At 58.9% G+C, this 55,463-nt stretch carries 57 protein-coding genes and 1 tRNA gene (1 of these 58 running past the window's edge); 15 read left to right on the top strand and 43 right to left on the bottom strand.

Annotation, left to right across the window (positions count from 1 at the left end):
• Positions 1-1,384 carry the 5' portion of an arginine--tRNA ligase gene (gene argS, locus JUE30_RS05960; protein ID WP_203624057.1) on the bottom strand. The gene continues 299 nt to the left of window position 1, outside the view, so 1,384 of the gene's 1,683 nt are visible here — the first part of the coding sequence; it begins with the start codon at positions 1,382-1,384; its stop codon lies beyond the left edge, outside the window.
• 243 nt (positions 1,385-1,627) lie between these two features.
• Positions 1,628-1,698: transfer RNA gene (locus tag JUE30_RS05955), tRNA-Gly, on the bottom strand.
• Positions 1,699-1,866: 168 nt separating this feature from the next.
• On the opposite strand from JUE30_RS05955, the gene JUE30_RS05950 reads away from it, so the two are divergent.
• The 3 genes from JUE30_RS05950 (at position 1,867) to JUE30_RS05940 (ending at position 3,595) form a co-directional block, all read left to right on the top strand.
• A complete protein-coding gene (locus JUE30_RS05950; RefSeq protein ID WP_125755356.1) occupies positions 1,867-2,259 on the top strand; it encodes a hypothetical protein in 393 nt (130 codons plus the stop codon).
• Positions 2,256-2,456 carry a hypothetical protein gene (locus JUE30_RS05945; RefSeq protein ID WP_203624056.1) on the top strand — a complete coding sequence of 67 codons (201 nt, stop codon included), beginning with the start codon at positions 2,256-2,258 and terminating at the stop codon, positions 2,454-2,456. Before JUE30_RS05950 ends, JUE30_RS05945 begins: the two co-directional genes overlap by 4 nt.
• Before the next feature lie 200 nt (positions 2,457-2,656).
• A complete protein-coding gene (locus tag JUE30_RS05940) occupies positions 2,657-3,595 on the top strand; it encodes a dihydroorotate oxidase (RefSeq protein WP_203624055.1) in 939 nt (312 codons plus the stop codon).
• A gap of 56 nt (positions 3,596-3,651) precedes the next feature.
• On the opposite strand, the gene sdaAA is transcribed toward JUE30_RS05940, so the two are convergent.
• From sdaAA to JUE30_RS05915, 5 genes are all read right to left on the bottom strand, one after another.
• Positions 3,652-4,518: an L-serine ammonia-lyase, iron-sulfur-dependent, subunit alpha gene (gene sdaAA, locus JUE30_RS05935; protein ID WP_203624054.1), complete on the bottom strand. Its 867-nt coding sequence runs from the start codon at positions 4,516-4,518 to the stop codon at positions 3,652-3,654.
• A 9-nt stretch (positions 4,519-4,527) separates the two neighbouring features.
• On the bottom strand, positions 4,528-5,196 hold the full coding sequence (gene sdaAB / locus JUE30_RS05930) for an L-serine ammonia-lyase, iron-sulfur-dependent subunit beta (RefSeq protein WP_304599159.1): 669 nt from the start codon (positions 5,194-5,196) through the stop codon (positions 4,528-4,530).
• 263 nt (positions 5,197-5,459) lie between these two features.
• Positions 5,460-6,143, bottom strand: a complete 684-nt coding sequence (locus JUE30_RS05925) for an adaptor protein MecA (RefSeq protein WP_203624053.1) — start codon at positions 6,141-6,143, stop codon at positions 5,460-5,462.
• A gap of 151 nt (positions 6,144-6,294) precedes the next feature.
• The gene (spx, locus tag JUE30_RS05920; RefSeq protein WP_125755344.1) at positions 6,295-6,693 is read right to left on the bottom strand and encodes a transcriptional regulator Spx; all 399 of its coding nucleotides are present in this window, start codon (positions 6,691-6,693) and stop codon (positions 6,295-6,297) included.
• Between the two features lie 237 nt (positions 6,694-6,930).
• A complete protein-coding gene (locus tag JUE30_RS05915; protein ID WP_203624052.1) occupies positions 6,931-7,689 on the bottom strand; it encodes an MBL fold metallo-hydrolase in 759 nt (252 codons plus the stop codon).
• A gap of 56 nt (positions 7,690-7,745) precedes the next feature.
• Here JUE30_RS05915 and JUE30_RS05910 point away from each other — a divergent pair, with 56 nt between their 5' ends.
• A complete protein-coding gene (locus JUE30_RS05910; protein ID WP_203624051.1) occupies positions 7,746-8,285 on the top strand; it encodes an antibiotic biosynthesis monooxygenase in 540 nt (179 codons plus the stop codon).
• Here the strand turns inward: JUE30_RS05910 and JUE30_RS05905 are convergent.
• The gene (locus tag JUE30_RS05905; RefSeq protein WP_203624050.1) at positions 8,282-10,282 is read right to left on the bottom strand and encodes an FtsX-like permease family protein; all 2,001 of its coding nucleotides are present in this window, start codon (positions 10,280-10,282) and stop codon (positions 8,282-8,284) included. The two genes, JUE30_RS05910 and JUE30_RS05905, sit on opposite strands and share 4 nt — an antisense overlap.
• The gene (locus JUE30_RS05900; RefSeq protein ID WP_203624049.1) at positions 10,260-11,033 is read right to left on the bottom strand and encodes an ABC transporter ATP-binding protein; all 774 of its coding nucleotides are present in this window, start codon (positions 11,031-11,033) and stop codon (positions 10,260-10,262) included. Before JUE30_RS05900 ends, JUE30_RS05905 begins: the two co-directional genes overlap by 23 nt.
• Before the next feature lie 135 nt (positions 11,034-11,168).
• Between JUE30_RS05900 and JUE30_RS05895 the strand changes: the two genes are divergently transcribed.
• Both JUE30_RS05895 and JUE30_RS05890 read left to right on the top strand, forming a co-directional pair.
• A complete protein-coding gene (locus JUE30_RS05895) occupies positions 11,169-11,843 on the top strand; it encodes a response regulator transcription factor (protein WP_203624048.1) in 675 nt (224 codons plus the stop codon).
• Complete coding sequence (locus JUE30_RS05890) at positions 11,844-12,902, top strand: HAMP domain-containing sensor histidine kinase (RefSeq protein WP_203624047.1); 1,059 nt, start codon at positions 11,844-11,846, stop codon at positions 12,900-12,902.
• Positions 12,903-12,943: 41 nt separating this feature from the next.
• Here JUE30_RS05890 and nrdG read toward each other — a convergent pair whose 3' ends face one another.
• The 16 genes from nrdG to JUE30_RS05810 form a co-directional block, all read right to left on the bottom strand.
• Complete coding sequence (gene nrdG / locus JUE30_RS05885) at positions 12,944-13,522, bottom strand: anaerobic ribonucleoside-triphosphate reductase activating protein (RefSeq protein WP_203624046.1); 579 nt, start codon at positions 13,520-13,522, stop codon at positions 12,944-12,946.
• Between the two features lie 115 nt (positions 13,523-13,637).
• A complete protein-coding gene (purD, locus tag JUE30_RS05880; protein WP_203624045.1) occupies positions 13,638-14,873 on the bottom strand; it encodes a phosphoribosylamine--glycine ligase in 1,236 nt (411 codons plus the stop codon).
• Between the two features lie 10 nt (positions 14,874-14,883).
• Positions 14,884-16,407 carry a bifunctional phosphoribosylaminoimidazolecarboxamide formyltransferase/IMP cyclohydrolase gene (gene purH, locus JUE30_RS05875; RefSeq protein ID WP_203624044.1) on the bottom strand — a complete coding sequence of 508 codons (1,524 nt, stop codon included), beginning with the start codon at positions 16,405-16,407 and terminating at the stop codon, positions 14,884-14,886.
• On the bottom strand, positions 16,407-16,976 hold the full coding sequence (gene purN / locus JUE30_RS05870; RefSeq protein WP_203624043.1) for a phosphoribosylglycinamide formyltransferase: 570 nt from the start codon (positions 16,974-16,976) through the stop codon (positions 16,407-16,409). Before purN ends, purH begins: the two co-directional genes overlap by 1 nt.
• Positions 16,973-17,980 (bottom strand): phosphoribosylformylglycinamidine cyclo-ligase, encoded by a 1,008-nt coding sequence (purM, locus tag JUE30_RS05865; protein WP_203624042.1) that lies wholly within the window; start codon positions 17,978-17,980, stop codon positions 16,973-16,975. The genes purN and purM overlap by 4 nt, the downstream gene beginning before the upstream one ends.
• A complete protein-coding gene (purF, locus tag JUE30_RS05860; RefSeq protein ID WP_203624041.1) occupies positions 17,977-19,434 on the bottom strand; it encodes an amidophosphoribosyltransferase in 1,458 nt (485 codons plus the stop codon). Before purF ends, purM begins: the two co-directional genes overlap by 4 nt.
• A complete protein-coding gene (gene purL / locus JUE30_RS05855; RefSeq protein ID WP_203624040.1) occupies positions 19,419-21,626 on the bottom strand; it encodes a phosphoribosylformylglycinamidine synthase subunit PurL in 2,208 nt (735 codons plus the stop codon). Before purL ends, purF begins: the two co-directional genes overlap by 16 nt.
• Positions 21,613-22,296 (bottom strand): phosphoribosylformylglycinamidine synthase subunit PurQ, encoded by a 684-nt coding sequence (gene purQ, locus JUE30_RS05850; RefSeq protein ID WP_203624039.1) that lies wholly within the window; start codon positions 22,294-22,296, stop codon positions 21,613-21,615. The genes purL and purQ overlap by 14 nt, the downstream gene beginning before the upstream one ends.
• On the bottom strand, positions 22,293-22,553 hold the full coding sequence (purS, locus tag JUE30_RS05845; RefSeq protein WP_203624038.1) for a phosphoribosylformylglycinamidine synthase subunit PurS: 261 nt from the start codon (positions 22,551-22,553) through the stop codon (positions 22,293-22,295). The genes purQ and purS overlap by 4 nt, the downstream gene beginning before the upstream one ends.
• Positions 22,546-23,265 (bottom strand): phosphoribosylaminoimidazolesuccinocarboxamide synthase, encoded by a 720-nt coding sequence (gene purC, locus JUE30_RS05840; RefSeq protein ID WP_203624037.1) that lies wholly within the window; start codon positions 23,263-23,265, stop codon positions 22,546-22,548. Before purC ends, purS begins: the two co-directional genes overlap by 8 nt.
• Positions 23,252-24,379, bottom strand: a complete 1,128-nt coding sequence (gene purK, locus JUE30_RS05835) for a 5-(carboxyamino)imidazole ribonucleotide synthase (protein ID WP_203624036.1) — start codon at positions 24,377-24,379, stop codon at positions 23,252-23,254. The genes purC and purK overlap by 14 nt, the downstream gene beginning before the upstream one ends.
• The gene (gene purE / locus JUE30_RS05830) at positions 24,372-24,839 is read right to left on the bottom strand and encodes a 5-(carboxyamino)imidazole ribonucleotide mutase (RefSeq protein WP_203624062.1); all 468 of its coding nucleotides are present in this window, start codon (positions 24,837-24,839) and stop codon (positions 24,372-24,374) included. The genes purK and purE overlap by 8 nt, the downstream gene beginning before the upstream one ends.
• A gap of 183 nt (positions 24,840-25,022) precedes the next feature.
• Positions 25,023-25,889: an ROK family protein gene (locus JUE30_RS05825; RefSeq protein WP_203624035.1), complete on the bottom strand. Its 867-nt coding sequence runs from the start codon at positions 25,887-25,889 to the stop codon at positions 25,023-25,025.
• Positions 25,890-26,022: 133 nt separating this feature from the next.
• On the bottom strand, positions 26,023-27,750 hold the full coding sequence (ptsP, locus tag JUE30_RS05820) for a phosphoenolpyruvate--protein phosphotransferase (RefSeq protein WP_203624034.1): 1,728 nt from the start codon (positions 27,748-27,750) through the stop codon (positions 26,023-26,025).
• Entirely contained in the window at positions 27,750-28,016 is a 267-nt protein-coding gene (locus JUE30_RS05815; RefSeq protein WP_203624033.1) for a phosphocarrier protein HPr, read from the bottom strand. Before JUE30_RS05815 ends, ptsP begins: the two co-directional genes overlap by 1 nt.
• Before the next feature lie 107 nt (positions 28,017-28,123).
• The gene (locus tag JUE30_RS05810) at positions 28,124-28,315 is read right to left on the bottom strand and encodes a hypothetical protein (protein ID WP_203624032.1); all 192 of its coding nucleotides are present in this window, start codon (positions 28,313-28,315) and stop codon (positions 28,124-28,126) included.
• Positions 28,316-28,547: 232 nt separating this feature from the next.
• Between JUE30_RS05810 and JUE30_RS05805 the strand changes: the two genes are divergently transcribed.
• Positions 28,548-30,773 (top strand): ATP-dependent Clp protease ATP-binding subunit, encoded by a 2,226-nt coding sequence (locus JUE30_RS05805; protein WP_203624031.1) that lies wholly within the window; start codon positions 28,548-28,550, stop codon positions 30,771-30,773.
• Between the two features lie 51 nt (positions 30,774-30,824).
• Here JUE30_RS05805 and JUE30_RS05800 read toward each other — a convergent pair whose 3' ends face one another.
• Positions 30,825-31,373, bottom strand: coding sequence for a GNAT family N-acetyltransferase (locus JUE30_RS05800; protein WP_203624030.1), 549 nt, complete (start codon positions 31,371-31,373; stop codon positions 30,825-30,827).
• 136 nt (positions 31,374-31,509) lie between these two features.
• Between JUE30_RS05800 and JUE30_RS05795 the strand changes: the two genes are divergently transcribed.
• Together JUE30_RS05795 and JUE30_RS05790 are read left to right on the top strand one after the other, a co-directional pair.
• Positions 31,510-31,794 carry a DUF1827 family protein gene (locus JUE30_RS05795; protein ID WP_125755299.1) on the top strand — a complete coding sequence of 95 codons (285 nt, stop codon included), beginning with the start codon at positions 31,510-31,512 and terminating at the stop codon, positions 31,792-31,794.
• Between the two features lie 42 nt (positions 31,795-31,836).
• A complete protein-coding gene (locus tag JUE30_RS05790; RefSeq protein WP_203624029.1) occupies positions 31,837-32,889 on the top strand; it encodes a MucBP domain-containing protein in 1,053 nt (350 codons plus the stop codon).
• 61 nt (positions 32,890-32,950) lie between these two features.
• Here the strand turns inward: JUE30_RS05790 and JUE30_RS05785 are convergent, their stop codons facing one another.
• The 4 genes from JUE30_RS05785 to JUE30_RS05770 all read right to left on the bottom strand — a co-directional run bounded on the left by JUE30_RS05785 (position 32,951) and on the right by JUE30_RS05770 (position 38,066).
• A complete protein-coding gene (locus tag JUE30_RS05785) occupies positions 32,951-33,775 on the bottom strand; it encodes an SseB family protein (RefSeq protein ID WP_203624028.1) in 825 nt (274 codons plus the stop codon).
• A gap of 19 nt (positions 33,776-33,794) precedes the next feature.
• Entirely contained in the window at positions 33,795-35,372 is a 1,578-nt protein-coding gene (locus tag JUE30_RS05780) for a peptide chain release factor 3 (RefSeq protein WP_203624027.1), read from the bottom strand.
• 144 nt (positions 35,373-35,516) lie between these two features.
• On the bottom strand, positions 35,517-36,854 hold the full coding sequence (locus JUE30_RS05775) for a hemolysin family protein (protein WP_203624026.1): 1,338 nt from the start codon (positions 36,852-36,854) through the stop codon (positions 35,517-35,519).
• A 72-nt stretch (positions 36,855-36,926) separates the two neighbouring features.
• Positions 36,927-38,066: an AI-2E family transporter gene (locus JUE30_RS05770; protein WP_203624025.1), complete on the bottom strand. Its 1,140-nt coding sequence runs from the start codon at positions 38,064-38,066 to the stop codon at positions 36,927-36,929.
• A 76-nt stretch (positions 38,067-38,142) separates the two neighbouring features.
• On the opposite strand from JUE30_RS05770, the gene JUE30_RS05765 reads away from it, so the two are divergent.
• Positions 38,143-38,577, top strand: coding sequence for a GNAT family N-acetyltransferase (locus JUE30_RS05765; protein WP_203624024.1), 435 nt, complete (start codon positions 38,143-38,145; stop codon positions 38,575-38,577).
• A gap of 24 nt (positions 38,578-38,601) precedes the next feature.
• Here the strand turns inward: JUE30_RS05765 and JUE30_RS05760 are convergent, their stop codons facing one another.
• From JUE30_RS05760 to recX, 5 genes are all read right to left on the bottom strand, one after another.
• Positions 38,602-39,216: a TMEM175 family protein gene (locus JUE30_RS05760; RefSeq protein WP_203624023.1), complete on the bottom strand. Its 615-nt coding sequence runs from the start codon at positions 39,214-39,216 to the stop codon at positions 38,602-38,604.
• A 22-nt stretch (positions 39,217-39,238) separates the two neighbouring features.
• A complete protein-coding gene (locus JUE30_RS05755) occupies positions 39,239-39,874 on the bottom strand; it encodes a sugar O-acetyltransferase (protein WP_203624022.1) in 636 nt (211 codons plus the stop codon).
• Positions 39,861-40,376 (bottom strand): hypothetical protein, encoded by a 516-nt coding sequence (locus JUE30_RS05750; RefSeq protein WP_203624021.1) that lies wholly within the window; start codon positions 40,374-40,376, stop codon positions 39,861-39,863. Before JUE30_RS05750 ends, JUE30_RS05755 begins: the two co-directional genes overlap by 14 nt.
• A gap of 315 nt (positions 40,377-40,691) precedes the next feature.
• The gene (locus JUE30_RS05745) at positions 40,692-41,228 is read right to left on the bottom strand and encodes a DUF402 domain-containing protein (protein WP_125755279.1); all 537 of its coding nucleotides are present in this window, start codon (positions 41,226-41,228) and stop codon (positions 40,692-40,694) included.
• Positions 41,229-41,302: 74 nt separating this feature from the next.
• Positions 41,303-42,100, bottom strand: a complete 798-nt coding sequence (gene recX / locus JUE30_RS05740) for a recombination regulator RecX (RefSeq protein WP_203624020.1) — start codon at positions 42,098-42,100, stop codon at positions 41,303-41,305.
• An 87-nt stretch (positions 42,101-42,187) separates the two neighbouring features.
• Here recX and JUE30_RS05735 point away from each other — a divergent pair, with 87 nt between their 5' ends.
• Positions 42,188-43,708 carry a helix-turn-helix domain-containing protein gene (locus JUE30_RS05735; RefSeq protein ID WP_203624019.1) on the top strand — a complete coding sequence of 507 codons (1,521 nt, stop codon included), beginning with the start codon at positions 42,188-42,190 and terminating at the stop codon, positions 43,706-43,708.
• 6 nt (positions 43,709-43,714) lie between these two features.
• Here the strand turns inward: JUE30_RS05735 and JUE30_RS05730 are convergent, their stop codons facing one another.
• On the bottom strand, positions 43,715-43,888 hold the full coding sequence (locus JUE30_RS05730) for a hypothetical protein (RefSeq protein WP_164506270.1): 174 nt from the start codon (positions 43,886-43,888) through the stop codon (positions 43,715-43,717).
• A 9-nt stretch (positions 43,889-43,897) separates the two neighbouring features.
• Positions 43,898-44,275 (bottom strand): hypothetical protein, encoded by a 378-nt coding sequence (locus tag JUE30_RS05725; RefSeq protein ID WP_203624018.1) that lies wholly within the window; start codon positions 44,273-44,275, stop codon positions 43,898-43,900.
• 82 nt (positions 44,276-44,357) lie between these two features.
• Here JUE30_RS05725 and rlmD point away from each other — a divergent pair, with 82 nt between their 5' ends.
• Positions 44,358-45,725, top strand: a complete 1,368-nt coding sequence (gene rlmD / locus JUE30_RS05720; RefSeq protein WP_203624017.1) for a 23S rRNA (uracil(1939)-C(5))-methyltransferase RlmD — start codon at positions 44,358-44,360, stop codon at positions 45,723-45,725.
• 12 nt (positions 45,726-45,737) lie between these two features.
• Positions 45,738-46,214 carry a nucleoside 2-deoxyribosyltransferase gene (locus JUE30_RS05715; protein ID WP_203624016.1) on the top strand — a complete coding sequence of 159 codons (477 nt, stop codon included), beginning with the start codon at positions 45,738-45,740 and terminating at the stop codon, positions 46,212-46,214.
• A gap of 64 nt (positions 46,215-46,278) precedes the next feature.
• On the opposite strand, the gene glf is transcribed toward JUE30_RS05715, so the two are convergent.
• From glf to JUE30_RS05690, 5 genes are all read right to left on the bottom strand, one after another.
• Positions 46,279-47,388, bottom strand: coding sequence for a UDP-galactopyranose mutase (gene glf / locus JUE30_RS05710; protein ID WP_203624015.1), 1,110 nt, complete (start codon positions 47,386-47,388; stop codon positions 46,279-46,281).
• Positions 47,389-47,516: 128 nt separating this feature from the next.
• Positions 47,517-49,253, bottom strand: coding sequence for a pyruvate oxidase (gene spxB / locus JUE30_RS05705; protein WP_203624014.1), 1,737 nt, complete (start codon positions 49,251-49,253; stop codon positions 47,517-47,519).
• 217 nt (positions 49,254-49,470) lie between these two features.
• A complete protein-coding gene (locus JUE30_RS05700) occupies positions 49,471-50,637 on the bottom strand; it encodes a hydroxymethylglutaryl-CoA synthase (protein ID WP_203624013.1) in 1,167 nt (388 codons plus the stop codon).
• A complete protein-coding gene (locus JUE30_RS05695) occupies positions 50,638-51,870 on the bottom strand; it encodes a hydroxymethylglutaryl-CoA reductase, degradative (RefSeq protein WP_203624012.1) in 1,233 nt (410 codons plus the stop codon). It lies immediately after the preceding gene.
• A complete protein-coding gene (locus JUE30_RS05690; protein ID WP_203624011.1) occupies positions 51,867-53,045 on the bottom strand; it encodes an acetyl-CoA C-acetyltransferase in 1,179 nt (392 codons plus the stop codon). The genes JUE30_RS05695 and JUE30_RS05690 overlap by 4 nt, the downstream gene beginning before the upstream one ends.
• Positions 53,046-53,173: 128 nt before the next feature.
• Here JUE30_RS05690 and JUE30_RS05685 point away from each other — a divergent pair, with 128 nt between their 5' ends.
• Positions 53,174-53,470 (top strand): hypothetical protein, encoded by a 297-nt coding sequence (locus JUE30_RS05685; RefSeq protein ID WP_203624010.1) that lies wholly within the window; start codon positions 53,174-53,176, stop codon positions 53,468-53,470.
• A gap of 3 nt (positions 53,471-53,473) precedes the next feature.
• On the opposite strand, the gene JUE30_RS05680 is transcribed toward JUE30_RS05685, so the two are convergent.
• Positions 53,474-54,055 carry a restriction endonuclease gene (locus JUE30_RS05680; protein WP_374706423.1) on the bottom strand — a complete coding sequence of 194 codons (582 nt, stop codon included), beginning with the start codon at positions 54,053-54,055 and terminating at the stop codon, positions 53,474-53,476.
• A gap of 129 nt (positions 54,056-54,184) precedes the next feature.
• On the opposite strand from JUE30_RS05680, the gene JUE30_RS05675 reads away from it, so the two are divergent.
• Positions 54,185-55,003 carry an aldose epimerase gene (locus tag JUE30_RS05675; protein ID WP_203624009.1) on the top strand — a complete coding sequence of 273 codons (819 nt, stop codon included), beginning with the start codon at positions 54,185-54,187 and terminating at the stop codon, positions 55,001-55,003.
• Positions 55,004-55,463: the final 460 nt, after the last annotated feature.

Below are 55,463 nucleotides of genomic sequence, written 5' to 3'. Positions count from 1 at the left end.
TCTTCAAAATGCTGTTGGCGCGGGCGTTGGTGTACTGAACGTACGGCCCGGTCTCGCCTTCAAAGCGCACGACTTCTTCCAAGTTGAAATCGAAATTGTCGAGGCGCTCGTTTTTCAGGTCATGGAAGACCACGGCGCCGACGCCGACTTCGTGCGCCACTTGGTCGGCATTTGCCAGGTCCGGGTGCTTTTCGGCGATCTGCTGCTTGGCCAGAGCCACCGCGTCCTTGAGCACCTTTTCCAGCAAGATGATGTTGCCCTTGCGCGTCGAAAGCTTCTTGCCGTTGGCGGTGATCAGACCGAACGGAATGTGGTGAATGTTATCCGCCCAGTCGTTGCCCATTTCCTTGAGGACGGCCTTGAGCTGCTGGAAGTGCTCCCGCTGCTCGTTGCCGACCACGTACAGGCTTTGAACAAAAAGGTACTGGTCGTGGCGGTAGATGGCCGCGGCGAGGTCACGGGTCATGTAAAGCGTCGCGCCGTCGGACTTGCGGATCAAAGCCGGGTTCAGGTCGTACTTGCTGAGGTCGACGATTTCCGCGCCTTGGCTTTCCTTGAGCAGCCCTTTTTGCTCGAGCGCGTCGGTCACAGCGTCCATCTTGTCATTGTAAAAGGCCTCGCCCTTGTAAGAATCGAACTCGATGCCGAGCTCCTTGTAGATGCGCTGGAATTCCTTCAGCGACTCCTCACGGAACCAGGACCAGAGCTGGTGTACCTCGGGATCGCCGTCCTCCAGCTGCTTGAAGACCGCGCGGGCCTCTTCGTCCAGCTCGGGCTGCGTTTCCGCCTCTTCATGGAACTGGACGTAATACTTCACCAGGTAGTGGATCGGGTCACGCTTGACGTCTGCCTCAGAGCCCCACTTGCGGTAAGCCACGATCAGCTTGCCGAACTGGGTGCCCCAGTCGCCTAAGTGATTAATCTTGATCGGCGTGTACCCGGTTTTGGTCAAAATATTGGCCAGGGCGTTGCCGATCACGGTCGAGCGCAGATGGCCCATGCTCATCGGCTTGGCGATGTTCGGGCTGGACATGTCGATCGGCACGTTGCCGGTGCCGATTTGCTGGTCGCCGTAATGCGCCGGGTCCTGGGCGATCGTCGTCAGCACCGTGTTGGCAAAGCTGACCTTGTCCAGGAAAAAGTTGATGTAAGCGCCCTTGACTTCGACCTTTTCAAACGGGGTCGCGTCAATTTTTTCGGCCAGGTCCTTGGCAATCAGCGGCGGCGCCTGGTGGAACACCTTGGCCAAAGCGAACGTGGGAAAGGCATAATCGCCCATCTTATCATCCTTCGGCGTTTCGACCAGCTTCGCGATGGTCGCCTCGTCCAGCGTGCTGCCGATTGCGGCAGCCAGTGCCTTGATCACTTCTTGTTTGAACTCCATCTGTGCACGTTCCTTTCTGCGAGAAAAAACTCGTCTCCTTCAAATGTTTACTTGAAAGAGACGAGTTTCCCCGCGGTACCACTCTAGTTGACGTCATGTCCACTCATTATTCACTTCAGGCTCCGCCGCGCGCCGGCAAGGCCGTGAGCTGCTCGCACCTCCCGCAGCTTCACTGAACACGACCGGTTGCCTTTTTCGGCTTCTTCACCCAATAAAAAACTGGCACCACTGGCACCAGAATCAAGCGGTTGACGAGAATCGAACTCGCGACGTCAGCTTGGGAAGCTGAAGTTTTACCACTAAACTACAACCGCAACAACAAGCATTATTATAACGGGCAGGAGGGCGGTTTGCAAGCGGCCCAAGCGATTTTTCTGCCGGCGGCTGACGGGAGAATAATAAGATGAGAAAATCCATATATTATTGCGACAATTTTTAACCGTGTTATAATAATAGCGAAGAATTTGAGAGGATGCGATGTTATGGCCAAGGCGACCCGCCGCTACTTCTTTGCGGCCCGCAACGAGAAAACGCCTGACGGTTATTTGATTCAGTTTGTGAACATGCCCGAACTGACGGCTAAGGGCACCACCTATCAGGAAACCGTCTACTATGCCTACCGCGTACTGGCCAATTTTTTGCTCGGGCTGCCAAAAAAGTCTGCGCCTTTGTCGGCTTACACACTGACCTCGCTGCCAGACGACGAGCCCGACCCTAACGTATTCTATTCGCTCGTATCGGCCACGGAGGACTTTGATCCCCACAAAATGGAAATGCACTTCACCCTGCCGCAGGCCCCGCCGGACGAGATTCGGCGCATGGGCGGCCAGCTTGCACACCTGACAACTTACCACCAAAAGGACCCAACCACATGAGCGCTGCACCGTCCGCAAACCCAGTCGGGATTGCGCTGGCCTGGGTTTTTCTGCTCAGCACCGCGGTGTTTGTGGTCAGCCTGCTCGCATGGCTGATCGTCATGATGCGCGGCCGCGACCCGCGCCTGCCGCGGCGGGTGTGCCTGGTTGCAGCCGGGCTGGCAGTGGCCAGTGTAGCGTTAAATTCAGTTCTATGAGGCTGAGACATCAAGCGGTTTTAGCCCGAAGTTTAAAACGCCCCTGGACCACGATTGGTTTTAAAATCGCGGTGCAGGGGCGTTGCTTTATGACACGCGACTAGCCAATTTTGGCTTCCTTTTTGGTGCATAGGCAAGCAGCCGCAAATATGGTTAAATAGGCAGGATGACACGACACTGGATTCAAAGGAGTGATCACGTTGGCTAGTTTAACCACCACCTTAGGCGACTACACGTTTCAAAATGTGTTCATGAACGCAAGCGGCGTGCACTGTCAAACCGAAGCCGAGCTCGACCAACTCGCGGCAAGTCCGGCTGGCACCCTGGTGACCAAGACCGGGACGCTGGAAGCGCGCAAAGGCAACCCGGAGCCCCGCTTTGCCCAGCTGGCACTGGGGACGATCAACTCGATGGGCCTGCCGAACCTTGGGATTGACTACTATATTGCTTACGCCGAGCGGTTTCAGGAAAAGCACCCGGGCCGGCCAATTTTTCTCTCGGTCGCCGGCATGAAGCCGGATGACTTTCCCCTCCTCGCGCAAAAGATCCAGGATTCGGGCTTCACCGGTCTGACCGAGTTCAACCTCAGCTGCCCGAATGTCCCCGGCAAGCCCCAGATCGCGTATGATTTTGCCGCCACTGAGACCATCCTCGCCGCCATTTTCAAAGTCTTCAAAAAACCCGCCGGGGTCAAGTTGCCGCCGTATTTTGACCTGGCCCAATTCGACCAGGTCGCGGCCATCCTCAACCGGTACCCCTTGACCTTCATCAACTCGATCAACAGCCTGGGCAACGGGCTTTGGATCGACCCGGCCACAGACACTGCGGCAATCAAGCCCAAGGGCGGGTTTGGCGGCATCGGCGGTCAGTACGCCAAGCCCATCGCGTTGGCCAACGTGCGCGCCTTCCGCCAGCGCCTGCGCGGCGACATTAGCATCATTGGCACCGGCGGCGTGACCACGGGCCGCGACGCCTACGAGCTGATCCTCTGCGGCGCAAACTTGGTCTCTCTAGGCAGCATTTTGGCCACCGAGGGCCTGGGCGCCTTTACGCGGCTGGCCAGTGAGCTTGAAGCTGAGATGGCCAAAAAGGGCTACACCAGCCTCCCCGAGTTCCGTGGGCAGCTGAAAACACTATAGGTGCGCGCAAAAATGGGTAAGACCTTAAGCAGCGGTCTTACCCATTTTGCTGTCGATCAATCGCCAAAAATTCGGCGCTGGATTCGCCGGCCTGTTGGCGTGGCCGCCAATCCGCCTTCTGCCGTTTCGCGGAAGGCACTGGGCATTTGCTTGCCCACGGCGTCCATTGCCGCGATCACCTCGTCCGGCGGGATCACGGACTTCATCCCCGCGAGCGCCATGTCAGCCGAGGTTAACGCCTGGGCCGCCCCCATTGCGTTGCGCTTAACGCACGGGACCTCAACCAGCCCGGCGACCGGATCGCACACCAGCCCCATCAAGTTGGCAATCGAAATGGCCGCGGCCTGAGCCGCCATCTCGGCGTCGCCGCCGCGGGCCTGGACCAGCGCGGCGGCCGCCATGGCAGAGGCGCTGCCAACTTCCGCCTGACAGCCGCCTTCCGCGCCAGCGATCTCCGCATTATTGGCGATCACCAGGCCGAAAGCGCCGGCCGTGAACAGGTAGTCGACCTGCTGCTCGCGGGTCAGGTGAAACGGCTCGCGGACGGCCATCAGCGTGCCGGCCACCACACCGGCACTGCCGGCGGTCGGAGTGGCGCAGATCAACCCCATTTGGGCGTTGACCTCGTTGACGGCAACGGCATTGCGCACTGCGGCCAGGGCAATCGGCCCGAGGTAGCTGGTGCCACCGCCGAGGTACTGGTCCAGCCGCTTGGCATCCCCACCGGTCAGACCGGTCACCGATTTGACGCCGGCGATCCCCTTGGTGATCGATTCCGCCATGACGTCAAGGTTACGCGCCATCAGCGAGCGGATCGCTGACTCGCTGCGACCGGTGTTTTCGGCCTCGGTGGCCACCATCAGGGCCGCGACACTCTGGTAGTCTTGGGCCTGTTCAACAAGTTCTTTAATTGAGTAAAACATGGCGTCCTCCTACTCGAAATACGCAGCGTTATCGACGTTCGGCATGGCCTTGAGCTTCTCGACCAAGTCGGGCCGCCGCTCGTCCACTTCCATGATCATGATGGCCTTTTCGCCTTTGGCCTCGCGCGTGACGGTCATGGTGCCGATATTGACGTTATTTTCACTCAGCAAGTCAGTCGCGCGCGCAATCATCCCTGGCACATCTTGGTGCACGGTGATGAACGTTGGCGTGCCCATGCTCAGCGACAGCTTGAAGCCGTTGATCTCAGAAATCTGAATGTTGCCGCCGCCAATTGACACCCCAGTCACAGTCATTGACCGAGCGCCTTTTTGCAGTGCGATCTTCGCCGTGTTCGGGTGATCGACCTTGTCGCTTTTCGGCACGAAGGTGACCTTGATTCCCCGCTCGTGCGCGATCTTCAGCGAATCCGCAAGGCGCGCGTCGTCTGGCGCCATGCCCAAAAGTCCCCCGACCAGCGCAACATCGGTGCCGTGGCCGCGATAAGTCTTAGCGAAGGACTCGTACAGGTAAATGTCCACCCGCGTCGGCTCCTCGCCAAAAATCTCCCGCACCACCTTGCCGATGCGCGCGGCGCCGGCGGTGTGCGAGGAGCTTGGCCCGACCATCACCGGGCCAATAATGTCGAAAACACTGGTAAAGCGCAACTCTTTTGCCATGATCATGCTCCTTTTTCCTTATAGAACCACGCGTGCCCCCTGCGGTCAAGCCAGAGACAAAATCGGGCTTCGGGCTAAAAGCGTCGAGCCTCCGCACCTGACATAATCGGGCTCCGGGTTCGCAACGGGGAGCAGCCAGCTACGCCAGAGGCCTCGCCGCCAAAGCCCAGCGGCAAAGCCTCTGGCTAGGCTGCCTGTCCCCCTAAGTACGCGAACCCTCCGCACCTTACAAAAAAAGCGGCACCGCAGCGCCGCCCCTCAGATTACTTTTTGAAATAGTAGCGGCCGGTTTCCAGCGCGCTGGTCGGCATCAGAAGCTTGCCGTATTCCGCCAGCACGTCGGCTGACAAGTTGACTTTCGTGCCGTACTCCAAGGCCAGCGCCGTTTGATCGGCGATTTCACTGCTCGAAGCCTTGTTGGCGTAGAAGGTCAACACAAGGTAGTAGTCATCGTTGTAAGAATAGAGATCTGAGGTGGCCCCTTCCAAGCGCAACTCCTGGGCCAAAGCAATGAAGTCCTCAAAGCTTTGGAGCTTGAGCACGACCTCGGTCTTGTCCGCTTGGCCGCCGTCGATGAAGCTGCCTTCGTCGCTGGCCTCGTCGCTGGCTGCCGGATCATCTAATGCATTGAGCTGTTGGCGGATGAAGTCCGGCACGCCATTATCGTCGGTTTGCGCGTCGTCGGTGTCTTCATCGGCGTCCTCGTCATCTTGATTGCGGGAGATCAAAAGCTCCAATCCGCTTTGACTCGGCATCACCTGAAACGTCACACCGCCTTCGCTGGCGAAACTGTGATCCTTGTCGACCTCATCGAGAATACTATAGAAGAAGGTTTCGATCTGCTTGTGGTTGCCGAGCAGGTCCAGCACTGTGATCCCGCGTTCGGCCAAATCGTCATTGCCGAGCAGGACGCGAATGGTATTTGCGTTAAGTCGTTCCATTTCCATGATGGCTGCACCTCACTTTGCCTTTGAATCTTAGTATATCAGATTCTCACTGACACGGCATTCTACGCTAAAAAAGTAAGGAATGCAACACATGGATCCCCCAGCGCGCTGAAACCAAAAAGGCACGATTCACCCGAATCATGCCTTTTGGTTAAAACCCGGCCAGCAGCTGAGCTTGTTGCAGCTCCAGTGCCCGCACCGAACGCGGGAGAAACCGTCTAATATCATCTTCATTGTAGCCGACCTGCAGCCGTTTATCATCCATGATGATTGGCCGGCGGATCAAGGCTGGATACTTAGCAATCAAGGCGACCAATTCATTGATTGAGATGGCCTCAAGGTCAATGCCCAGTTCCCGGAAAATATTCGACCGCATCGAAATGATCTCCTCGGTCCCTTTCTCGGTCATGCTGAGCACGTGCTTGATCTCATCGATGCTCAGTGGATCGGCAAATATGTTTCGTTCCACGAAGGGAATGTTATTTTCCACTAACCAGGCGCGGGCTTTGCGACATGAAGTGCAGCTAGGCGAAACGTACAAGTATACCATCAGTGCTCGCTCCTTCTTTTGTTGCGTGACTGCGTTTTCTCGACACTCTAAGTATAACGAACTCAAATGTGCAAATACAATCAAGCTTCAAAAATAAATTTCTGAATTTGCGCGCACACTAATTGTGATATAAGTAACAAATAGTCATTCCCCAAAGCAAAGGCCTGCCAGTCGGCGTTTTACTTCCCAACCATGTTAGTTGACATGGTGAACATCAGCTGGATTAAATTTTAAACGTTATTTTTGCTCAAATAATTTGTTCCCATCAATAAATAACGTTTCACTGGCCAAAACTACCGGAATCTCCCCCCCTTCCGCCTGGGCTTGGGCCTTCAGGGTCGCTAGCGAGACTTCTTGCGGCAGGTGAGTCAAGAGGAGTTCCTTAACGTGCGCTTGGGCGGCCAGCGCACCGGCCTGTGGAGCAGTGAGGTGCCAAAGCGGCGCCTGGTGGCCCGCCAGAAAATTGGTGTCCGCCATCAGCAGATCCGCCTTCTCGGCGAATGGCGCGAGCGCCGGAAAGGCCCGGGTGTCACTGGTGTCGACAAAGACCTGCCCGGTGGTTTTTTCCTCGATGCGCACGGCAAAGGCCGGCACCGGGTGCTGGGTCTCCAGGAACGTTAGATGCAGTGGCCCCAGATCGAGCACGGAATCCCCGCTGTACCCCATGCCCTTCGTGAAGTCGCCGAAGGTCAGCGCCGCAAAATTCAGCGGATCTTTGGTGTGACCGTAGATTGGGAGCGGATCGGCTTTTTTGGCTCCGCTGTGGAGCTGGTAGTAATACTGCAGCACACCGACATCTGCGGCATGATCATGGTGATAATGGGTCAGTAAGACCGCATCCAGCGCAAAGGGGTCACTGGCTTTTTCCAGTGCCAGCAGCGCACCGGAGCCGCAATCCAGTAGCAGCTTGTAGTCGCCGCTTTCGATCAGGTAACTGGATGTGCCAACGCCGTGGTCGGGATAGCCGCCGTAATAACCCAGGATCGTCAATTTCATGAAATCATTCCTTTCAAATAAGTAAGCGCTATACTAAACCTATTGGGGGTAATCAAATGACAAAAACAATGCAGTTAGTGCTCGGCAGCAAAACGTATATGCAAACGATTGTGAAACGCGCCACCACCCCGGTCCGACTGCTCAAAGACGCCGAAAAGGACCGCGACTTTGCCACCCTGGATCTGACCGGGGCAGTCCCGTTCGTCGCACCGCTTAAAGGCACCATCTTGGCCCACTACGGCGCGGTGCCAGAGGTGGGCTACGTCTACATGATGTACTTTAAGCTCACCGATGAGGAGGCCAAGGTCTTCGAGCAAAAGGCCCAGACGCTGACCCTCGAAGCGGACCGCCTGGACGGCTGCGAGGCCATGGTGTTGATGCGCACAGATAATCCGCAGCGCGAGTACCTGCTGCTATCGGCCTGGGCAACCAAGCTGGCGGTTTTCACCGCCAAAAATACGCCGCTGTTTGCGCCGGTGATGGTCTTCACCAAACGGGCACAGGAAAGCTACGGCTACCACCAGGCATTTTACACCATTGCCGATCCTTACCACCCCGATCACGCGATGAAGGCAGAAGCCACATTGGACGCCTAAGTCCGCGCCGTCAGCCGGACGGTCAGGATGCCAAAGGCCAGGTACACCAGGATGTAGACCGCGACGATCACGATGACTAGAAACACGCCGGGGTCGTTCAAGAACATGCTCAAATAGCGAATCATCAGAGCCGAGTTCAGCGTACCAAAGGCCAGCGGCAGCGCGAAGATCACAGCGGTTTGGGCGGCGGCCACGCGCTGCTCCAGCGGCTGCGGCATACCGAGTTGGCGCAGGATGGTGCGCGCCTGGTGGTCCTCGGCGGCCAGCATCAGCTGCTTGATCATCAGGATGCTGGCAGTGGCCACGATGAAGACGGCGCCCAGCAAGATCACAATGAACAGACCCATGCCAAACAGCACATTCATCTCTCCCATCAAAGGCGCCTTAAACTGAACAGCACGGCGACCAAAGTCCGCGGCACCAGCAGTGGCCTTGACTCGCGGTGCTTTTTTGCCGGTTAAAATAGCCGCGCTGCCGCCCACGTAATCCTCACCAACGCCGTCGTTAAGCTGCTTGGCGGCCTGACCGGATTGCCCCTGCTTCAGCAGGTACCCAGTCAACGGGTCCGCCGGCGCCAGCAGCTGCCGAAAGTCCCGGTCCGGAATCACCAGCGCCCGGTCAAAGTAGGCGCTGTCGCCCAGCGGAAAAGTGCCCGTCACGGTTTTAACGGCAAAGCGTTGGTGCGTTCGGGTCAGCGTCAAGCCCCAGTGCTGCCGCTTGCCCAGCCAAGTGTGCTGGTACAAGGTCCGGCCAAACAGGATCATCGCCGCCTGGTGCGGGCCCAGCGTCAAAGCTGGCAGGCCCTTTTGCACGCGGCGAATCCGAGTATAATCGCTGAGCGCCATCACGTTATAAATAGTTTCATCCCCGTCGCCGGTGGCGTGATTGGGCTCGCTCAGCCGCCCCGCCGCAAGCTTGGTGGGCAAGACGACCGCGCGCTTGATCACCGCCGCCGTGTCTTTGGAGAACGCCTGCTTGACCCCAGTGCTTGAAGCCACCATGTCCAAGGCCACACTGCGCGTCACCGAGCGCTGGCCAAACTGGTACAAAATCGCGCCGCTGCCCAGCACCGTGATGGTGATGGTGGCCAGCAGGGTCGTCAGAAAGAGCGAGTGCACATTGCGCAGCAGCCGCTTGTGCACGTTGGTGACGGTCATAAGCGCCGCGGCGTTGCGCCGCAGTTTCGGCCGCTTCATCAGCCAGACGAAAAGCGCCGGCAGCGACACTTTGAACACGACGTACAAGCTGACCACGCCCAGCGCCGGCACCGCAAGTAGTGTCCACACCCCGCCGCCGTGGTAGCGCTGGGCCATCAGGTAGGTCAGGTGAACCAGGTTGTACGCGGCAGCGTAACTGAGCACCAACACCACGGCCCCGGCCCAGGCGACCAACGTCCGCCAGCCGCTGGCCGGGATGCGGCTGGTCCGGTTGGCCGCACTTTCAGCCGTCATTTCCACATTGCCGGCATAGATCGCGTTAATGGTGCCCAGCACCGCGTAAACCACCAGGAACAAGACGGCAAGCTCAACGGCGGCGCGCGGGGCCCACAGCAGGCCGACTGCCTTGTGCACCCCCATCAGACGCAGCAGCATCATGGCCAGAAACTTGGAAAAGACCCAGCCTAGCCCAATCCCCAGCACGGTGGCCGCCGCCCCCAGCAGCAGCGATTCCAACAGCAGGCCAAACCCGATGCGGCTGACCGGCATTCCCAGCCGGCGATACACGCGAATACTGGCAGTGCGCCGCTCGATCAGGATCGAATTCATGTACAGCAAAAAGACGATTGCAAACAGCAGGATCACGACCAGCACAATCACTAAAAGCGCCGGCACCACGGCAGTCAAATCGTTCATGTCAATGGCGTGGGCCAGCAGCTGGTCATCTTCAATCAGCGCCAGCACCGCGTACAGGACCGCGATCATCGCCGCGGCCATCAGCACATACAACCGGTTGACCGTCCGGTGGCGCCGCAAACTAGTGCGGATCAATTGGCCCACGCCGATCACCCCCGTTGATGGTGGCTTCCATGTCGATGATGCTGTTGAAAAAGGCCTGGCGGCTGGAGCGCCGAGTCACTTCCGCGAAGTACGCCCCGTCGCGAATGAAAATAATGCGATTGCAAAAACTGGCCGTGAACGCGTCATGCGTCACCATCATGATCGTCACGTCCTCTTCCAAGTTGAGCTTGGCCAGGTACTGAAGCAGTTCGGTGGCCGCCATCGAGTCCAGGCTCCCGGTCGGCTCATCGGCCAAGATCAAGTCCGGATGGCCGATCATCGCCCGCGCCGCGGCCACCCGCTGCCGCTGACCCAAACTGAGCTGCTCCGGATATCGCTTCAGCAGCGGCACCAGCCCCAGCAGTTTGGCAAAGTGCATCAGGCGCTGGTCTAAGTCCTTCGGCAGAGGCGGCACGAAAGTCTGCGGCAGCGTAATGTTGTCGGCCACGGTCAGATCCGGCACCAGGTTGAACGCCTGAAAAATAAACCCGAGGTCCTTGCGCCGGTACGCCGCCGCCTCACTGTCGCGCAGGGCCGTGAGCTCTTTGCCGGCGACGGTCAGCGTGCCGGAGGTGGGCTGGTCAATGGTGGCAATCATATTCAGCAGCGTCGATTTACCGGCGCCGCTTGGCCCCATGATACCGACAAACTCCCCGGCTTCAATGTGAAAGCTGAGGTCGTTCAGCGCGGTCACCCGGTTCAGCCGGTGGCCGTAAACTTTGGTTAAATGTGCGACATCCACCACGCGCATGGGCTCGCCTCCCTGCCTCTTTTTGTCCATGATACCAGAAACTGGGGACTGCGGCTGGTTACCTTGCGATACTGTTAGGCGCTTGTGCAGCCGCACGCAAACCGCTACCATACAATTAAGAACGGAGGCCTAGACATGTTCAAAATCATGATTGTGGAAGATGACCGCACCATTGCCGACCTGATCGCGGCCGCGCTCAACAAGTGGGAGTATCAAGCGAGCACGGTGACTGATTTCAACCGCGTGTTCGACCAGTTTCAGGCGACGCAACCCGACCTGGTCCTGTTGGACATCAATTTGCCCGTCCGCGACGGCTACTACTGGGTCCAAAAGATCCGCGACGCCTCGCAGGTCCCGGTGATTTTCATCTCCAGCCGCAACACCAACATGGACATGGTGATGGCGATGAACCTCGGCGCCGACGACTTTGTGGAAAAGCCCTTCGCCATGGAGGTCCTGATTGCCAAAATCAACGCGCTTTTGCGGCGCACCTACAACTACCAGGACGCCGGCGGGTCATCTCTGACCGTGAACGGGTTGACGCTCGATTTTAAAACCGGCATGGCCTATGTCAACAACGAGGAGATCAACCTGTCCAAAAACGAGTACAAGCTGCTGCAGCTGCTGATGCGCGCGCACGGCAGCGTGATCAGCCGCTCGCGCCTACTCAAGGACCTGTGGACCGATGAGCGCTTTGTCGACGATAACACGCTGACCGTCAACATCAACCGGCTGCGCAAGAAAATTGAGGCCGCCGGGCTGCCGGATTACATCCAAACCAAGGTCGGCCAAGGGTACATGGTGAAATAAATGACGTTTAAACAATACTTGCACGACCACCTGGCGGGCATCGCGTGGTATGTTATCGGCCTGGCGCTCCTGTGCTTTGGCCTGTGGCTGGATCCGCGCCAGCGCGTGCGGTGGGACACGCTTTTGTACATGGCCGTACTAATCACCGGTTTCGCCGCGGTCCTGCTGGTGTGGCACTACACTCGCACGAAAAAGTGGGTCAAGGCCTTCACCGACCGGACTGAAGCCGGCGTTGAGGCGCTGGACTGGCCGCTGGCGGCCAGCAGCAGCCACGAGCGCGCCGCAATCGTCGAGGCGTACAACCATGTGCTGCGCGAACACCGCCAGGCTCAATCCGAGTTGATTGCTCGCCAGCAGGACCAAAAGGCCTTCATCGACTCCTGGGTGCACGAGATCAAGGTGCCGCTGGCCGCCGCCGGCCTGCTTCAGGACAGCCTGGACGGTCAAGCGCCGGAAAAGCCGCTGGACGAGCTGGCGCTGCAGCTGGACAAGATCAACTTTTCCGTCGAGCAAGTGCTGTACTACTCGCGGCTGGACAGCTTCTCCAAGGATTACCTGCTCCGCGAGTATGACCTCAAGCCCCTGGTCGACGGCGTGATCGTCGACCAGCGCAACAGCTTCATCGACCGGCGCATCAGCTTTGCCCTGAACGGCGACTCCTTGACCGTCGTCACCGACGAAAAGTGGCTGCGGTTCATCCTGGGCCAGCTGGTGTCCAACGCCTTAAAGTACACCGCGCCAGGCGGCCAAGTCACCGCCACCATTGCGGACGCCCCCACCGAGGCGACGCTGACCATTGAAGACACCGGCATCGGCATCCCGTCAGACGAGCTGCACCGCGTCTTTGAAAAAGGCTTCACCGGCACCAATGGCCGCAACGCCAACCAGCGCTCCACCGGCCTCGGCCTGTACCTGGCCGACCAGCTGAGCCAAAAGCTCGGCCATCACCTGACCATCAGCGCCACTGTTGGCAAAGGCACAGCCGTGACGATTCATTTTCCCCACCTCAGCTTTTATGGGGAAAGCGGCGCAACCTTGACCAAACCGGATTTGAAGTAAGCAAAAAGCCCGCGGAAAATTTTTCCCGCGGGCTTTTTGCGCTACCTCACTAAGTTTTTCCAAATTTTGACTGAACCTGCTTCAAGCGAGGCAGGCACATCGATGATGCGCTGGTTGGAACTGCCGCGAAACTGCAGCGTCAGGTCCTTCTTGGCCTCGAGGAAGCGGCCGTCGACCAGAATGTCAAGCATGTTCAGCAGCTCAAGCTTGTCGTCGGACTCCTGCATCAGCTCGTCCCAGGTGTACCCGGTCCAGCTCCAGATGTCCTTGGTGTGGCCGAACTCCTTGCGCACCCGCCGGCACAGGCGCAGGCAGACCTGCGTGTTCAAAAACGGCTCGCCGCCCAGCAGCGTCAGGCCCTGCACGTAACTCTGGCTGAGGTCAGTGATGATGCGATCCTCCAGCTCCTGCGTGTACGGCGTGCCGTAGTGAAAATTCTGGGCGACCTTGTTGTAGCAGCCCGGGCAGTTAAAGCGGCACCCGGACACGTAAATGCTGCACCGCACGCCTTCACCATCGACAAACACGAACGGCTTATAGCTGGCCACGTACTGCAGCGACAGGTCGGACGCGAGCCACTCCTTGGGTTTCGGATTGTTGGGTAATCTTGTTTGGGCCATCTTGCTCACTCCATTTCATAGTTTTAATGCTACCACAGCCGACCCCCAAGATATAGTGGCGAAAGTCAAAAAAAGTGTGCGATCGCCATGGATATGGTGGTCGCACACTTTTTAATTAGGCTAGGCCCTTGGCCCCAATATCACTGCGTGTGGCCAAAGCGCCTTGCAGCGGCTGCATGCGCGCGTACGCCTGACGCTGAGCCTCGGCTAAGTCTGAGCCTTCGCCGATCACCGCGAAAATACGGCCGCCGCTGCTCACCAGCCCACCTGCCGTTTCGGCGACGCCGGCGGGCACCCAGTACTTCAGTTGCTCAGCATCGGGCACCACCAGCGGATATGGATGCCCAGCCCCCGGGTACGCCGGATCCACCGCCACCACCCCGCAGTACGTGTGCCCGTCCAACTTGAGCGGTTCGGCCTTCCCGGCCAAAAGGTCCAGAGTCAGCTGATAAAAATCGTTTTCTACCTGGGGCAGAAGCACCTGGGTTTCGGGATCCCCGAAGCGCAGGTTGTACTCGAGAATCTTTGGCCCAGCGGCGGTAAACATCAGACCGACGTACAGCACCCCACAGCCGCTGAGCCCGTCTGACGCCATGCCGGCCAAGGTTTGATCCACCAAGTCACCGGCGGCTTTTTGCTGCGCCGCGCTGAACTGCGGCGTTGGGCTGTACGCCCCCATGCCGCCGGTGTTAGGCCCAGCGTCGCCGTCAAAGCGCCGCTTGTGGTCTTGGGCCAGCGGGAACAGCACCCGCTTTGGCCCGTTGAACATCGCCAAAACCGACGCCTCTTCGCCTTGCAGGTACTCCTCCAGCAGCACCGGAGTTTGAGCGTCAGCGGCGTAAAGCTTGGTCACCGCCGCCTGCGCCGCGGCCAGCGTTTGCGCCACGGTCACGCCCTTGCCGGCCGCCAGCCCGTCTGCCTTGATCACAATGGGGGCACCAAACTTGGCCAGCGCGGTTTGCGCTTCTGGCAGTGAATGAACCGTCAGCGCCTGCGCCGTGGGCAAGTGATGCCGCGCCATGAAGGCCTTGGCAAACGTTTTGCTGCTTTCCAGCTGGACTAGTACCTTGGTCGGGCCAAACACCGGCAGGCCGGCCGCTTCAAACGCGTCCACAAGCCCACCGGCCAGCGGCTGTTCCGGGCCGACAAAGGTCAGCGCCACATGAGTCTTGGCAAAGGCGATGAGCGCGGCGGTTTCAGATTCGTTGATGGGCACCGGCGTCAGCCCGATCATTGGCATCCCGGCATTGCCCGGTGCCACGAACACTTGCCCCACCTGCGGCGAGCGCAAAAACGCCCGCCCGAGCGCACTTTCCCGGCCCCCTTGGCCGATCACCAACACATTGACCATACAAGCCTCCTTAGTGGCGGAAGTGCCGCACGCCGGTCGTCACCATCGCAATGCCGTACTTGTCGGCCATGGCGATCGAATCCTTGTCCTTAATCGAGCCGCCGGGTTGGATAATGGCTTTGATGTCATGCTGCGCCGCGTATTCCACGCAGTCGTCCATCGGGAAAAAGGCGTCTGAGGCCATCACGGCCCCCGCAAAATTTTTGTTCTGCTGGGCCTGCGTGAGTGCGATTTCCACCGACCCGATCCGGTTCATCTGGCCGGCGCCAATGCCCAGGGTCTGGCCTTTTTTGGCGACGACGATAGCATTACTTTTCACGTGCTTGACCACCTGCTGGGCAAAAAGCAGCGAGGCGATCTGCTCTTCGGTCGGCTGGACCTTGGTCACCACGGTCAGGTCGGCCGCCGTTTCGATCTTCGTATCGGTGGTTTGCCGCAGCACCCCACCGTTGACCGCGACGGTTTCGACGCGCTCCGGCAAGGCGCCACCGGCCAGGGTGATGGTCAAAAGCCGCACATTTTTCTTCTTAGCCAAAACGGCGTAGGCATCGTCGTCAAAGCTTGGCGCCATGATGATCTCCAAAAACAGCGCATGCATCTTCTCCGCAGTGGCCAAGTCGACCGGGCGGTTCAGCGCGATGATGCCCCCGAAAATGGACATGGGGTCGGCTTCATAGGCCTTGTCCCAGGCTTCTTCAATCGTTGCCCCCTGCCCAATGCCGCACGGGTTCATGTGTTTGAGGGCGACCACGGTCGGTTCCTGATACTCATTGACCATGGCTAAGGCGGCGTCGGCATCGCGGATATTGTTGAAGGACAGTTCCTTGCCATGCAGCTGCTTGGCGTTGACCAGCGATTCGGCCGGCGCGTCCGGCGCGCCGTAAAAGGCCGCTTGCTGATGGCTGTTTTCACCGTAACGCAGGCTCTGCACCTTGCTAAAGGTCGGGGTGAACTGCTGCGGGAACGGCTCGGGATCCAGGTACGCGGCGATCTGCGCATCATAGGCCGCCGTCATTTGGAAGACCTTGGCCGCCAGCTGCGTTCGCAGTCCTGCGTCGTTTTCGTCCAGCCCGGTCAGAACCCGCTGGTAATCTGCGGGATCGGCCACTGCCCAGACACTGGCCGCATTTTTGGCGGCGGCGCGCAAGGCGCTGGGGCCGCCGATGTCGATTTGCTCGATGGCCTGGGCGCGGGTCGTTTCTGGCTTGGCAATCGTTTCGGCAAACGGGTACAGGTTCACGCACACCAGATCGATCGGCTGAATGTCATGTTCGGCCAGCGCCGCCATGTGCGCCGGGTCGTCGCGCTTGGCCAAAATACCGGCATGGATCTTCGGGTGCAGGGTCTTCACCCGGCCGTCCAGCATTTCGGGAAACCCGGTCACGGTTTCCACCCCGGTCACGGCCAGGCCAGCTTGTTCCAAGGCGGCTTTGGTGCCGCCGGTGGACACCAGTTCAAACCCGCGGGCAATCAATCCTTCAGCAAATTCGGTCAGGCCAGTTTTGTCGGACACACTTAACAATGCGCGTTTCACTAGATTTTCTCCTCCTTGATCAGTGCCTCAATCGTCTGGGGCAGCAGCTGGTGCTCAACGTCATGGATTGCGGTTTCCAGCGCGGGCAGCGTGGTGCCTTCGCTGATCAACACCGGCGCCTGGGCGATGATTTTGCCCGAGTCGATGCCGGCGTCGACGTAATGAACGGTCACTCCGGTCACCTTGACGCCGTAATTAAAGGCGTCTTCGATGCCGGTGCGGCCGGGAAAACTCGGCAAAAGGGCCGGGTGTAGGTTGATGATGCGGTTCGGGTACGCGTTAAGCAGCGTGGGGCCGATGATGCGCATGAAGCCGGCGAGCACAATCAAATCGCAGGCTGGCAAGCGGGCGATCAGCGTCGCCTCGGCCGCGGCCTTGCTGGGGTAGTCGCGGTAGTTCAGCGCGATCACCGGAATCTTGCGTGCGGCAGCTTTTGCCAGCACCGGCGCGCCGGGTTGATCGCACACCAGCGCCACGATGGTCGCCGTTTTGGTCCGGTCGAAATGATCGGCCAGCGCCTCAAAGTTCGATCCGGTGCCGGAAGCAAAGACAATCAACTGTTTCGTCATGACCGCCTCCATTCCACGACGGCCTGGGTGCGCGGCACCACTTGACCGATGCGCTTGGCGTGCGGATCGGCGGCTAACACCGCCGCCACGTCCTCAGGCGCCACTGCGAGCACCATGCCGATGCCCAAATTGAACGTTTTGCGCATCTCTTCCTCGCTGAGCTCACCAGCGGTTTGAATCCGCTGGAAAATCTCTGGCCACTGCCAGGCCTGCGGGTCAAACCGCGCGGCCAAGTCTTGGGGCAGCATCCGGGGCACATTATCGGTGAAGCCGCCGCCGGTGATGTGCGCGGCGCCGTGCAACAGACCCGACTTTAACAGTGTCAGCATCGGCTTCACGTACAGCCGCGTCGGTGTCAAGAGCGCGGTGCGGATCTCCGTGCCGTCAGACAGCGGCAGCATGCCGAAATTCGTTTCGGCCAGCAGCGCCCGCACCAGGGAGAAGCCGTTCGAGTGCACCCCGCTGCTTGGCAGGCCAATCAGCACATCGCCGGCCGCCACGCCTTGCGGCAGCAGCTGCTCGCGCGCGGCCAGCCCCACGGCAAAGCCAGCCAGGTCGTAGTGTTTTTGCGGGTACATCCCCGGCATCTCCGCCGTTTCGCCGCCGATCAGGCTCATTTGGGCCTCCCGGCAGCCGTACGCGATTCCGCGCACCACGTCCTCGACGCGGCTGGGAATCAGCTGATCAGTCGCCATGTAATCCAGGAAAAACAGCGGCGTCGCGCCGGTGGCCACCAGGTCATTGGCCACCATCGCGACCAGGTCGATGCCAATGGTTTCGTGCTGATCGCATTCCAGCGCCAGCAGCAGCTTGGTCCCCACCCCGTCGGTCGCAGACAGCAGCACCGGGTGCTTGACCTTGGGCAGCGCGTAGGCCGCCGCAAAGCCGCCTAAATCGCCCAGCACGTTTTGATCCTGAGTGGCTTTGGCCAGCGGCGCGATTCGCGCCACTGCCTCGTTGCCCGCCGCAACATTCACGCCGGCTTGCTCGTAATTCAGGCTCATCGTGCGGCCACCTCCTCGACGTTCATCGTCAACTTCGCCAGCTCATCTTTCAGATTCGCCGCGTAATCATCCAGCGGCGTCGGGTACTGACCGGTGAAATACGCCACACACAGGCCGCGGTTGGGGGCCGTGGTCTGCAGATTCACACTTTCCTCCAAGCCTGCCACCGACAAAAAGCCTAGGCTTTCAACGCCTAAGAGCTGACGCATGGCCGCCACACTGTAATTGGCGGCCAAGAGCTCCTTGGTGGACTGAATGTCGATGCCGTAAAAGCACGGAAAACGCAGCGGCGGGCTGGCAATCCGCAGGTGCACGCTTTTGGCCCCGGCGTCCTTGAGCAGCTGGACGATCTGCTTGGCGGTGGTGCCGCGCACGACAGAATCGTCGATGAGGACGACCCGCTTGCCGTTGACCACCGCCTTGAGTGCCGAAAGCTTCAGGCGCACGCTGCGTTCACGCAGCGCCTGCGTCGGCTGAATAAAAGTCCGCGCCACGTACTGGCTTTTGATCAAGCCCATTTCGTACGGGATGCCGCTTTCCTGGGCGTAGCCAATGGCGGCGGAAAGTCCCGAGTTGGGCACCCCAACCACGACATCGCCCGCGGCCGGCTGCTCGCGGGCCAGGCGCTTGCCCATGGCCACCCGCGCCTGGTGTACGTTGACGCCGTGGATCTCTGAATCCGGCCGGGCAAAGTAGATGTACTCCATCGAGCACACCGCCAGCTGCGTGTGGGCCGTGTACTGCTCGGCGGTCATGCCGGCATTCGTGACGGTGATCAGCTCACCGGGCTGCACATCCTTGATGAACTCGGCCCCGACCACATTCAGCGCCGCGGTTTCACTGCAGATGACGTAGCCGCCGCTGGGCAGCTGGCCGACCACCAGCGGGCGAAACCCGTTGGGGTCGCACGCCGCGTACAGCCCATGCTCGGTCAGCAGTGCAAACGCGAACCCGCCATGAACTTGGTTCAACGCGTCAATCAGCTGGTCCTTAAACGTATTTTCCGGACTGCGGCGCAGCAGGTGCATCAACACCTCGGTGTCACTGGTCGACTGGAAAATCGCGCCGTTTTGCTCCAGCGCCGCGCGCAAGCTGACCGCATTGGTCAAGTTGCCGTTGTGCGCCAAGGCGACCGCCCCATCGGAAAAGCGAAACAGCAGCGGTTGAATGTTTTCCAAAATCGCGCCGCCGGCTGTGGCGTAACGCACATGGCCTAAGGCGGCCGGGCCGCGCAGGGCAATGAGGTCTGCCGGCTGGGCAAACACCTGAGACACCAGGCCAAAGCCGTAGTGCCGGCGCAGGCCGGCCGGCGTGCGGCCGACAATCCCCGCGCCTTCTTGGCCGCGGTGCTGCAGCGTGTGCAGGCCCAGGTGCGTGATGTCCACGGCATTGGGGTCACCCCACACGCCGAACACCCCGCACTCCTCGTTCAAACTTTTTACTTCAGCAGGCATGGTAAGCTCTCCTCCCAAACGGTCTGAAGCGTGCTGATGGGCTCTTCAATGCGGCCATTCTCGGCTTCGAGGACCAGCTGCGGGCCGCCAGTCTTGCCAATCAGGGTCGCCGCAGCCCCGGCCAGCGTCTCAAACGCGGCCTGCTGGTCCTGGGGAATCGTCACCAGGAACCGGCTTTGCGTTTCGCTGAACAGTTGCGCGGCGGGCATGGCGACCTTGACCTGCGCCCCGATCCCGGTGTGAAACGTCATTTCGGTCAGCGCCACAGCCAGGCCGCCATCGCTAATGTCATGGGCGGCAGAGACCAGGTGCTGGCGAATCGCCGACAGGACCGTCTGCTGCAGCTGTTGTTCCCGCTTCAGGTCCAGCGGCCGCAGCCGCCCGGCCACGGTGCCGGTTTCAATCTGCTGCAGCAGGCTGCCGTTAAAGTCGGCCCCTGTCTCCCCCAGCATGTAAATCAAGTCACCCGCCGCCTTGAAGCGCGGCGTGGTGATGGTCGTCAGATCCTCGATCAACCCAACCATGCCGATCATCGGGGTCGGGTCGATGGCCTCACCGTTGGTTTCGTTGTACAGCGAAACGTTGCCGGAAATCACCGGCGTGTTGAGCGCCTTGGTCGCGGCGACAATGCCTTTGGCCGATTCCTGCAGGCTGTAGAACTGCTCCGGCTTGGTCGGATCCCCATAGTTCAGGCAGTCGGTGATGCCGATTGGCTCGGCGCCAGTCACCACCAGATTGCGTGCCGCCTCGGCAACTGTGATGGCCCCACCAATCTCAGGGTCAAGCGCCAGGTAACGCCCATTGGAGTCCGTGGTCAAAGCCAGCGCGCGGTGCGTGCCGCGTACGCGAATGACGGCGGCATCCCCGCCTGGGCCGGCGATGGTGTTGGTTTGTACCTGCGCGTCGTAGCGGCGATACAGACTGGTTTTATCGGCGACGTTGGGATCTGCCAGCAGCGTCTTCAAGGTGGCGCCGGGATCGGTGACCACCGGCACAAAATCAGGGGCTGGGTGCGCAAGACGCTGCGGTTTCAACCCTTGTTGGTGGTAAACCGGCGCGTCGTCGGTCAACAGGCTCACGGGCACGTCGCACACGGTTTCGCCGTGCTGCAGAAGCCGGTAGCGCCCGTCGTCTGTTACGTGACCGATGACCACGGCGTCCAGATCGTACTTCTTGAACACGGCGCTGACTTCATCCTCCCGGCCGGCCTTGACGCAAAGCATCATGCGCTCCTGCGATTCGGACAGCATGATCTCAAATGGCGTCATGTTCGGCTCGCGCTGCGGCACCAGGTCCAAGTCGAGCACCATGCCGTAGCCCGCCTTGTCGGCCATTTCGACGGTCGAGGAGACCAGGCCAGCGGCGCCCATGTCCTGCATGCCCACCAATGCTTCTTGATGGTCGCGGGTCACTTCGAGGCAGGCGTCAACCAGCAGCTTTTCCATGAACGGGTCGCCGACTTGCACGGCGGAGCGGTTCGCTTCTTCCTCGGTGGAAAATTCGGCCGAGGCAAAGCTGGCGCCGTTGATGCCGTCGCGCCCGGTTTTGGCGCCGACGTATAGCAGACTGTTGCCGGTACCGGCCGCCTTACCGCGCTGAATGGCGCTTTTGTCCATCACCCCGACACACATCGCGTTGACCAGTGGGTTTTGCGCGTATGTTGGGGCAAACTTGGTCTCGCCGCCGACGGTCGGAATGCCGATCGCGTTGCCGTAGTCGCCGATGCCGGCCACGACCTGATCAATCAGCTGCTTGGTGTGGGCGTTGTCCGGATAGCCAAAGGCCAGCGAATCGAGAATGGCAACCGGCTTAGCGCCGATGGAGAAAATGTCGCGGATGATACCGCCCACGCCGGTCGCCGCGCCTTGGTAAGGTTCGACTGCGCTGGGGTGGTTGTGGCTTTCGGCCTTAAACACAACCGCCTTGCCTTCACCGATAGCGATGACGCCGGCGCCTTCGCCCGGCCCCATCAGCACCCGGTCATTTTTGGTCCAAAAAGTTTTCAGCACCGGCTTGCTGTACTTATAGGCGCAGTGCTCGCTCCACATGCCGGAAGCCAGCCCGATTTCGGTCAGGTTCGGCAGCCGGCCCAATTTTTCGGCAAAACGGTCGTACTCCGCATCTGTCAGTCCCCACTGCCGGTAGGGTTTTCCCGTTTTGATCTGCGCGGGACTCAGCTCAGTTTGCAGCATAGACGCCCTCCTTGGTTGCTTCGACCAGTGATTCAAACACGCCCAAGCCGTCGGTGCCGAAAATCAGCTGCTCAACCGCGCGCTCCGGGTGCGGCATCATGCCCAGGACGTTGCCGGCCGCGTTGGTCAAGCCGGCGATATCGTTCAGGCTGCCGTTAGGATTGTTAGCGTAGCGAAACACGACCTGATGATTGGCCTCAATTTCAGCCAGCGTTGCCGGATCGGCGTAGTAGTTGCCTTCCCCGTGGGCAATCGGCAGCGTGATCGTTTGCCCGGCTTCATATCGCGAAGAAAAAGCGGTGTCGGCATTAGCCACCACCAGCGGCTCGGGCTCGCAGATGAACTGCAGGCTGGTGTTCCACTGCAGCGCGCCTGGAAGCAGCCCCGCCTCAGTCAGGATCTGAAAGCCGTTGCAAATGCCCAAGACATAGCCGCCGGCCTGCGCAAACTGCTTGAGCGCCGCCATCACCGGGGCAAACTTGGCGATGGCCCCGGAGCGCAGGTAGTCGCCGTAAGAAAACCCGCCTGGCACCAGCACCAAGTCAAACCCGGCCAGCGTCGTCGCGGTCGCCGGTACTTTCACCGCGCACTCACCCACCACATCGCTAATGGCGTGAATCAGATCGTCGTCGCAGTTGGAACCGGGAAAACTGATCACCGCCGCCTTCATTGCGCCACCGCCATTTCCTCAACGGTGAATTTGAAGGTCTCCGTGTTCACATTGGCGAGCATCTCGTCGCAGATCCGGGCCACTTGCGTCTCGGCGGCTGCCTGGCTGGCCGCCGTCAGCGTCAGTTCGAAGTACTTGCCGACCAGCACGTGGCTGACATTGTCGTCGCCCAGGCGGGTCAGCGTGTTTTGAATCACCTGCGCCTTGGGATCCAGGACGCTGGGCTTGTAGTTGACGAAAATTTTGGCTTTATACATGAGCGACTCCTTTCAGACGGTCGAGGACGACTTGATACACCGGGGTCAGTGGCCCCTCATCGTGGCGGAAAACATCCTTGTCCAGCGACTTGCCAGAGGCTTCATCCACCAGGCGCATGTTGTCCGGCGACAGCTCGTCCGCTAGCACCAGCGTGCCGTTGGGCAAGCGGCCAAACTCGAGCTTGAAGTCGACCAGCGCGATGCCGATGTCAGCAAACCGCTTTTGCAGCAGGTCATTGACGCGATCGGCCAGGTCGTGGATGGTTGCCAGCGTGGCCGCATCGGCGTACCGGAGCGCCTTGATCTGCTCGTCATTGATGAACGGATCATCCAGCGCATCCGACTTGTAGTAAAACTCGTGGACCGCCGGACTCAGCTTCATCAGGTGCGCGGTGTGGAACTTGCGCTCAAAACTGCCGGACGCCAGGTTGCGCACCACCGCCTCCAGCGGGATCATCGCGCACTGGCGTACCAGCATCGTGTGATCGTCCAGGTCCTTGATGAAGTGCGTCGGAATGCCCGCTGCGGTCAGCTCCTCAAACAGGAGCCCCGAGATCTGCCGGTTCAGAGCGCCCTTGCCGGCGATCTCGACCTTGCGCTTGCCATTCAGTGCCGTCGCCTGGCCCTTGTAGGTCACCCACAGGACCCCAGGGGTGTCTGTCAAAAACATGTCCTTGGCTTTTCCGGAATACAGCAGCTCAGTCTTTTCCATCTTCGTCCTCCAATTGAATTGACCCCATCAAATCTTTGGTATCGCCAGCCAGCACGGTCAGGTGCCCCATCTTGCGGCCGGGCCGCGCTTCAGCCTTGCCGTAGTCGTGCAGGTGCCACTCCGGATGCTTGGGCCAGGCTGCCTTGGCCGCAGCCAGGTCATCGCCCAGGAGATTGCGCATGACCGCACACTCTTTCATGCGCACCTTGGGGATCGGCAGCCCGCAAATGCTGAGAATGTGCGCTTGAAACTGGGAAAAATTGCAGGCCTCGATCGAGTAGTGCCCGGAGTTATGCGGCCGCGGCGCCAGCTCGTTAACCAGCACGCCGGTTTTGCCGGCGAACAGCTCGATCCCAAGGACCCCGCGCAGGTTCAGTGCTGTCGCAATTTTGGTGGCCAGCGAATCGATCTGGTACTGCTCAGGCTTACCCAGGTCAGGGGCCGGGGCGATGGTCACGTGCAGGATGTGATCCTGGTGATGATTTTCCACGACCGGGAAACAGCGCACGACGTCTTGGCCATCGCGCGTCACCATGAGTGACAGTTCACGGTCGAAAGCCACGCGCGCCTCCAGGATGCACGGCGTCTTGGCGACCAGTGCTTCCGCTGCGGGCAGGTCCTGGTCCGAGTTGATGTCCAGCTGGCCGTGGCCGTCGTAGCCGCCGGTCGTGGTTTTCAAAATGGCCGGGACCCCGACCGCATGGATCGCCGGGATCAGCGCGGCCCGCTCCGGCACGGCGGCAAAATCTGCCGTGGGCACCCCGTGGTCGCGCAGGAACGTTTTTTCCTTCACGCGGTCGCGCGTGATGGCTAACAGCTGCGTGCCCTGCGGCAGCGCCGCCTGCTTACTGGCCTCTTGAAGCGCGGCAAGGTCGACGTTTTCAAATTCATAAGTCAACACGTCACTGCGGCGCGCGAGCTCATCAAGGGCCTGGTGATCGTCATAGTCGGCCTGAAGCTGAAAATCGGCGACCTGGCCGGCCGGCGCGTTCGGCGTCGGATCGAGCACGCCAACGGTGTACCCCATCGTCTTGGCCGCCTGGGCAAGCATCCGCCCCAGCTGGCCACCGCCGACGATGCCAATCGTCGCTGGCGGCAAGATTGGCTTAATCATCTAAATCTGCCTCACTTTCGATCGATTGCTGCGTCTGGGCAGTGCGAAACGCGGTCAGGCGAGCTTCAACCTTCGCGTCGCGGATGGCCAGCATCGCCGCGGCCATCAGCGCCGCATTCTTGGCCCCAGCCTCGCCGATCGCCATCGTGGCCACCGGCACCCCGGCCGGCATCTGCACAATGGCAAGCAGTGAGTCCATCCCGCTTAATGTTCGGGTTTTAATGGGGACCCCGATGACCGGCACCGTCGTGTTGGCCGCCAGCATGCCGGGTAAATGGGCCGCCCCACCGGCCCCAGCGATGATCACGTCGATGCCGTTGGCTCGCGCCGCTGCGGCGAACTGCTGCAACTGCGTCGGCATCCGATGTGCCGAGATCACGTGCTTGACGTACGGAATCGCAAGTTGGTCGAGCAAAGCCGCCGCCTGCTTCATCGTTGGCCAATCCGAGGTGGAGCCCATCACTACTGCAACTGTCACGAATCGTCACCTGCTTTCGTATTTGCTTTGAGTTTAGCACGGCGCGGCAAATCGCTCAACAGTTTTCAGGAACAAAGTAAGCACTTTAATAAATTATTGTTCGTGTTTATTCAAAACATAAAAAAACCGCAAGTCTGGCTTGCGGTTCACTGCATCCTAGTTTAGTTATTTGGCTGCGTGCTGCTGGTAGTTGACCACGGCCCCAATCAGGTTGGCCGCATCGGTGTACTGACAGATCTTGATGACCGGCCGCTGGGTGGCAATCTCGATTGTCTTGAACACGCCGTCCATGTGGCGCTCGATGCCCGGGATCAGCGCCGGGTTGCGCGACACCCCGCCGCCCAGCAGGAACAGCTCGGGGTCGTAGCTGTATTGCAGATTGAAAATGACTTCGGCCAGGGCCTCAAAGAAGCCTTCGACCTCCTCGTGCGCCACGCGGTCGCCGGCATCGGCAGCCGCAAACAGCGCCTCACCGGTGATCTTTTTACCCGTGCGCTTCTCGTAGTTCTCGCAGCGCTTAACGACCGTCGCTTGGGCGGACACGGACTTGCCGTTTTGCAGCATGAACCCGAACTCGCCGCCCAGCAGGTGGGACCCGTGTTCGACCCGGCCGTTTGCGATCAGCGCCCCGCCGACGCCGGTGCCAAGCACCAGCATCGCCACGCGCTGCTTGCCCTTAGCCGCACCGCTTGCGACTTCGGCCAAGGCGGCGCAATTCGCGTCATTTTCGAATGCCATTGGCAGGCCGAAGCGCTTCTCCAGCTCAGGCTGGATCGGGAAGTTGTGAATGTACGGCAAGGCGCTGGCACCTTCGATCACGCCGGTCGCCTGATTGACCGCTCCGGGACTGGAGATGGCCACCCCTGTAATGGGGTGATCCGCCTTCATTTTCGTTACCTTGTTGGCCAAGAGTCCGTAAAACTCAGCCAGCGTTTTGGGCGTTGGCGCCGCCGTCCGGTCCTGCAGGGCTGTCCCGTCCCACCGCGCAAATTTAATCGAAGTGCCGCCAATATCAATCACAGCTAATTCCATTTTGCCATCTCCATAACCATATTTGTCTACACAAATTAGTCTAGAGGTTGATGTATCCGCTGTCAAACTTGATTCAGCAGGGCACAATAAAAGCGCCTCTGCCAAAGCAGGGACGCGTTCATTTTGCGTTCAATTAGTGTTTCTCGGTAAATTCCTTGACCAGCTTGATGTTGTCTTCGTTGGTCACGGATTCGGTGGTGGCCCGCTCTGCGAGGGTCTTCAGGTAACTTGCCGAAAGGCCCTTCATCTGGCTACGCACGCGCAGGACAGAGGTCGCGGACATGGAGAACTCGTCGAGCCCCATGCCGACCAAGAGTGGCACCATGATCGGGTCGCCAGCGGCTTCCCCACACATGCCGGCCCACTTGCCTTCCTTATGTGCCGAATCGATGATGTGCTTCACTAAGCGCAAGATCGATGGGTTGTAAGGCTGGTAGAGGTAAGACACGCGGTCGTTGCCGCGGTCCGCCGCCATGGTGTACTGAATCAAATCGTTGGTGCCGATGGAGAAGAAGTCTGCGACCTTGGCGAACTGATCCGCCAACACGGCCGCGGCAGGTACTTCCATCATCATCCCGGTTTGGATGTTGTCAGCAACCTTCACGCCTTCCTTGACCAGCTTGTCCTTTTCCTCCAAGAAGACCTTTTTGGCCGCCTTGAATTCGTTGACTGTACCGATCATCGGGAACATGATGCGCAGATTGCCGTAAGCCGAAGCCCGCAGCAAGGCCCGCAACTGGGTGCGGAAGATGTCCTGCCGGTCCAGGCTGATCCGAATCGCCCGGTAGCCCAAAAACGGGTTATCTTCGTGTGGCAGTGGCAGGTATGGCAGCTTCTTATCACCGCCGATGTCCATCGTGCGAACCACGACAGGCTTGCCGTCCATCTGCTCGAGCACGGTCTTGTACGCCTCGAACTGATCGTCTTCGGTTGGCAGCTCCGACGAGTCCATGTACAAGAACTCGGTACGATACAGGCCAACGGCTTCAGCACCATTGGCAAGCACCGCGTCCATGTCCTTCGGGGTCCCAATGTTGGCGCCGACTTCGAAGTGCTGACCGTCTTCCGTCACCGTCTTAGCCGTCTTCAGCTGCGCCCATTCGGCCTTTTGTGCGGCAAAATCCTTGGCTGCCTGTTCGGAAGCCTGGATCTGGTCAGCACTCGGGTCGATCGTCACAGCACCGGTCAAGCCGTTGACGGTGATGGTCTGGCCGTTTTTAACGTCCGTCGTGACCGTGTCCGTCCCGACCACAGCCGGGATCTCAAGCGAGCGCGCCATGATCGCGCTGTGCGCGGTCCGGCCGCCGATGTCGGTGACAAACGCCTTAACGTACTTCTTGTTCAGCTGAGCAGTATCTGAAGGCGTCAAATCATGCGCCACGATGACCACTTCAGAATCGATCAATGCCGGGTTCGGCAGCGGCCGGTTCAAGAGGTGTGACAGCACCCGGGTCGAGACGTCGCGGATATCCGCGGCGCGCTCTTGCATGTAGGTGTTATCGGTCATCGCTTCAAAGGTTTCAATGAAGCCGTCGGAAACAGACTTCAAGGCGGTTTCTGCGTTGACCTTATCGTCTGTGATCTGCTTTTCAATGGCCCCGATGTATTCCGGATCGGCCAGCATGGTCATGTGCGCGTCGAAGACTTCTGCCTCTTCCTCGCCCAGCGACTCTGCTGCTTTTTGCCGGATGATCTTCAGTTCTGCAATGCTCTGGTCGAGCGCGGTGTGCAGACGTGCGACCTCTTTGTCTGTATCTTCAATAGTTGACTTCGAAAATGACAGATCGGGTTGCACGAGCAGGTAGGCCTTCGCCGTAGCGACGCCGTCACTTGCCGCGATCCCTTTCAGGTTCTTAGTCATTAGTTAGACAAGCCTTCCTTTTTCATGGTCTCTTCGATGGCAGCAATAGCTTCCTTTTCGTCTGCGCCTTCAGCGGAGATGGTGACGTCGGCGCCTTGGCCAACGCCCAAGCTCATGACGCCCATGATGGACTTCAAGTTAACGCTCTTCCCCTTGTATTCCAGGTTGATGTCAGAGTTAAACTTGCTGGCTGCCTGAACCAAGAGAGTGGCTGGGCGAGCGTGGATACCTGTTTCTGCAACAACATTAAATTCGTGTTTTTCCATGAGTAATCTGCTCCTTTGTGTATAAACTTTTGCCGAATAGAATTTGCATTCTATTTCTTGTAAACCTTACCATTATTCCGCTTTCAGAACAAGTATCATGGCTGGTTTTATTGCCCCTTGGCGGACTGATAATGGTACAAAATCGTGCCCCCGCGCTCCGCCTGGCCGACGATTTCCTTGCGAGCCGGATAATTGGTCCAGGCCTCACGAAAAGCGGCAAACGTCTCGGGTTCGATCTTGATCTCCGTAATTTTACCTGCGCGGAGATCATTCATCATTTGGACATAGTCTGATGCCACATGCTTGCCCCCTTTCCGTCACTATTTTAGACTAGAGACAGGCCGTTGACCAGCGCTGAAACCGCAGTCGCACTGAATTTCGCGAAAAAATTAGCACTCTCACGGTAAGAGTGCTTGCATTTAATTTTTCGCGGTGTACACTGGAGTCAAGGTCAAAGAAGGTCAAAGCCTGGTTTGACTTTTCCGCGTCCTTTGCGCGGAAGGACTTAGATAAGAAAGGTTGTGAACAACGGTGCTATGTGAAAATTGCCATCAAAATCCGGCTACCATTCATTTGTACACCAACGTGAATGGCCAACGCCAAGAGATCAACCTATGCCAAAACTGCTACCAGCAGTTGAAACAACAAGCAGGAGGCACTATGCAACCAACGAATGCAAACAATGATCCGTTCGGCTTCAGCAGTCTCGATGACATCTTCCGGGCGATGGCTTCCGGCCAAAACGGCCAGCAGCAGCCGCAGGACCAAACCCCACCCACTCAAAGCGGGCGCGGCGACAATGGCGGCGGCAACCGGCCTGGCCAAGGCGGCAATTCCGTCTTAGGTCAGTTCGGCGTTGACTTGACCGCCAAGGCCAAGAACGGCGAAATCGACCCAGTCATCGGCCGGGACGAGGAAATCGCCCGCGTTATCGAAATTTTGAACCGCCGGACCAAGAATAACCCCGTTTTGATTGGGGAAGCCGGGGTCGGCAAGACCGCCGTGGTCGAGGGGCTCGCGCTTAAGATCGCAAACGGTGATGTCCCAACCAAGCTGCAAGACCGCCACGTCATCCAGCTGGACGTCGTGTCTCTGGTGCAAGGCACCGGAATTCGCGGCCAGTTTGAACAGCGCATGCAGCAGCTCATCGACGAGCTGAAGAAGAATCCGAACATCATTCTCTTCATCGACGAGATCCACGAAATCGTCGGTGCCGGCAATGCCGAAGGCGGCATGGACGCCGGCAACGTCCTCAAGCCGGCGCTGGCCCGCGGCGAACTGCAACTCGTCGGGGCCACGACCTCTAACGAGTACCGCCAGATCGAAAAGGATTCCGCTCTCGCCCGCCGGCTGCAGCCGGTGACCGTCGAAGAGCCGTCGCCTGAAGAGACCATCAAGATCTTAAAGGGCATTCAGCCGCGCTACGAGGCCTACCACCACGTCAAGTACACCGACGACGCCATCGAGGCCGCCGTCAACCTGTCCGACCGCTACATTCAGGACCGGTTCCTGCCTGACAAGGCCATCGACCTGCTGGATGAGGCCGGCTCGCGCAAGAACTTGACCATTACCGTAGCCGATCCGCAAACCATCAAGGACAAGATTGCCGAAGCCGAAAAGCAGAAGCAAGGCGCCTTGAAGCAGGAAGACTACGAAAAGGCCGCCTTCTACCGCGATCAGGTCACCAAGCTGCAGAAGATGCAGCAGCAAGACGAAAAGCAGGAAAAGGAAGACACGCCAACGGTCACCGAAAAGGACATGGAGCAGATTGTCGAAAAGATGACCAACATCCCCGTTGGCGAGCTCAAGCAGCAAGAGCAAGAGCAGCTCAAGAACCTGGTGCCTGACCTTGAGGCCCATGTCATCGGCCAAAACGAGGCGGTCGAAAAAGTCGGCCGCGCCATTCGCCGCAACCGCATCGGCTTCAACAAGACCGGCCGCCCAATCGGCAGCTTCCTCTTTGTTGGTCCGACCGGGGTCGGCAAGACCGAGCTGGCCAAGCAGCTGGCCAAGGAACTGTTTGGTTCCGAGCAGAACATGATCCGGTTTGACATGTCTGAGTATATGGAAAAATTCAGCGTGTCCAAGCTCATCGGTTCGCCTCCGGGCTACGTCGGCTATGAAGAAGCCGGCCAGCTGACCGAGCAAGTCCGCCGCAATCCGTACAGCCTGATTTTGCTGGACGAAATTGAAAAGGCGCACCCAGATGTGATGAACATGTTCCTGCAGATCCTCGATGACGGCCGCCTGACCGACAGCCAGGGCCGCACCGTTTCCTTCAAGGACACGATCATCATCATGACGTCAAACGCCGGCTCGACCGACGCCGAGGCGAACGTCGGCTTCGGCGCGTCGATCAACGGCACGACCAAGTCCGTCCTGAACCAGCTGGGCAACTACTTCAAGCCGGAATTTCTCAACCGTTTCGACGACATTGTCGAGTTCAAGCCGCTGAGCAAGGACACCCTGTTGTCCATTGTGGGCCTGATGATCAACGACACCAACGCCAACATCAAGGACCAGGGCCTGACCATCAAGGTCACCGAACCGGTCAAGGAGAAGTTAGTCGAACTCGGCTACGATCCCGCGATGGGCGCCCGGCCGCTGCGCCGCGTGATTCAGGAGCAAATTGAAGACCGCGTGGCGGACTTCTACCTTGATCACCCGCAGGCCAAGCACCTCGAGGCACGCATCGACAAGGGCGCGATTGCCATTGTCGAAAGCAAACCGGAAACCCCGACAGTCGCCAAAAAATAACGCCAAATAAGTTGAAGGGACTAAGCGAATGCCTCGCTTAGCCCCTTTTGACTACTTGCGCAAGATTTTGGAGCCATACCACGGATAAAACCAGCCAGTGTACCCGCGCATCAGCGCATCGAACTGCGCTGGCGCAAAACGGCCGTTGCGGGCCATGGTGTCATAGGCCACCCCGAGGTCGACCACCTGGTAAGGCTGCAGCACAAACCCGTTGCGTTGGTAAAACGCCAGCCGGGAGCGCCGCTGCCGAACATTTGAGGCGGCGTCATCTTGCGGCTCCAGGGCCAGCACCAAGGGCCGCCCATCAAAGCGCGCCGCCAGCCGGTCCAAGATGGCCGAGCCAACGCCCTGCCCGCGCACGGTCTCCGCGGTCGCCAGAAAAATCAGGTACGTCAGGGCTTTGGTCGTCACGGTAAATGTCAGGCCAACAAACCGGGCGCCGTCGTGCCACGCTAGAAAATCAATGCCTGCCCGCCTGCTGTTGGCGAGCAGCCACACCAGGGGGACTTTTTCCTCTTTAGGAAACGCGCGCTGGTACAACTTGAGAACGGGAAAATAATACCGACTCGCCGGCCGGACCGGTTCACTTTGCAGGGTCATGACTGTCGCCTCCTGCCTCCAGTTTAGCAAACTTGGCGGCGAGCGGCGAAATTCACCGGCGGCGCAGAAACTTTTGGTTTTTCCGGCCGGTTCACTTATAATGAAGACAGGAAACTAGAGACTGGGGGCATTAATTATGCGGTTGATCGATATCACCAATAGCTACCCGCACCTGGTGGCGCAACAGCTCGCCCATACCGACACGAACTACATTAAAGTCTATTCACTTGGCAGCACCACGGTGATTTACACGCGGGCGGCCTCTCATGATGAGCTGCTGTTCACCAATGATAAGCGCAACATCAAAGATGCTGAGATCGCCTTTGCGCTGGATAAGTTGGCCCACGTCGCCTTTGCGGATGTCAACGTCATTCACGGCGATAAGCTCGCCGAAGTATCGCTGGCAACCGAGGAATTCTAAAAAAAGCCGGCAGTTGCCGGCTTTTTTTGCATGGAGGACACCATGGGCCTGTTTCAATCACTTGCGAACTGGTTTAAGCGCCGCCCGCGCAAAACTGCGAGCAAGACGCCAAACCCCACATCAACTTCAGCCCGACCGGTGCGCGCTGCGGCCAGCCAGCCGCAACAGGCAAATGCCTTGCCGCCGGCGACCGGTGCGACCAGCCGCTATGTTAGTGTCGCCATTTATTACCGCGAGCGCGGCAGTGCTGCCGAACTGCGACGGCCCAGCATTGTGCGCGGGCCGATCGGTGCGCGGCTGAACATTGCGATCCCGCAAATTGAAGGCTACGAGCTGTTTTCCGTCACGAACTATCTGACGCGCTTTCCGGCGAGCCAGGCGGTCGTCTACCTGCTTTACGATCCACACGTCGCCGCCCCAGTCGCGGTGTATCACCGCGATGAAACCGGCCGCCTGCTGGCTGCGCCAACGATGCTGGTCGGCCGGCTCAACGCGGCATTCACGGCAGAACCTTTGCCCGCCTTCAAGGACCACGCCGTTCCAAGTGCGCCGCAGCGCGGCCGCTTCACGCACACCGCCCAAGTGTTGCACTTCACCTACCAGCTGGGGCCAAGTCTCACCTACGCCGACCCGCAAAGCGCGTACGTTGAGTTGCGTCAGGCCAAGCCGGCCTACCCGACCCCGGTGAAGGCGCAGGTCTATGCCACCATGCTGCCAGCTGGCTCGTTTTGGCGCGTGTTTGGCCTCGCCAAGAATCAAGCGGGTGAAGTCTTCCTGGATCTTGGCGGCAGCCAGTGGATCACCACTGCTAACACGCAGCCGCAAAACAGCAATCCGTTCCTGCCTGGGCCGACTCAGCTCAAACTCACCACCGACCGTGTCAGCTTTAACGCCCAGCCGCTTCAAGCCGTCGGTCAGGTCAACACCAGTGGGTCGCTGACGCGCTGGGCCAAGCCGTATGGCCAGCGCCTGAAGCCCCTGGCCGCGGGCGCGACGGTTGCCCTGCTGGCCACTGTGTATGGCACCGACGGCAGCCGCTGGTACCGCCTGAGCGACGACTCGTACGTGCTTGCCAGCCTCGTTGATCTGCTCTAACTCAGACATGCAAAAGGCCACGGTCATCCGATAATTGGGACGACCGTGGCCTTTTAACGTGCTACGCTTTGAAAAACGGCTCAATACCTTCGACCATCGGCTGGCTGTCATCGTCCAGCGGGACAACCGACAGCTGCAGATCGATCGACGCCAGCGCCTTGTCGCCGCGTTCGCCCAGCTGCTGGGTCAACGGCCGCAGCTGCTCGTCTGCCATGCCTGCCGCATCCAAGATCAAGACTAGGTGTTCGGTGCCATCGTAGCTCAGCACGCGCAGCCAGCCCTGCTTAACGCCGCTGCCCTTCAGCTCGCCTTGCAGCATATCCTCAAAGCCGTCTGGCAAGTGGTCAGGCTCGGACACAGCAACTTTGACCTCATTGTTGTCGGCGTGGTGCTGCTTCTGCTGGTTGGCCAGGTCAGCTAGGGTCTCCCGGGAGAAGTAGATATTGTCGGAGAACGGGTTGATCGCAATGCCGTCGACTTCCTGGTTTTGGTCGATCAGCTCGGCCAAATCGGAGAACGCGATCGGCAGGATGGACGCCTGATCGACGTTTTGCTGCAGGTCGTGCTGACTCCAGTTGTCGAACAGCGAGTTAACTTCCTGCCAGTCGGTGAACACCGGCTGAATGTTTTGCCTGTCTTCACTGGACATCAGCGGAAACTGCATCTGCACGTCCTGATCGACCTGCGCGCGGCCGTTTTCGTCCGTCTTGATCTCCTGATCGGCCAGCACGACCATCAGCAGCGTCGCGTGGTCCACCAGTTCGGACAGAAAGTCACTCATGTTCTCATCGTTATTGTCCAGGGAAAAAGTCCGCCACTTGCCCAGCAGGTCATCATTGGTGATACTGCGCGCGGCCTCATTATGTTTGTTTTCTGATTCTGCCATTGTTCAGCTTCCTTTCTGCTTACAGCTTGGCTGTCAGCTTGACGTCCGGGTACTTATCGGCAAACCACCGCTCGGCGTACTGATTTTCAAACAGGAACAGCGGCAGGCCCTGCGAATCCTTGACCAGCAAATTGCGGCTGGACGACATTTTCTCATCCAGCTGGTCGGGATCGATCCAGCGTGCGACCCGGCTGCCGATCGGCGTCATCACAACTTCTGAGTTGTACTCATTTTGCATGCGGAACTTGAACACCTCAAACTGCAGCTGGCCGACCGCACCGAGGATGTAGTCGTTGGTGGTGTAGGTGCGATAAAGCTGCACCGCACCTTCCTGGACCAGCTGTTGCATCCCCTTGTGGAAGCTCTTTTGCTTCATGACGTTTTTTGGCGTCACGCGCATGAACAGCTCCGGGGTGAACTGCGGCAGCTTCTCGTATTCCACCGGGTCCTTGCCGGCGTAAATCGAGTCGCCGATTTGAAAATTACCGGTGTCGTACAGGCCGACGATGTCACCGGCCACGGCGGTTTGCACCTGCTCGCGGGTGTCGGCCATGAACTCGGTCGAGTTGTTCAGCCGGAGCACCTTGCCAGTTCTTGCCAGCGTGACATCCATGCCCCGCTCGAACTCGCCGGCGCCGATGCGGACAAAGGCAATGCGGTCGCGGTGGTTCGGGTTCATGTTGGCCTGGATCTTGAAGACAAACCCGGAGAAATTCGGGTCGGTCGGACTGATCTCACGCCCGTCTCGCAGCTTGTGCGGCCCGGGTGCCGGCGCCATGTCAACGAAGTGCTTAAGGAAGGTCTCAACGCCAAAGTTGGTCAGCGCGGAGCCGAAGAACACCGGCGTCTGGTCGCCTTTCATCACCTTTTTCAGGTCGAATTGGTTGCCGGCGTCGTTGAGCAGCTCAATGCTGTCCAAGGTGTCGGTGTAAACCGAGTCATTGGCCAGCGGCTCGCTGGGATCCAGCTTGCCGTTCTCGTCCAGCGGCAGGTACTTTTCGCCTGCCTCGTTTTCGCGATACAGCTCGATACGGTGGTCGACGCGGTCGTACAACCCGGCCAGGCCCTTGCCCATGCCCATCGGCCAGTTCATCGCGTAACCTTCAATGCCCAGCAGGTCTTCCAGCTCAGCGATCAGGTCCAACGGCTCCCGGCCGTCGCGGTCCAGCTTGTTCATGAAGGTAAAAATCGGAATGCCGCGCTGTTTGACGACCTTGAACAGTTTCTTGGTCTGGGCCTCGATCCCCTTGGCGGAGTCGATGACCATGACCGCCGCGTCGACGGCCATCAGGGTGCGGTACGTGTCTTCGGAAAAGTCCTCATGCCCCGGCGTGTCCAAAATGTTGATCTGCTTGCCGGCGTACTGGAATTGCAGCACAGAGCTGGTGACCGAGATCCCGCGCTGCTTTTCAATGGCCATCCAGTCCGACTTAGCGAAGTGGCTCGACTTTCTGCCCTTGACCGTCCCAGCCTCGCGGATCACGCCGCCGAACAACAGCAGCTGCTCGGTGATGGTGGTTTTCCCGGCATCAGGGTGAGAAATGATGGCAAAAGTGCGGCGCTTGTCTACCGCGGCTTTTAATTCTTGTGGTTTCATAAGTGGTCCTTTCAATTGCGGTAGTGACAGACAATGGCCGCTTGCTACATTGGGAAAACCGTCCTTTCACGAAAAAAGTCCCAGTCAATGGGACCTAGTCTTCTCACCATTATAAAGAAGAACGCGCGCTTCTTCAATCAAACATTACGGCTCGCTGGCTTCACTGGCCGAAGCTGCTTTGACGGGCAGGTGCAGATGCACGTTGACCAGCCGGGAATTTTCAATTTTGCCGGACGTCAGCGTGCCGCCGGGAATCGGGACGGTTTCCTGCTTGTGGGTGCTGGGAATAACGCCGAGTGCGTTGATCACGTAGCCGGCAATCGTGTCAACATCCGGCGCCTGCAGGTCCGTGCCAAAGGCCTCGTTGAAATCGCTGAGCGTCATGCGGCCGTTCACCAGGTAATCGTCCTGGTCCAGCTTGGTGTAATTGACCGTGGTGGCATCAGACTCGTCGTCGATGTCGCCGACGATTTCCTCCAGCAGGTCCTCAATCGTCACCAGGCCGACGACCCCGCCATACTCGTCAAGCAGGATGCCCATTTGCTGGTGGCGAATGCGCATCTCAGTCAGCAGGTCGTCAATACTGATGGTTTCCGGCACAAACAGCGGGTCGGTCATGATGTCTTCCAGGCGGACCTGGGCGAAGCCGACCTTGCGCGCCTGACTCAGCAGATTTTTGATGTGCACGATCCCGACCACGTTGTCCTTGTCTTTTTGATAAATCGGGATGCGCGAGTACACATTGCCCAAAATTGCGTCAATGGCGGCTTGGTCCGGCTGGTCAGCGTCGACCATGAAGGCGTCGATCCGCGGGACCATGACCTCGCGGGCCAGCTTGTTGGACAGGCTGATGATGCCTTCCAGCATCGCGTACTCATCCGGGTCGATGGCCCCTGACTGCTTGCCGCTTTCGATCATCGCGGTCATTTCCTCACGGGTCACCTGATTTTGATCGGTGTTGAACTTAATTGGGGTGAGTTTCAGCAGCAGGTTGGTCGACGCTGACAGCAGCCAGACAAACGGGCGCAGTGCCACCCCAATCACGGAAATCGGGGTGACGGCGGCCTTGGCCACCTTTTCCGTCATTTGCAGTGCCACCTGCTTGGGGTACAGCTCGCCGAACACCAGCGAGAAGTACGACAGCATCACGGTAACCAGCAAGACTGCCAGCTCATGCGCAAAACTCACGTTGCCAAACCACGGCTCGATGCGCCCGGCCAGCGTGGTGGCCGCCGAAGCCGACGCAAAGAAGCCGGCGAAGGTGATGCCGACTTGAATCGTCGCCAAAAAATTGGTGGAGTTGTTCATGATCTTCAGGAGCTTTGCCGCCTTTTTGTCGCCGGCCTTGGCCTGGCCCTGAATTTTGCTGCGGCTCAAAGACACCACCGCGATTTCTGCGGCCGCAAAGCACGCGTTGACCACGGTTAAAATTACGATCAAAAGCAACTGGCCCCATAAGGCCCCGCCTGAATCACCACTCATAAACTGTTCATCCTTTCGCCGCGCTGTTGATAACTATAATTTTACCGGCTTGACCGCTGACCCGGCAAGCAATTAAGGTTTGGGCTGCTGGTCAGTCGGCTTGGCCAAAAGCGGCTCTTGGGCCGCCTGGTTGCGGTGGAATCGGTAAAGCTCCAGCGCATAGGTCAGCAGCGTTTTGATCACCGCGTAAACTGGTACCGCCAAAATGGTGCCTAAAATGCCCCAGATGTTGCCCGCCACCAGCAGAAGCACAATGATGGTCAGCGGATGAATATTGAGACTGCGGCCAATCACGTTCGGGTAAATCAGGTTCCCGTCGGTTTGCTGTACGATCAGCACCACCACGATCACCAAGGCGACCTTGCCCCAGCCGACGGTCAGGGCAATCAACAGCGCCGGGGCGATCCCGATGTACGGGCCGAGGTACGGAATGATGGTGACAACGCCGGCTACGAACCCGAGCAGAAACGCGTAAGGCATGCCGATAATCAAATAACCGATGAAGGTGAACGTGCCGACGAACAGACACTCAATGGCCTGCCCCGCAATGTAATGCGACAGCGTCTGGTTCATTCGGGTGAAAACGGTTTGAATCTCCTCGCCGTAGCGGTCCGGCAAAAGCCGCTGCACTGCCGGCACGAAGCGGTTCCCATCCTTCAGCATGTAAAACAGCAGCACAGGGATGGTGATTGCGCCGATCACGACCGACGCGACGGAGCCAATCAGGCCGGGCACGCCCGCCGAAAAGTCGCCCAGCACGTTCTGCAAGATTTTCGCCGGTTCGACCTGCATCTTGCTGACCAGCTTAGCCACCCCAAACTTCTGGTACCAGCGGTAATGCGACAGCTGAGTCAAGTCGTCGCGCAGTTCGCGGACAAAGCCGGGCAACCCGGAGATCAGTTGCGTGACCTGGTCGATCAGGTTGGGAATGATGGTCGCCACCAGAAACCCCAGCAGCGCCAGCACTACCACAAAAATCAGCGCAATGGCGGCCGGCCGCGGCAGCTTCAGCTTGCCCAGCCAGTTGACCAGCGGATTAAACAGGTAGAACAAAAAGCCGGCCGCGATGAACGGAATCAATAATGTCGAGAAAAACGTCGCGATCGGTTTGAACAAAAAGCTCAAGTTCGTCAGCCCGATGATTAACGCCACGATGATTAAGGCTTCAAGCGACCAGAACATGAGTTTAGATTCACGGATTTTCTGAAACACTATTCACACCTTCTTTCGGTATGGTCTATAATACACGCATTACCCTATAAACCAAAACAGGAAGTCGATACTGAAGATGGAATTCAAAGTTAGCACCGATACCAACAGCTCAGTTTACCAAGACGCGCTCGCCATTCGCACCACCGTCTTTGTCAAGGAGCAGCACGTGTCACCTGAACGCGAGGTCGACCAAGACGAAGCCAAGGCCACGTACTTTGTCGCCTATGATGACGGGCTAGCCGTGGCCACCGCGCGTTTGCTGCCGGCCGATTACGGCTTTCACGTGCAGCGCGTCGCCGTTCTGGCCCCGTACCGTCATCACGGCGTCGGCAAGGTGCTGCTTGAACACCTCGCAGACTACGCTGAGGCCCATGGTGCTCACGAACTGCGCTTAGGCGCCCAGGTCCAGGCGGTCGGGTTTTACAAGGCGCTGGGTTACACGCTCACCGAAAAGCCAGAATTTTTGGACGCCGGCATTCGCCATCGCGAGATGCACCGCATTTTTGCCTAAACACACGAAAAAGGTCGCCATTTTTTACTGGCGGCCTTTTTCATCGGGCAAAGCGCGGCTTTGATGCACATGGTGCTCAATGCGGCGCTCGGGGCGCACCCACAACAATAGCAGCAGCACATCGATGATGATGGTCAAACCTGGCCAGATAAACGCGGCCAAAATCGCGATCACATTGCCGCCAATCGTGACGATCGGTTTGTAGTAGCCCTGCCCGAGCAAGTCTTTGAGTGCCGCATTGTGGCGGTCGGCCCGGATCAGCGTCTGAATCAGCAGCCAGTACGTGACGTCGGTGGCCAGCACCACGAACCCGTAAGTCATCTCTGGTGCGCGCGCCAGCACGTGAGTGGCACCCACCCAGTCTGTGGCAAACGGGAAAAACGAGGCCGCAAAGAGAAACAGGATGTTGGCCCACAACACACGCCCGTTGATCCGCTTGACCAGCAGGAACAGGTGATGGTGATTGTTCCAATACACCGCCAGCGTGAAGAACGACACGAAATAAATGGCAAAAATCCCGCGCATCTGCCACAGTGCGGCCCAGCTGCCAGTGCTTGGGGCGTGCAGTTCCAAAACCATGATTGTGATGATGATGGCGATCACACCATCGGTAAAGGCTTCAAGCCGATTTTTGGGCATCCGCGCCCCTCCTCATGCCAGGTTATTCTGTTGGAGCCTGCGTCGTCATGTCCGCGAGGTAAGCCTGCTGCTTGGCCTGCCAGAACTGAGCGTCAGCATCCGTAATCGGCCGCATGACCCGGGCCGGATTGCCGACCACGACCACCGAGTCGGGCACGTCCTTGGTCACCACGGCACCGGCGCCGATGACGACATTGCTGCCAATGGTCACCCCAGGCAGCACAGTGCATTCGCCGCCAAACCAGACATTATCGCCGATCGTGATCGGCTTGGCGTACTCGAGCCCTGCATTGCGCACATCAGTATCGATCGGGTGCGCCGGCGTCAGCAGACTCACGCGCGGTCCCATCAGCACGTTGTCGCCGATGGTGATTGGCGCCACGTCCAGCAAGATGGGATCGTAGTTCGCGTAAAAGTTTTTGCCGATACTGATGTGGCTGCCGTAGTCGACCTGCAGGCGCGGCTCGATGTAGCCCCCTTCGCCAAAGGCCTTGAAAAGTTGCGTGAGGATCGTGCGGCGGCCCGCCTGGTCGGCAACGCTGGTGCGATTGTATGATTCGGTGAGCAGCCGGCTGCGCATGCGCGCCTGGTGCAAGTCCTCGGCGCCGGCATCGTACAGCCGACCGGCGAGCATTCTGTCATGATCAATCGAACTCATCGTAGCCCTCCATTTGGTCCTTGTTGATGTACAGCAGGTAGTGCACCTCACTGACTTGGCCATCCACCACCGGATACGACTCCAGGTAATACGGATTATCGGTTTGGCCAATGTGAGCAGGAATTGTGAAGCCGGCTTTTTCCAGCATCTCAAAGCCCTTCCCAACTGTGGTTTGCACCGGCAGCTGGTTGAGCACCCCGTTGACCGGGTCCTCCGCCTTGCCCACCGTCCCGGCCGGCAGCGGCACAGCTTCCAGCCCTGCCGGCGCGTCTACGCCCACCGGGGTCAGGCTGCCGATCCAGTACTGAAAATTGCCGTACGGGGAAAACACGACTAGGTAGGTCCGGTTGGGCTGCTCGCACAAAGCGTCCAGCTGATCAAAGTAGCCGGCGCCTTCAAAATCCTGCCAGGCCGGGTAAAACGTGCCCATCTGGTCGCTGCTTTCGGCGGTGTACACCCGGCCAACAAACTGGCTGGCGGGTTGATCGATCAATTCTGTCATGATTTATCCTCCATCACAAGGCGCGGGCTGGGCCGCGCTTAATCGGGTTCCGACTGACAACGCGCGAATGTCTAGCAAGGACTGCCCTAACGCCCGCTCCGCGGCCGCCAGGGCAGTCCAAGCTAGCCATCGTGCTAAAGGCCAGAGTCTTAACGCCATAATCGGGCTCGGACTGACAACGCACGAATGTCCAGTCAGGCCCGCCCCAACGCCCGCTCTGCGGTCGCTGGGACAGTCCAGACTAGCCATCGTGCTAAGACCGTCAGTCCTCACACCTTCTTACAAAAACAGCGCGAGTGTTCCTCGCGCCGAAGCTTACACCCGGTGAGACAGTTGCAAGTACCGGTTGTACCATAAATCCACATAAGCCGCTGAAAACGGCCCTTTGCCATGGTTGATCCAATCGACAAGCACACGCACGTTGGCCTTCAAGATGCGGTCAGTGGTTTGCGGGTATTGCCATTTACGGCTGTGTGCCTCGTATTCATCGACGTCGAGCAGGCGCTTCTCCCCATCCGGGAAGACCTTCACGTCCAAGTCATAGTCGATATATTTCAGCGCTTCCTGATCCAACACGGAAGGACTGGCGAGGTTGCAATAGTAAGACACGCCGCCTTCTCTGATCATTGCGATCACATTGAACCAGTAATGTTTATGAAAATACACGATTGCCGGCTCACGCGTCAGCCATCGTCTGCCATCGGATTCGGTCACCAAAGTGTGATCGTTACAACCGATAATTGCGTCTTCGCTGGTCTTGAGGACCATGGTATCCCGCCATGTCCGGTGCAAGCTCCCATCGTGCTTGTAGCTCTGAATGGCGACATAATCGCCTTCCTTAGGGATTCGCATTGGGTTATCCAGCTTTCAGCATTATCTTTTTGTCCTTTCAAGTATAACAGAAAGGCCAGGCGCCAGCTAGGGTCCTACTCGTCCTCCTCCAGCCGCGCGAGCGCCGCATCGATCGCATCGTAGTCAAACCCCTTGCGCACCAGGGCCTGCTTGACCCGATTGCGCCGATCAAAGCCGGTGTACTTCCGTTTGAGGCGCCACTGTTTTTCGACCTCACGGGTCAAAAGGTCGGCCTCCTGCTCCGGATCAGGTTCGAGATGTAAATCGGCCAGCGCGGCGCTGGCCACAGCACCCTCGAACCCTTTTTGCATCAGGGCGAGGCGAATCTTGGCTTGCTGATCCTTGAAGGGCTTGTGCTGGGTGCGGCGGGCCGCTTTTTTGGCGACGCGATTGGCCACCGTGCGCCACTGGTCAGCCGTAACGTGTTCCACCGCCTGGGCGGCGATGTCCGGGTGCACGCCTTTTTCCCGCAGACGGGCTTCGACCTGGCGCGGTCCGCGCTCGCCCATTGAGAGGTTGTCGCGCACCAAAATATCGGCGTACTGCGCATCGTCCAGCAGGCGAATGGCCTTGAGGTGATCCGTGACTTGTTTGATGACTTCCACGGGCACCTCGTCTTGCCGCAGCCGGTCGCGCACTTCATGCACCGTACGCGGCTGGTGGCTGATGAAGTTCAGCGCCGTGGCATTGGCCACCGCTGCCACCTCAGCCGCCTGCACCGCCTTGACGTCCTCCGGTGCCAACTCAAGCCCCTTGATCAGCCGATACTTGACCAGAGTGCCTTCGCTGACGGCAAACGCATACTTGCCGTCGAGGAAAATATTGTACCTGCCACGGCGTTTCTGGGCAGAAATTTTAGTAATTGTTTGCATCTGGCGACCTCCTCAAAAGAATTATTCCATGACTTGTTATGGTACAATATAACTTAATTAAAGTGTGTCGATAAAGGGGTGGATGGTTTGTTCGAAGATTATTTCTTTGATAAGCGGACAACGACCACTTATCAGGTCTTTCGACTAATGAAAGCCCACGCAACGACTAACTTCACCATTAACCGGCTGACTCAGGAATCCGGCCTCAGCTACTCGCAAACTTATAACGCCTATCAGGAAATCATGGCCGACGTTCAGGAAATGTATCCCGGCAAGCCGGTGACCAACACCAGCGAGGGCTTCACGCAGGTCGCCGGACCGCTCACGGTCGACGAGTACCGCTTCCACCTGTTGAACCAGTCAATGGCCTTTCGCTTTTTCGATTACGCCTTTCGCACCGGCGCCGCCAACGTGCACCAGTTTTGTGCGACCACGGCGACCAGCATCTCCACCCTGCGCCGGCGGATTGCCCCATTTCGGCGCTACATGCAAGGCAAAGAGATTCGCCTTGACGCCAGCACGTGGGCGCCGGATGGTTCCGAAACCCAAATTCGGCTCTTGATTTTAACCTTTTACCTGCTCGCTTACCGAGGCGTGGGCTGGCCGTTTTCCGAGGCCGCCTTCAAGAAGGCCAAGGCCGCCTTTGATTTGCTGAATCAAAAACGGCGCGGCGGTCTTTATACGCCAACGGCCGTGCCGAACAAGCAAGACTTGATGATCCTAGCAATCCAGGCCATGCGGATCCGAAGCGGACACGTGGTTTCGCCAAGTGAGCAGCTGCCAGCGCTGTTTGCCCCCGATGACACCAGCCGCCAAGTGTACAGCACTGCACACTTCCCTGACCTCAGTCCGGCAGCCCTGGAATGTGAGCGGAATCACTATGACCTTTGCCGAATGCATTACGTGTCGATGCGTGAGACGCTGACTGCACAAGATCAAATTATTATGGAGCGGCTAGCCGTGCCAGACACGCCGGTGCACCGCTTTGCCCAGGGGTTGCTGGACTTCCTGCTGGCGGCCTGCGATCCGAGCACGCCCGAGGCCAGGCCTGAAAATCACGCTGTGCTGCTGGCCAACCTGCACCGCATCGCTTTTTCCTACCTGAACTTGGACGGCCGTTTTGCCACGCGGCTGGACTTTCTCAACCGTGATGCCAACGAGGCCAAAAAAGGCCGCCTGCCGGCACTGATCCGCGAGTACTTCGACCAGCTCCAGCCCGAGGCAGTCGGTGCGCTGGCCGAGTACTACAGCACCATGTACCTGCAACTCTACACCGTCATCGCGCCTGACTTTCCTGAGCTGAATGTTGACCACCAGCTCAAGGTGACCGTGATCGTGGATGAGGGCACCTTTATGAGCCGCGACCTGTTCACTTTTCTCAAGGGACTGCACTATGTCAAGCTCATACCTCCGGATGCCCAAAAGCTGCCGGATGTCATCATCACGACCCTCAACACCAACGGCGTGCTGGACCGTTACTATTCCGCTGAGCGGCTGGCCCGCGTGCGGGTCATCAATTGGCAGCTGGCGCCGGAACAAGATGATTTCTACAACCTCATGAACACGTTGTACAAGGTGAGGCCGCAAATGTTGGCCGCAAGGGACTGATTTCAATCAGTCCTTTTTATTTGGCCGCGGGCGCAGGGCGATTTTGGCGATAACCAGGACCACCACGGCGACGAGCAGCGCGATCAGCACGACCACGTTGTTCAGCAAGTACCCGATAATGCCAAACGCCAACAGTATCAGCAGCACGATTAAAAAGCCGTTCCCATTTAGTAAATTCATCTCGCGCCCCTACCGGTGGACCGGCACTGCCCGGTACCCGTTGAAATAGTTGACCGCCTCAAAAATGATCAGTGCGATCACCACCAGCACCGTTAACACGGTGTTCGAAATCGCTTTGAAGTACCACACCGCCGCAATCAACACGACCAGGGCAATCATGTATGCGTAAACCAGGTTGCGATTGGGTTCGAGCACGAAGCTCGCGTCCGGCGACTGAAAATTCAGCTGATGCGTGCGCGAATAGTGCCCCACCTTGAACGTCACCGTATCGCCGCGGCGCACGGGCAGCGTCATCTCGGTGCCGGTCATCAGTTCCTGAACCTCGCCGTTGTGTGTGATGTAAGCGACCATTTTTCTTGAAGAATTTGATGCTAGTCTGATTTTCACGGTTGTTTCCTCCTGCAAGAATTATACCCGAGTTGGTGCACCCGTGCCATGTCCGCTATAATACGGGCAAAGGAAGTGCCACATGGAAAACACAGTGCAAGTCGGGACTCGCTTCCCGCTGACGATCAAGCGACTGGACATTAACGGTCGTGGAATCGGTTACTACAAACGCAAAATCACCTTTGTTGAAGGCGCGCTGCCTGGCGAGGTCGTTGTGGCGCAAGTGAGCGCCGTCCACGACCGCTACCTGGAGGCCGTCACCCACCGGGTGAAAAAAGCCTCGCCCAATCGCGTGAAGCCCGCTGAGCCGCTGTACGGCCAGATCGGCGGCGTCGAGCTCAACCACCTCGCCTACCCCGCCCAGCTGCAATTCAAACGGGATGTCGTCGCGCAAAGCCTGGCTAAGTTCAAGCCGGCCGGCTGGCAGCATTACGAGCTGCGCCCCACGATTGGCGCGGCCGACCCGACGCATTACCGCAACAAGGCGCAATTTCCTGTCCGGGTGATCGACGGCCACGTGCGCGCCGGCCTGTACGCGCCCCACTCGCATCACCTGGTGCCGCTGACCACGTTTTTGACCCAGCGGCCAAAGACCATGCAGGTGGTGACTGCCCTGTGCCAGCTGCTTGAGGAGCTGGCCGTGCCGATTTACGACGAGCAAAAGCACGCCGGCATTATCAAAACGCTGGTGGTGCGTGAATCCGCCGCCACCGGCGAGGTCCAGGTCACGTTCGTCACTAACTCCCCTAAGCTGCCGCACAAGGCGCAGCTTTTGGCGGGCATCTCTGCCCAGCTGCCTGATGTGGTTTCAGTGTCGCAAAACATCAACCCCGGCGAGACCTCGCTGATCTGGGGTCCGGAGACGCAGCTGCTGGCCGGTCAACCCTACATCACCGAACAGCTGCTGGGCCGCAATTTTGAGGTCTCCCCGCAGGCCTTCCTGCAGCTGAATCCGGCGCAAACCGAGGTCCTGTACACTGAGGCGCTCAAGGCCTTGGATCTGCGGCCTGGCGCCAAGCTGGTTGACGCCTACGCCGGCATCGGCACCATCGGCATCAGCTTGGCCAAGGCGGCCGGTGAGGTGCGCGGCATGGAGATCATCTCCGCCGCCGTTGACGACGCCAACCGCAACGCCAAACTGAACGGCGTCACGAATGTCCACTACGAACTGGGCACCGCCGAGGACCTGTTCCCGCAGTGGCTCGCGCAAGGCTTTAAACCCGACGCCGTGATTGTCGATCCGCCTCGGTCTGGCCTCGAGCGGCCATTCATCGACGCTTTGCTCAAGGCAAGGCCGCAGCAGTTCGTCTACATTTCCTGCAACCCGTCGACCTTGGCCCGCGACCTGGTGCCGCTGACCCGTGCCTACCAGGTCGACTACATTCAATCCGTCGACATGTTCCCGCAAACGGCGCACTGCGAAGCCGTTGTCAAGTTCACGCGAAAGTAAGGAGGACCCTTCATGAAAATTTATTTTGCCAACGCCTTGTTCAGCGAGGCCGATTTTGCCTTTAACGCGCAGCTGGTGGCCAAACTCCGCCAGGCCGACCCCAGCTTGGACATCTACCTGCCGCAGGAAAATGCCAGCATCAATGACAAGAACGCCTATGCGGATTCCAAGATGATCGCCCAGGCGGACACTGACAAAGTCCTGGCAGCCGACCTGATGATTGCAATCTTGGACGGCCCCACCATCGACGTCGGCGTGGCCACCGAAATTGGGGTCGCCTACGCCAAGCACATCCCCATTCTCGGCCTTTACACCGACTCGCGGCGGCTGGGCGCCACCAACCAGCAAAAGCTGGCCGCGCTCCAAGACGTCGCAGAGAATCAGTTCCATTATCTCAATCTCTACACGGTCGGCCTGATCAAGCTGAATGGAGAGGTGTTCACCTCGACTGAGGCCCTCATCCAGGCGGTGCTGAAGCGCGCCCAGTAACCAAGCAGACCAAAATGAGGCTGCCCAGTCGCAATTGACTGGGCAGCCTCTTTTTACTTTTCTCTTACTTGTCAAAGTGCGCCAAGAACTGCAAGGCCGCCGCGATGACTTGATCCATGTTGTAGTAACGGTACATGCCAAGCCGCCCGCCAAAGGTGATCTGCGGGAAGTTTTCAGTGGCGTAGTTGCGGTACTTCGTGAACAGGTGGTCGTTGTCCTGATTGTTGACCGGGTAGTACGGTTCCACGCCGCGCGACCAGTTCTGCGGGTACTCGTGCGTGACCACGGTCTTACCCTTGTTGCCGGCGCCGAACTCGAACCACTTGTGCTCAATGATCCGCGTGAACTTAGTGTCGCCGTCGGTGTAGTTGATGACCGCGTTGCCTTGATAGTTGTCCTGATCGAGGACCTGCGTGTCAAAGCGCAGGCTGCGGTATTCAAGCTCGCCGAAGCGGTAATCGAAGAACTCGTCGATCATCCCGGTGTAAATGATCCGGTCGTAGTCTTTCAGGTAGGCGTCCTTGTTCGCCAGAAAATCGGTGTTGAGCTGGACTTTAACGTTCGGGTGATCGAGCATTTTCTCGACGATCTGGGTGTAGCCGCCGATGGGAATGCCCTGGTACGGGTCGTTGAAGTAGTTGTTGTCAAACGTGAAGCGCACCGGCAGCCGGCGGATGATGAAGCTTGGCAGCTCCTTGGGGGCGCGACCCCACTGCTTGGCGGTGTAATCCTTGATCAGCTTGGTATAAATGTCTGTGCCGACCAGCGAAATGGCCTGCTCCTCGAGGTTCTCAGGCTTTTTGCCGTTCAGCACCGCGCGCTGCTCAGCAATTTTGGCTTGCGCCTCCGCCGGAGTGATCACGCCCCACATTTTGTTGAATGTGTTCATGTTAAATGGCAGGTTGTAAAGCTCGCCCTTGTAGTTGGCGACGACCTCGTTCGTGTACCGGTTGAAGGCCGCGAACTGGTGCACGTAATCCCAGACCTGCTTGCTGACCGTGTGGAAAATATGTGCGCCGTACTGGTGCACCTGAATGCCTTCGACTTCTTTGGTGTAAATGTTGCCGGCAATGTGGTCGCGCTTGTCGATGACCGTGATGTCATCGCCGCGCTTGGCCAACTCGTTGGCGCTGACGGCACCGAACAGCCCCGCCCCTACGATCAGAATCTTCATTTTTTCTCAACCACCTTCACGGTTACTATAACTACCAATATACCACAGTGCCCGGACCACCGGCCGGTCAGGAATGGTCATGAAAAAGAGCTGGCAACAAACTGCCAGCTCTCAAAGAAGCCAATAAATTACTTTTCCTCGTCGGCCAGGATCTGGCGGAACGGAATCAGGCTCTCGGCGTGATACTTCTTGACGAAGGCATCGACGGCCGCAGGGTCTTGCGTCTGCTTGTCCAGAACTAGCTGCTCAACAGGAATTGGCCGCAGGTCGGAGATCTTGACATCGATCACGACCGGCCCCTTGGCGTCCTTAGCCTTGGCAAAGGCCTCCTTCAGCTCGGCCAGCGTGTGCACCTCAAAGCCAGTGGCACCCAGCGCTGCGGCCGCAGTGCCGTAATCGGCATCGATCAAATCGACCCCGGAGTGCGGCTGCTTGGTGTCGTCCTGCTCGGCCTCAATGAAGCCCAGGGACTCGTTGGTCAGGACCACGTTGATGATTGGCATGTGGTACTTGACCTGCGTCAGAATGTCCTGCATGACCATCGCAAAGCCGCCGTCACCAGAAATCGACCATACCTGGCGATCCGGGTATTCCGCCTTGGCGCCGATGGCCGCCGGCAGGGCGTAACCCATCGTCGCGTACCAGCCGCTGGTGGTGAAGCGCTGGTGCTTGTCGGTGTTCAAATAGCGCATGCCGTTGATAGTGACATTGCCGACATCGACTTGGAAAATCGCGTCGTCAGTCGCCATGTCATTGATCTGCTTGAAGACTGGCTCAACGCGCAGCGGCGTCTCATCGTCGTCCTCAAACGACTTCATCCAGTCAGCCCAGTTCTGTTTGTTCTTCAGCGCGGCCCGGTACCAGCCAGTTTCAGGCTGCTGGGCGATGGCGTTGGTCAAAGCGACTGCCGTCTTCTTGGCATCAGCTAGGATGGCCACGTCAACATGGTGACGGCGGCCAAACTTGGCGCTATCAATGTCGACTTGGATGTACTTGGCCTGAGGGCCGATGAAGAAGCTCTGGAACGGCATGTCCGAGCCCAGGAACAGCACTGCATCTGTGTTTGATGCAATTTCGATCCCTGGCTTGGAGGCCACGCGCCCGGCGGAGCCCATGTTAGCCTTGTAGGAATCCGGGATAATTCCCTTGCCAAGCGCAGACGTCAGAATCGGCGCATTCAGCTTTTCGGACAAGGCAATAATCTCCTCGCGCGCACCGCGGGCGCCGTTGCCGACGTACAGCAACGGGTGCTTCGCCTCGGTCAAAAGCTTGGCCGCCGCCGCGATTTTTTCTGCTGGCGGCTCTGGCAGGAGCGGCTTCTGGTAGTCCGCTGCGCGAGAAACATAATTGTCCTCAATTTCCTGCCAGCCCAGGTCCTTTGGAATCGTGACGACTGCCACGCCGCTCTTGGCGTAGGCCTGCGCGATCGCGTCATCGATCACGGCGGGCAGCTGCTCGGCGGTCATCACGGTGCGGTTGTAGACAGAAACATCCGCAAACATCGGATTCTCGTTCATTTCCTGGAAGAAATTGGTGTTCATCGCACTCGTCGGCACCTGGCCAACCAGCACGAGCACTGGCACATGATCCCACTGCGCGTCATACAACCCGTTCAGCAGGTGGACGGCGCCAGGGCCGGCTGAGCCAAAGGTCACACCGATCTTGCCAGTCACCTTGGCCTCACCGACCGCGGCCAACGCGCCAACTTCTTCATGGCGTACCTGAATGTAGTTCAGCGTGTCCTTGCGGTTATAAATCGCGTTCATGGTCGAGTCAAAAGACCCACCAGGCAACCCGTAAATATTTTTTACGCCCCAACTTTCGATAACCTTCAGTCCAGCGTCTGCTGCATTGATTTTTGTCATGGTCTCGCCTCCAGAATTATTCTACTTACGTTTAATAAGTATTGACGTCTTTTAGTATACGCAAACAGCTTACCAAATACAAGCAAATTTAAATGAACACCGTTAGCCATACTTTAACACACGCTGTGGCCACGCTTACACCAAATCGCCTCGCCACTTTTTGACCTAACTAAGCCGAAAAAAACCGACCAGCAGCAACGCTGATCGGCTTCACTTGCTATCGGGCCCGGTACTGGCGCTCTTGGCCGGTCACGCCGGTCAAAATAAACGGGCCGGCGTAATAGTCGGGATTGGTTTGGTAATCCGCCTTTGCATACGGGACGGCGTCCTGAAAAACGCGCTCGTACTCGGCAATGCTCAAAGCGCGCCGGGCGTTCAGTGCGCCAACATGCGCGGCGCCGTGCAACTGTTTTTCGAACCCTTCGACAAGCACCGCCGAGAAGAACTCCCCGACCGCCCCGGAACCGTAAGAGAACAAGCCCAGCCGGTCGCCAGCGGCCAAGCTGCTGTCATTTTCCAAGAGCGACAGCAGCCCCAGGTACAGCGAGCCGGTGTAAAGGTTGCCAATGCGCCGACTGTACTGAATGCTGTGATCAAAATGCATGAGCAGGTCCTGCTGCTTGGCTGCATCTGCTTCCGGCAGCACCTGCCGCAGCGCCTTGAGCCCCATTTTGGTGTAAGGCAGATGGAAGGTCAGCGCCTTGAAGTCAGCCAGCCCTAAACCGGTGGTCTTTTTATAAGCGGCCCAAGCCAGCTGGAAGAAGCGCAGGTACTGCTCGGTAGAATACTTGCCGCGGGCCAGCGCCTGGTCCGTGTACACCGGCCGCCAGAAATCACCAATGTCCTCAGCATGCACGGCGGAATCGTCATTGATGACCAGCAGCCGTGGTGCCGCACTGACCAGCATTGCGACAGCGCCGGCGCCTTGGGTGACCTCGCCGGCCGTATTCAGGCCGTAGCGCGCAATGTCGGCGGCGATCACCAGTGCCTGCTTGGTCGGATGCACGGCCACGTAATCGCGCGCCATCATCAGCCCAGCGGTGCCGCCGTAACACGCCTCCTTGATTTCTAGCACCCGCGCCGTCTGGGGCAGTCCGGTCAGCTTTTGAATGAAGAGCGCGCCGGCCTTGCTGGCGTCGACGCCGCTTTCGGTGCCCAGGACGATGAGGCCCAGGCGCTCCGCATCAATACTGGCCTGAATCTGCTGGACTGCCGCAGCGCCCATGGTGACGACGTCCTGGCTGGACGGCGGGACGGCCTGCTCATCCTGGCCGATCCCGATCGTGTATTTATCCGGGTCGACGCCGCGCACCTCAGCCAGCTGCCGTAAATCAATGTAAAAATCCGGGCTGTATAGCCCCAGTTGATCGATTCCAATGTCCATTTACTGTTTCCCCCTAAGCTCGTTCAACAGTTGTCTGGCAGAAGTCAGGTCGCGCGCCTCTGGTGTGAGCTTCGCCGCGACGGCTTCGATCTCAGTGCCAGTCGCCCCGGCCGCCATTGCCAGCGCCCGGGCCTGCAGCGCCATGTGACCGGCCTGAATCCCCGGTCCGGCCAAGGCGCGCAATGCGGCCAGATTCTGCACCAGCCCCAGCGCGGCGAGACTCATCTGCAAGTCGGCGACAGTGTCAAAGCCGCCAAGGCGCAAGGCCGCTTGCGCCTTGGGCAACGCGCTGATGGCACCACCCACCACCCCGACCGGCAAGGGCAGTTTGATTCGTCCGACCAACTGATCCCCTTCGAGCTGCCAAGTGCTGAGCGGTTGCCCTTTGCTGTAAGCACTGATCGCGGCGGCCACCGCGCGCGTGTCGTTGCCAGTGGCAAGCACTGAGGCGTCAATCCCGTTCATGATGCCTTTGTTATGCGTCGCCGCGCGCATCGGATCGCTTTGCGCCAAATCACTCAGCGCCGCGATTTTTGCGGCAATGGCAATGCCGTTCCCTGCTTCGGTCGCGATCGTCGCCGGCGAGAGCGTCACCTCGGCACGCACCAACTCGCTGCTGCCGTTAGTCAAAATCGCCACCAGCGCAGGGTGATCGAGCAGCCCAGAAGCCGCAGTCGCCACCGCCTCGGCAATCGTGTTGGCCAAATTTGCGCCCATTGCCAGACTGGGATCGATGGTCAGCTGGATCACGAAAAAACGGCCGCGGCGAACACACGTCAATTCCTTGAATCCGCCGCCGCGCTTCACCGCAGAAGGGTGAGCCGCCGTAGCCGCCGCAAACAGCAGCGCGCGGTGCTGCGCCATCACGCGTTCAGCGTCACCATTGTCGGCCAAGCCGTCAAACACGACTTCAGCAATCACCCGGTGCGGCTCAGCGCTGGCCTTCACCCCGCCGTTCAGATTGGCCAGACGAGCGCCGTTACTGGCGGCCGCGACGACGGACGGCTCTTCTGTCGCCAGCGCGACCTGGCGCACCACCCCATTGACGGTCAGATTCCGTGCAACGCCGATCGGCAGCGCGTACTGGCCAATCTGGTTCTCACTGAGATTGGCCGCCACATCGGCGTGCAAGCCCGGCGCGGCCAGGCACTCGGCGTCTTGCGCCGTCAGCGCGCCTTCCGCGATCAGCTGCGCCCGCCGCTCCTCTGGCGTTTGCTCGTAAAATTTCGTCATGGCCGCGCCACCTGCATGGCCACACCGATGCCACCGCCGACGCAAAGCGCCGCGACACCGGAATGCTGATTTCGATTTTTCAGCGCGTAAAGCAGTGTGACCAGCACCCGCGCGCCGGAAGCGCCGAGCGGATGGCCGAGCGCCAGCGCACCGCCGTTCACGTTAAGCTTGGCGGGATTAAGCGCCAGCTCATTAGCCACAGCGATACTTTGCGCGGCAAACGCCTCGTTGACCTCAAACAGGTCGATTGCATCCAATTGGGAACCAGTTCGCTTCAGCAGTTTTTCAATCACGCGCTTGGGCGCATAACCCATGAAATTCGGGTCGATGCCGCCTTCGCTGTAGCCGCTGATGGTCGCGAGGTATGGAATCCCCTCCTGGTCCGCCAAGTCCTTGCGCATCAAAATCAGCGCCGCGGCACCGTCGTTGATGCCGCTGGCGTTGCCGGCGGTGACTGTGCCTCCCTGCTTGAAGGCCGGCCGCAACTTGGCAAGCTTCTCCAGGCTGGTATCTGGGCGCGGTCCTTCGTCCTGGCTAACGACCACGGCGCCGCGCTTGATTTTCACCGTCACCGGCACGATTTCGTCGACAAACGCCCCCGTTTGCTGAGCGGCGACGGCCTTTTGGTGTGAGGCAAGGGCAAACTGATCCTGGGCCTCGCGGGTCACGTTGAACTGATCGGCGACATTCTCCGCCGTGATGCCCATCGGCAGCCCGGTGAAGGCATCGGTCAGGCCGTCGCGCATGACGCCGTCAACCAATTCGACGTTGCCCAGCGCGTGGCCGGCTCGCATTTTCGTCGTGTAGTACGGCGTCTGGCTCATACTCTCCGTGCCGCCAACCAGCACAACGTCCGCATCGCCGAGCAGAATCGCGCTTTGGCCAAGCCGCACCGCCTTCAGCCCCGACCCGCAGACTTCGTTGACCGTCATCGCCGAGCTCTCTGTCGTCATCCCCGCCTGAAGCGCGATCTGACGGGCCACGTTCTGGCCACTGTTGGCCTGCAGCACGTTGCCGAACACCGCCTGATCGATACGGTGCGGGTCAATGCCTGCGCGCGCAATGGCCGCCTTGGCCGCAGCCGCGCCCAGCGCCACGGCGGATTCCTGCGCCAGCGCGCCATTCAACTTACCGATCGGCGTGCGGGCTGCACTGACGATAACCACTTCTGTCATGAAATCGCTCCTTCGATTTTCGCTTGATAACAATTATACACGGCCGGCCGGACCGACAGCTTTGGCCTTAAGAAATCTTACAAAATGGCCGCCTTCAGGTAGAATGGAGAGGAAACGGAGGCGGCGTTATGCGTGTGATCGATCTGCTGGCCTTGATGGCCGACCAAGATAAAAAAACGCCGGTCCAGTTGCGGGCCGACGGCGTTCAAAGCAATTTTGATAAAATCTTGACGGCGGACGCCAACGAGGAGCGCCAAGCGATCCTCGTGCCCAAGTCCTCAGGCCACCCGCGCCACCTGTGGGAGCTGGCCGTGCTGCTGGACCAGCCGGGCCTGCGCACCCGCTACCTTTATGTCCAGGAAAAAGCCGGCAAGCGGCCGCTGTTTGGCACCCAACAGGTCGCCGGCGTGCTCGTCATCAACTGAACTTCAGCTTGGCAGGCGACGCATCAGGCGCTTGAGGTGCGGCCGGTCGATCAGCATCACGTCAAGCTGGTCGGCCAGCTCCTTGGCGGCGTCGGTGAAGTCAGAGTTTGTGATGACCGCAGCCTCATCACACTCGTAAAAGCTGTGCCCGGAGTAGGCCTCCTGCACGGCTTTGTTGCCGACCTGACCCTCGTACCGCTTGCACTGAAAGCCCACGGTTTTCTTTTTCTTCGTGCCAATAATGTCGATGCCCTGATCGCCCGAGGCCTTGGTGGTTTTCAGGCGCTTAAAACCGTTGCGCCGCAGCAGGTAGACGCAGAAGCGTTCGAACTCCTCGCCGTCCATCTGGTCCACCTCCTCCATCTGCAGGTCGCGGAACTGGAAGTGGTGATGGTAGAGCATCATCGCGTTGACCGCGACCCACGCTACAATAAAAATGAAGCTGGCCAAGTCGAAGTAGCCGCGCCACTGCGTCAGATACTTGCGCCCGAAAAATGCGTAGACCAAAGCAAGCGCGAAGCCGAGGGTCAGCAGCCAGTATAAGCGGTGGAAAAATGCGCGGAGGCCTTGAACAAGTCGTTTCAATGAAATCACCTTTCCTGATGCACTCCCTCAATATTACCAGAAGACCTTGCCCGGCGCGGCGCAATTTTCATTGAAACTGCCTCTGCAGTCCGTTACCATTGAGGGATAGACGAAAGGAAGCGCTCTCTTGTGAAAATCTCCTCCAAAGTATTCTACCGGCTAGGCTCGGAAAATGTCATGCAGTACTCACTGCAAAATGATCACCACATGACCCTGAATTTTCTGACCTTCGGCGCGCGGGTTCAGCAGGTCCGCCTGCCCAACCGCGACCAGTTCGACCCCAACCTGACCATCGGCTTCATCACCTTCCAAGACTACGCGGAAGACCCTGGCCACTTCGGCGCTGTGATCGGTCCGGTGCAAGGCGAAAGTCCTGAGCTGCCGCCCGACTCTGGTCGCACCGGCTGGCAGAACTACAACTGGGACGCCGAGACCGAGCAGGAAGATGACCATGTGTCAGTCAAGTTCACCCTCGAGTTGGGTGACCATCAGGATGGCCTGCCTGGCAGCCGCCGCGTCAGCATTGTCCACACGCTGGACAACCGCAACCGCTGGACCGTCGACTGGCACATCGAAACTGACACGCAGATCAAGATCCGCCCGCGGCTGAACGTTGCCTTTGCGCTGACCGGCGACCCCGCCCAGAGTGTGATGGACCAGCACCTGCGCCTCGACGCGGAACCCGTGCCGCTGCCCGAGCGCACCCTGACCGCCGAAGCGACGCAAGCCTCCCTGACAGCGAAGGACTGGGCGCTGACCGTGTCCACTGAAGCCAAAGGCCTGACTGTCGACTCCTATGCCGACCTCAGCGCCGCGCACTACTTCAACGGCATCACCGGCGCCCCTCACGCTGCGGTCGCGATCTACCCGACCACCCCGCTGTTCACGCTGATGCCTGGCGCCGCGTTTGAGCGCCGTACCGTCTTCACGCTTCACGCGCTGGCTTAGGTGGTGAGTCGATGAGTCTGACGACCTCTGCTCTTCTTGCGCTGTTCTTGCTTCTTGTATTGACTGTCGCCACTGGTTGTCTAGTCAAAAGCCGTCCAATCCGGCGAGCCTTGGGCATAGTCACCGTGTTATTTGCCTTGGCACTAGTCGCCGTTTTGATTAAAAGTCTAATATAACCATACGAAAGGCTTTTGAAGCGCGTTGTGCCTCAAAAGCCTTTTTGTCGTCTAACGAATTTAGAACACACTAAGGACACCACCTCTTGCGAAATGGTGTCCCCTGCCACCAGGTTTAACCCTGGTGGCCTTTGTTGCAGGGTTGCCCCTGCCTGCTATCCTCGCTGCGTCGCCGCTTTGAGTCGCTTTATTAAGTTAGGAAAGTGATAGCAGCATCCTGTCATGCGTCCTGGAAGGACCCTGCGCTTCTAACGCAGTCTTCATAGCCTAACAGATCTGAAGGC

This window comes from Lacticaseibacillus sp. 866-1 (assembly GCF_016861825.1).
GTDB lineage: Bacteria > Bacillota > Bacilli > Lactobacillales > Lactobacillaceae > Lacticaseibacillus.
Note: the sequence above shows the minus strand (reverse complement) of the source record. Positions and strands in the feature narration are given on the sequence as shown.

Bases quoted from the DNA above. Each gene is read 5' to 3' on its own strand.
- JUE30_RS05825 (WP_203624035.1), bottom strand. From the start codon at position 25,889: ATGGAATTAGCTGTGATTGATATTGGCGGCACTTCGATTAAATTTGCG.
- recX (WP_203624020.1), bottom strand. From the start codon at position 42,100: ATGCAAACAATTACTAAAATTTCTGCCCAGAAACGCCGTGGCAGGTAC.
- purL (WP_203624040.1), bottom strand. From the start codon at position 21,626: ATGCTGCAAACTGAGCTGAGTCCCGCGCAGATCAAAACGGGAAAACCC.
- JUE30_RS05730 (WP_164506270.1), bottom strand. From the start codon at position 43,888: ATGAATTTACTAAATGGGAACGGCTTTTTAATCGTGCTGCTGATACTG.
- JUE30_RS05950 (WP_125755356.1), top strand. From the start codon at position 1,867: ATGGCCAAGGCGACCCGCCGCTACTTCTTTGCGGCCCGCAACGAGAAA.
- JUE30_RS05755 (WP_203624022.1), bottom strand. From the start codon at position 39,874: ATGAGTTCGATTGATCATGACAGAATGCTCGCCGGTCGGCTGTACGAT.
- glf (WP_203624015.1), bottom strand. From the start codon at position 47,388: ATGAAGATTCTGATCGTAGGGGCGGGGCTGTTCGGTGCCGTCAGCGCC.
- purD (WP_203624045.1), bottom strand. From the start codon at position 14,873: ATGGTCAATGTGTTGGTGATCGGCCAAGGGGGCCGGGAAAGTGCGCTC.
- JUE30_RS05910 (WP_203624051.1), top strand. From the start codon at position 7,746: ATGACAAAAACAATGCAGTTAGTGCTCGGCAGCAAAACGTATATGCAA.
- ptsP (WP_203624034.1), bottom strand. From the start codon at position 27,750: ATGACTAAGAACCTGAAAGGGATCGCGGCAAGTGACGGCGTCGCTACG.
- JUE30_RS05690 (WP_203624011.1), bottom strand. From the start codon at position 53,045: ATGACAGAAGTGGTTATCGTCAGTGCAGCCCGCACGCCGATCGGTAAG.
- JUE30_RS05895 (WP_203624048.1), top strand. From the start codon at position 11,169: ATGTTCAAAATCATGATTGTGGAAGATGACCGCACCATTGCCGACCTG.
- JUE30_RS05765 (WP_203624024.1), top strand. From the start codon at position 38,143: ATGGAATTCAAAGTTAGCACCGATACCAACAGCTCAGTTTACCAAGAC.
- JUE30_RS05900 (WP_203624049.1), bottom strand. From the start codon at position 11,033: ATGCGCGTGGTGGATGTCGCACATTTAACCAAAGTTTACGGCCACCGG.
- JUE30_RS05780 (WP_203624027.1), bottom strand. From the start codon at position 35,372: ATGAAACCACAAGAATTAAAAGCCGCGGTAGACAAGCGCCGCACTTTT.
- spx (WP_125755344.1), bottom strand. From the start codon at position 6,693: ATGGTATACTTGTACGTTTCGCCTAGCTGCACTTCATGTCGCAAAGCC.
- JUE30_RS05790 (WP_203624029.1), top strand. From the start codon at position 31,837: ATGGGCCTGTTTCAATCACTTGCGAACTGGTTTAAGCGCCGCCCGCGC.
- spxB (WP_203624014.1), bottom strand. From the start codon at position 49,253: ATGACAAAAATCAATGCAGCAGACGCTGGACTGAAGGTTATCGAAAGT.
- JUE30_RS05890 (WP_203624047.1), top strand. From the start codon at position 11,844: ATGACGTTTAAACAATACTTGCACGACCACCTGGCGGGCATCGCGTGG.
- JUE30_RS05695 (WP_203624012.1), bottom strand. From the start codon at position 51,870: ATGACGAAATTTTACGAGCAAACGCCAGAGGAGCGGCGGGCGCAGCTG.
- sdaAB (WP_304599159.1), bottom strand. From the start codon at position 5,196: ATGGCAAAAGAGTTGCGCTTTACCAGTGTTTTCGACATTATTGGCCCG.
- JUE30_RS05715 (WP_203624016.1), top strand. From the start codon at position 45,738: ATGAAAATTTATTTTGCCAACGCCTTGTTCAGCGAGGCCGATTTTGCC.
- purQ (WP_203624039.1), bottom strand. From the start codon at position 22,296: ATGAAGGCGGCGGTGATCAGTTTTCCCGGTTCCAACTGCGACGACGAT.
- JUE30_RS05685 (WP_203624010.1), top strand. From the start codon at position 53,174: ATGCGTGTGATCGATCTGCTGGCCTTGATGGCCGACCAAGATAAAAAA.
- JUE30_RS05785 (WP_203624028.1), bottom strand. From the start codon at position 33,775: ATGGCAGAATCAGAAAACAAACATAATGAGGCCGCGCGCAGTATCACC.
- JUE30_RS05700 (WP_203624013.1), bottom strand. From the start codon at position 50,637: ATGGACATTGGAATCGATCAACTGGGGCTATACAGCCCGGATTTTTAC.
- JUE30_RS05760 (WP_203624023.1), bottom strand. From the start codon at position 39,216: ATGCCCAAAAATCGGCTTGAAGCCTTTACCGATGGTGTGATCGCCATC.
- purF (WP_203624041.1), bottom strand. From the start codon at position 19,434: ATGCCTGCTGAAGTAAAAAGTTTGAACGAGGAGTGCGGGGTGTTCGGC.
- JUE30_RS05925 (WP_203624053.1), bottom strand. From the start codon at position 6,143: ATGGAAATGGAACGACTTAACGCAAATACCATTCGCGTCCTGCTCGGC.
- purC (WP_203624037.1), bottom strand. From the start codon at position 23,265: ATGGAAAAGACTGAGCTGCTGTATTCCGGAAAAGCCAAGGACATGTTT.
- JUE30_RS05795 (WP_125755299.1), top strand. From the start codon at position 31,510: ATGCGGTTGATCGATATCACCAATAGCTACCCGCACCTGGTGGCGCAA.
- sdaAA (WP_203624054.1), bottom strand. From the start codon at position 4,518: ATGTTTTACTCAATTAAAGAACTTGTTGAACAGGCCCAAGACTACCAG.
- JUE30_RS05815 (WP_203624033.1), bottom strand. From the start codon at position 28,016: ATGGAAAAACACGAATTTAATGTTGTTGCAGAAACAGGTATCCACGCT.
- JUE30_RS05750 (WP_203624021.1), bottom strand. From the start codon at position 40,376: ATGACAGAATTGATCGATCAACCCGCCAGCCAGTTTGTTGGCCGGGTG.
- JUE30_RS05745 (WP_125755279.1), bottom strand. From the start codon at position 41,228: ATGCGAATCCCTAAGGAAGGCGATTATGTCGCCATTCAGAGCTACAAG.
- purK (WP_203624036.1), bottom strand. From the start codon at position 24,379: ATGATTAAGCCAATCTTGCCGCCAGCGACGATTGGCATCGTCGGCGGT.
- purS (WP_203624038.1), bottom strand. From the start codon at position 22,553: ATGTATAAAGCCAAAATTTTCGTCAACTACAAGCCCAGCGTCCTGGAT.
- JUE30_RS05800 (WP_203624030.1), bottom strand. From the start codon at position 31,373: ATGACCCTGCAAAGTGAACCGGTCCGGCCGGCGAGTCGGTATTATTTT.
- JUE30_RS05775 (WP_203624026.1), bottom strand. From the start codon at position 36,854: ATGAGTGGTGATTCAGGCGGGGCCTTATGGGGCCAGTTGCTTTTGATC.
- purN (WP_203624043.1), bottom strand. From the start codon at position 16,976: ATGACGAAACAGTTGATTGTCTTTGCTTCCGGCACCGGATCGAACTTT.
- JUE30_RS05945 (WP_203624056.1), top strand. From the start codon at position 2,256: ATGAGCGCTGCACCGTCCGCAAACCCAGTCGGGATTGCGCTGGCCTGG.
- rlmD (WP_203624017.1), top strand. From the start codon at position 44,358: ATGGAAAACACAGTGCAAGTCGGGACTCGCTTCCCGCTGACGATCAAG.
- purM (WP_203624042.1), bottom strand. From the start codon at position 17,980: ATGAGCCTGAATTACGAGCAAGCCGGCGTGAATGTTGCGGCGGGCAAC.
- nrdG (WP_203624046.1), bottom strand. From the start codon at position 13,522: ATGGCCCAAACAAGATTACCCAACAATCCGAAACCCAAGGAGTGGCTC.
- JUE30_RS05915 (WP_203624052.1), bottom strand. From the start codon at position 7,689: ATGAAATTGACGATCCTGGGTTATTACGGCGGCTATCCCGACCACGGC.
- purE (WP_203624062.1), bottom strand. From the start codon at position 24,839: ATGGGCTCCACCTCGGATTGGCCAACGATGAAGCAGGCGGCGGCTTTG.